This is a genomic window from Pseudarthrobacter cellobiosi, assembly GCF_023913755.1.
Classification (GTDB): domain Bacteria; phylum Actinomycetota; class Actinomycetes; order Actinomycetales; family Micrococcaceae; genus Arthrobacter; species Arthrobacter cellobiosi.
Map to the genome: position 1 here is coordinate 1 of NZ_JAMXBJ010000036.1, position 57,204 is coordinate 57,204.

Below are 57,204 nucleotides of genomic sequence, written 5' to 3' on the forward strand. Positions count from 1 at the left end.
GGCTCTCGGTTTCGAGGTGGAGGTCGCCGACCTGTCGATGGGGCTGCCCGACGGCGTCATCAACGGGATTGTCCTGCAGCAGCCGGGCGTGTCCGGCCGGGTCTTCAACCACGCCGACGTGATCGCGGCTGCCAAGGAGCGCGGCGCCCTCGTCACGGTCGCCGCCGACCTGCTGGCGCTGACGCTGATCACCCCTCCCGGGGAGCAGGGCGCGGACATCGCCGTCGGCTCCACCCAGCGATTTGGGGTGCCGCTGTTCTTCGGCGGCCCGCACGCGGCCTACATGGCGGTGGCGAAGGGCCTGGAGCGGTCCATGCCGGGCCGCCTCGTCGGCGTGTCCAAGGACGACGGCGGGACCCCCGCGTACCGTCTGGCGCTGCAGACCCGTGAGCAGCACATCCGCCGTGAGAAGGCCACGTCCAACATCTGCACCGCGCAGGCACTGCTGGCCATCGTCTCCTCGTTTTACGCCGTCTACCACGGCCCCGACGGACTCAAGGCCATCGCCGAGCAGGTCCACCACAACGCCCGCACCCTGGCAACTACGCTGAAGGTCGCCGGCCGCGAACTGGTCACCGAGACCTTCTTCGACACCGTCACGGTCCGCGTCCCGGGCAAGGCCGCCAAGGTCATCGCCGCCGCCGAAGCGCGCGGCATCAACCTGCGCCACATCGATGAGGACACCATCGGCGTCTCCGCTGATGAAACCACGACGACGGATGTCCTCTCCGCCATCGCCGTCGCCTTCGGTGCCGGCCCGGTAGTGGACGCGAAGGGCTTTGAACTTCCCGAATCGGTGCTCCGCACCTCCGAGTACCTGCAGCACCCGGTCTTCAACACGCACCGTTCCGAGACCCAGCTGCTGCGTTACATCCGCAGGCTGAGCGACCGGGACCTGGCGCTGGACCGGACCATGATCCCGCTGGGTTCGTGCACCATGAAGCTGAACGCCACGGCAGAGATGGAAGCCATTTCCTGGCCGGAGTTCGCCTCGATCCACCCGTTCGCCCCGGATTCCCAGACCGTGGGCTGGCGCGAACTGATCAGCGGGCTGGAGAATGACCTCGCGGAAATCACCGGTTACGACCAGGTGTCCCTCCAGCCGAACGCCGGTTCCCAGGGCGAGCTCGCCGGCCTGCTGGCGATCCGCGGCTACCACCTGTCCCGCGGCGATGACCAGCGCACCGTCTGCCTGATCCCGGCTTCGGCGCACGGCACCAACGCCGCCTCGGCTGTCCTGGCCGGCATGAAGGTCGTTGTGGTGGCCACCGCTGCGGACGGCAGCATCGACCACGCTGACCTGAATGCCAAGATCGAGGCGAACAAGGACGTCCTCTCGGCGATCATGATCACCTACCCCTCAACCCACGGTGTCTATGACGCCGACGTCACCGAAATCTGCGACGCCGTGCACGCTGCCGGCGGCCAGGTCTACGTCGACGGCGCCAACCTCAACGCCCTCGTCGGTCTCGCGCAGCCGGGCAAGTTCGGCGGCGACGTCTCGCACCTGAACCTGCACAAGACCTTCTGCATCCCGCACGGCGGCGGCGGCCCCGGCGTTGGCCCGGTCGCAGCCAAGGCCCACCTGGCCCCGTTTATGCCGGGTGATGCGAACAAGGCGGCGCACGAAGCCGGCCACGGCGTGGCCATCAGTGCATCCAACTTCGGGTCCGCCGGCGTCCTGCCGATCTCCTGGGCGTATGTGAAGCTCATGGGCGCAGAAGGCCTGACCGAGGCGACCAAGTCGGCGCTGCTCGCGGCGAACTACGTTGCGGCCCGCCTGAACGAGTTCTTCCCGGTCCTCTACACGGGCGAAGGCGGTCTCGTGGCGCACGAGTGCATCCTTGACCTGCGTGACCTGTCGGCCAGGACCGGCGTCACCGCGGAGGATGTGGCCAAGCGCCTGATCGACTACGGTTTCCACGCCCCCACCCTGGCTTTCCCGGTTGCGGGCACGCTGATGGTGGAGCCCACCGAGTCCGAGGACCTGGTGGAGATCGACCGGTTCATCGACGCGATGATCACCATCCGGAAGGAAATCGACCAGGTGGCCAACGGCGACTTCAGCGTGGAGAACAGCCCGCTGCGCCACGCACCCCACACCGCGTCCGCCGTCGTATCTTCCGACTGGACCCGTCAGTACCCGCGTGAGCAGGCCGCCTTCCCGGTTCACCACCTCAAGCAGGACAAGTACTTCCCGCCCGTCGGCCGCATCGACGGCGCCGGCGGAGACCGCAACCTGATCTGCTCCTGCCCGCCCATCGAAGAATTCGCGAACTAGTTTCGTGTGAAAGGCTTTCACAATGACTGAGAACTACACCGCTCTCTACGAAGAGCACAAGAAACTCGGCGCTTCCTTCACCGATTTCGGTGGCTGGCAGATGCCCCTGAAGTACAGCTCCGAGCTGGCCGAGCACCACGCGGTGCGCAATGCTGCCGGCCTGTTCGACCTCTCCCACATGGGCGAAGTCTGGGTCTCCGGCCTGGAAGCCGGCGCGTTCCTGGACTACGCACTCGTGGGCAAGCTCTCCGCCATCGCGGACGGCAAGGCCAAGTACTCGCTCATCTGCAACGCCGACGGCGGCATCATCGATGACCTCATCGTGTACCGCTTCGGCGACGAGAAGTACCTCGTGGTCCCCAACGCGGGCAACGCCCCCACCGTCGCCGTCGCCCTGGCCGAACGCGCCGCGGCTTTCAATGTAAAGGTGGAGGACGCCTCCGCAATCACCTCGCTGATCGCGGTCCAGGGTCCCAAGGCCGAGGCCATCCTGCTCAAGCTGACCGCTGAGGCCCAGCACGCACTGGTCACCGACCTGAAGTACTACGCGTTCAACGAGCTCACCGTGGCCGGCCACAACGTCATCCTGGCCCGCACCGGTTACACCGGCGAGGACGGCTTCGAGCTCTTTGTAGCGAACGACGGCGCCGCCTCCCTGTGGGCGTCCGTCGCCGAAGCGGGGGCCGAGTTCGGCATTGTCCCGTGCGGCCTCGCCTCACGCGATTCGCTCCGCCTCGAAGCGGGCATGCCGCTGTACGGCAACGAGCTTTCCCTCGAAGGGTCACCGTTCGACGCCGGCCTGGGTGGCGTTGTGGCGCTCAAGAGCAAGGAAGGCGACTTCGTGGGCCGCTCCGCCCTGGAAGCTGCCAAGGAAGCCGGATCAAAGCGTAAGCTGGTTGGCTTGAAGGGACTGGGCCGTCGCGCCGGCCGCGGGCACTATCCGGTGCTCAAGGATGGCGCCGTGGTTGGCGAAGTCACCTCCGGCCAGCCCAGCCCCACCCTCGGCTACCCGGTGGCGATGGCCTATGTCGACGTCGAGCACGCCGAGATTGGCACCGCCCTGGACATCGATCTGCGCGGCAAGGCAGAGCCTTTCGAGGTTGTCGCCCTGCCGTTCTACAAGCGCCAGAAATAGCCCAACGCTCTCTCACTTGATGCGGTGTTTGGGCCAACGCTCTCTCACTTGTTGCACTCCAAACTTAAGGAAACACACATGGCTAAGGTTGCCGCTGAACTGAAGTACTCCGCCGAGCACGAGTGGATCTCCACTGATGGCTCTGGGCCGTCCGTTGTTGGCGTGTCCGCTGTTGCCGCTGAGGCGCTGGGCGACATCGTCTACGTGGACCTGCCGGAGGTTGGCTCCACTGTGACCGCGGGGGAGACCTGTGGCGAGATCGAGTCCACCAAGTCCGTTTCTGACCTGTACTCACCGGTGACGGGCGAGGTCACAGAGATCAACGACGACGCCGTCGGCGATCCTGCACTGATCAACTCTGATCCGTACGGTGCCGGCTGGCTGTTCAAGGTCACCGTTGAGTCCGAGGGCCCGCTGCTGTCCGCCCAGGAATACGCGGAAGTAAACGGTGGCGAACTGTGAGCGCCGCTGCAGCAGGAACCGCCGTCTTTGAACAGGTAGTCTCCGCGAGCCTGGACACCGACCTGTCGGTGCTGGACCCGGAGATCGCCGTCAAGATCGACGACGAACTGGGCCGCCAGCGTAACGGCCTGGAAATGATCGCGTCCGAGAACCACACCGCCGTTGCCGTGATGCAGGCGCAGGGCTCGGTCCTGACCAACAAGTACGCCGAGGGCTACCCGGGCAAGCGCTACTACGGTGGCTGCGAGCACGTGGACGTCATCGAGCAGCTGGCCATCGACCGGGTCAAGGCCCTGTTCGGCGCCGAGTTCGCCAACGTGCAGCCGCACTCCGGTGCCCAGGCGAACGCCTCGGTCATGCACGCGCTGATCAAGCCGGGCGATACCATCATGGGCCTGAACCTGGCCCACGGCGGCCACCTGACCCACGGCATGAAGATCAACTTCTCCGGCAAGCTCTATAACGTGGTCCCTTACCAGGTCCGCGAAGACACCCATACCATTGACATGGCCGAGGTGGAGCGCCTGGCGCTGGAGCACAAGCCGCAGCTGATCGTCGCCGGCTGGTCGGCCTACGCCCGCCAGCTGGACTTCGCAGAATTCCGCCGGATCGCTGATCTGGTGGGTGCCTTCCTGATGGTGGACATGGCGCACTTCGCCGGTCTGGTGGCAGCCGGCCTGCACCCGAGCCCTGTGCCGCACGCCCACGTCACCACGTCCACCACGCACAAGACCCTCGCCGGTCCGCGCGGCGGCATCATCCTCTCCAACGACGCCGCGATCGCCAAGAAGATCAACTCGGCTGTCTTCCCCGGACAGCAGGGCGGCCCGCTGGAGCACGTCATCGCCGGCAAGGCCGTGGCCTTCAAGATCGCAGCCACGCCGGAGTTCAAGGAACGCCAGGAGCGCGTCCTCGCCGGCGCCAGCATCCTGGCCGACCGCCTGGTCCAGCCGGACGTCACCGCCAAGGGCATCAACGTGATCTCCGGCGGCACCGACGTCCACCTGGTCCTCGTTGACCTGCGCAACTGCGAGCTGGACGGCCAGCAGGCCGAGGACCGCCTCGCCGCGATTGACATCACCGTCAACCGCAACGCCGTGCCGTTCGACCCGCGCCCTCCGATGGTCACCTCCGGCCTCCGGATCGGCACCCCCGCGCTGGCCACCCGTGGTTTCGGCGAGGCAGCCTTCCATGAAGTTGCGGACATCATCGCCGAGGCATTGATTGCCGACGCCGACGCGGACCTTTCGGGCCTGCGTCACCGGGTCGAGGCTCTCGCCGCTGCCCACCCGCTGTACCCGTCTGTCGCCAACCTCGCGTAGTGGCGCCGGTCCGGCGAGCCGGAGTTTTCACGCGTGCTGCTCCTTCGTCGCTTTGACGCACGCTTTCGAAAACCCCGGCCCGCCGGCCCTGTGGGGGAGCCCGGGCGTGCGACAGAATGCACAGGATGCCCGGCTCGATCATTAGTAAATTACTTAGTTAGGAAACGCACATGGCCGTTGGAGTCTTTGATTTGTTCTCCGTCGGGATCGGGCCGTCGAGCTCTCACACTGTGGGGCCGATGCGCGCTGCCGCAGTGTTTGCCGAGGAGCTCGCGGGCTCCGGCAGCCTGGACAAGGTGGCGGGGCTGCGGGTGGACCTGTACGGGTCGCTGGCGGCAACGGGCCACGGCCACGGCACCATGACGGCCATCCTGCTGGGCCTGGAGGGTTTCCACCCCGAAAAGATCCTGCCGGCCGAGGTGGAGGAGCGGCTCGCCGCCATCGCCGAAACCGGCACCCTCCAGCTCGCCGGTTCCGTGCCCCTGCCCTACGGCGTCAAGGACATGGTCCTGCGCCCGCTGACCGTACTTCCGCGGCACACCAACGGCATGACCTTCACCGTCACTGACGAGGCAGGCGAAACTCTGCACAAGGCCACGTTCTTCTCCGTGGGCGGCGGTTTCATTGTCCGCGAAGGCGAAGAGGACGCGGCGCTGAAGGAACTCGACGAGTCCAAGAAGGAGCTGCCGCTGCCGTTCCGCACCGCCGCGGAGCTGCTGGGCCGGTGCCAGTCCAAGGGCCTGTCCATCGGCGAGGTGATGTTCGTCAATGAGCTGGCCTCCCGGTCGGAGGCGGAGATCCGCGAAGGCCTGCTGCACATCTACTCCGTCATGGAGGAGTGTGTGGCAACCAGCCTCAAGCGCGAGGGGCTGCTGCCCGGCGGACTGAAGGTCCGCCGTCGTGCTCCCGACTGGCATGAGCGGCTGGAGAAGGAGGACAAGGACCGGGACGCGAAGTACTGGCAGGAATGGGTGAACCTCATCGCCCTGGCAGTGAACGAGGAGAACGCGTCCGGCGGCCGGGTGGTCACAGCACCCACCAACGGCGCTGCGGGCATCATCCCGGCAGTCCTGTACTACGCACTGCATTTCGCACCCGGCATGGACAAAGCCACGCAGGAAGACCGCGACGACGTCGTCGTCAAGTTCCTGCTCACGGCCGGTGCCATCGGGGTGCTGTACAAGGAACAGGCGTCCATTTCGGGTGCCGAGGTGGGCTGCCAGGGCGAGGTGGGATCGGCGTCGTCCATGGCGGCCGGTGCCCTCGCCGAGGTCATGGGCGGGACACCCCAGCAGGTGGAAAACGCCGCGGAGATCGCGATGGAACACAACCTCGGCCTGACGTGCGATCCGATCGGCGGGCTGGTCCAGGTGCCGTGCATCGAGCGCAACGCGATCGCGGCGGCGAAGGCCATCAACGCCGCGAAGATGGCCCTGTGGGGGGACGGTACGCACCGGGTGTCCCTGGATGAGGTGATCGTGACCATGCGCGAGACCGGCAGGGACATGAGCTCCAAGTACAAGGAAACAGCCATGGGCGGACTCGCCGTCAACGTAGTGGAATGCTAAGGGAAGAGAACTGATGACACTGGCACCAGAAGGCCGGAAGCTGCTGCGCGTTGAGCAGCGCAACTCTGCAGTACCTGTGGAGCGGAAGCCGGAGTGGATCAAGGCGAAGGTCCAGATGGGTCCGGAGTATGTCCAGCTCAAGAACCTGGTCAAGAAGGAAGGCCTGCACACGGTGTGTGAGGAGGCCGGCTGCCCGAACATTTTTGAGTGCTGGGAAGACAAGGAAGCCACGTTCCTGATCGGCGGCTCCGAGTGCACCCGGCGCTGTGATTTCTGCCAGATCGACACGGGCAAGCCCTCCCCGGTGGACATGTTTGAGCCCACTAAGGTGGCCCGCTCGGTCCAGGCCATGCAGCTGCGCTACGCCACCGTGACCGGGGTGGCCCGGGATGACCTGGCCGATGAGGGTGTGTGGCTGTATGCCGAGACGGTCCGGAAGATCCACGAGCTGAACCCGGGCACCGGCGTGGAGCTGCTGATCCCTGACTTCTCCGGCAAACCCGAACACATCGCGGCGATCTGCGATTCCAAGCCGGAGGTCTTCGCACACAACGTCGAGACCGTGCCCCGGATTTTCAAGCGCATCCGGCCCGCGTTCCGGTATGACCGGTCCCTGGATGTCATCACCCAGGGCCGGAAGCTGGGCATGGTGACCAAGTCCAACCTGATCCTGGGCATGGGCGAGACCCGCGAGGAGATCTCCGAGGCGCTGCGGGACCTGCACGAGGCTGGCTGTGACCTGATCACCATTACCCAGTACCTGCGCCCGTCCGAGCGGCACCTGCCGGTGGACCGCTGGGTCAAGCCGCAGGAGTTCGTGGACCTCCAGGACGAGGCCAACGAAATCGGTTTCCTCGGGGTCATGTCCGGGCCGCTGGTCCGTTCCTCCTACCGGGCCGGCCGGCTCTGGGCCACCGCGATGCGCAAGAAGGGCTGGGAAATCCCCGCCGAACTCGCCCACATCGAGTCCTCCGGCAGCACCCGCCAGGAAGCCAGCTCACTGCTGGCAGCCCACGCCAGCTGACCGCCCGATATCAGGAAAGGACCGAAGATGTTCCCTACAAGGATCGAAATCATCCCCTCAACCGGGATCGTTGAGCAGGTCCAGGCCCTGGTTCCGCTGACCACCACGCTGACCATGACGTGCCTGCCGCACCACGGCATCGAGCGGACCATGCGTACCTCGGTGGAGCTGAGCACTCTCGGCTACACCGTCATCCCGCACTTGGCCGCGCGCAGCATCCATGACCGGGCCGAGCTGACCCGGATCATGCGGGACTGCGACGGCGCCGGCATCGGCGAAGTGTTTGTGATCGGCGGCGACCGGAAGCAGCCCGCCGGACCGTACGAGTCAGCGCTCCCGCTGCTGGAGGACATCGCCCAGTACACCGGCGGCCGGATGCGCGCCGGCGTGGCAGGCTACCCGGAAGGCCACCCCACGGTGGCCGCCCTGGACCTGCTCGATGCCCTGCAGGACAAGCAGCACCTGGCCACGCACGTGGTCACCCAGATGTGCTTCGACGCCCCCAAAATCCTCGACTACGCGGCGCTCCTGCGCCGTGAAGGCGTGGACCTGCCCGTCTGGGTGGGCGTGGCGGGGTCCGTTCCGCGGACCAAGCTGCTGGCACTCGCCACGCAGATCGGCGTCGGAAGTTCCCTGAAGTTCCTCAGCAGCAAGGGAACGCTGGCGCGCAAGCTGCTCAGCGGCGACCGCTACTCACCCCACACCCTGGTGGCCGGGCTCGAAAGCCAGCCCGGCATCGCAGGGATCCATCTTTACAGCTTCAACAACCTCGATGCGGTCCCCAACGAAGTGGGCCCCGCATCTTCCACAACGGCACTCCAGCCAGCATTGATTCGAGGAGCAGCACGTGAGTACTAAAACCGTCACCACCCCGGGCAACACACCCCATCTTGAGCGGCAGCTCAGCAACAGGCACATCCAGCTGATCGCCATTGGCGGCGCCATCGGCACAGGCCTGTTCATGGGCTCAGGCAAAACCATCTCGGCCGCCGGCCCGTCCGTCATTTTCGTCTACATGATCATCGGCTTCATGCTGTTCTTCGTCATGCGGGCCATGGGCGAACTGCTGCTGTCCAACCTGAACTACAAGTCCTTCAGCGACTTCGCCGCTGACCTGCTGGGCCCGTGGGCCGGCTTCTTCACCGGCTGGACCTACTGGTTCTGCTGGGTGATCACCGGCATCGCGGATGTCATCGCCATCGCCGCCTACTCGGAGGAACTCTGGCCGGGGGTGCCATTGTGGATTCCGGGCATCGCCACCGTGATCATCCTTCTGGTTCTGAACCTCGCAACGGTGCGGGCGTTCGGTGAGACCGAGTTCTGGTTCGCGCTGATCAAGATCATCGCTATCGCGGCGCTGATCATTGTTGGCCTGTTTATGATTTTCAGCGGTTTCCAATCCGATGCCGGCCCGGCCACCTTCACCAACCTGTGGAGCCACGGCGGCATGTTCCCGAACGAATTCATGGGCTTTGTAGCCGGCTTCCAGATCGCCGTCTTCGCCTTTGTGGGTATTGAACTGGTAGGCACCACCGCCGCTGAGGCCAAGGACCCGGAGAAGAACCTGCCCAAGGCCATCAACTCCATCCCCATCCGCGTGCTGCTCTTCTACGTAGGCGCCCTCATCATCCTGATGTCCGTCACGCCGTGGACCCAGTTCCAGGCCGGCCACAGCCCGTTCATCGCCATGTTCTCCCTGGCGGGCCTCGGCGCCGCGGCCACTGTGGTGAACCTGGTGGTGCTCAGTTCGGCCATGTCCTCGGCCAACTCCGGCATCTACTCCACCTCCCGCATGGTGTACGGCCTGGCCCAGGAGGGCGACGCCCCCGCCGTGTTCAGCAACCTGTCCCGCCGCAAGGTCCCGCAGAACGCACTGTTCCTCTCCTGCATCCTGCTGCTCTCCGGCATCATCCTGATGTACGCCGGCAAGGACATCGGCAAGGCGTTCGACATGGTCACCACGGTCTCCGCCGTCTGCTTCGTCTTCGTCTGGTCCATCATCCTGGCCAGCTACCTGAAGTTCCGTTCACGCCGGCCGCACCTGCACGACGCGTCCAAGTACAAGATGCCCGGCGGCATCCCCATGGTCTGGGTGGTCTTCGCGTTCTTCGCCTTCGTCCTGTGGGCACTGACCACGCAGCCGGACACGCTTGTGGCGCTCCTGGTCACCCCCATTTGGTTCATCATCCTCGGCGTCGCCTGGTTCATCCTGCGCAAGCGCCCGGCCCACCTGGCCCGCTACGCGGAGTTCCAGAAGGACCTCGCCGGCGAGAAGGTCGTGGCCGACGAGAAGGCCCTGGCCGACGCGAAGGCTTCGCGGGAGAACTAAGTGGCAACCGAACATGTTCTGACCGTCAACTGCGCGGAGTCCCCGGGGATCGTCCACGCGATCACCGGGTACCTGCTGGATCACGACTGCGACATCATCGACACCAAGCACTTCGGTGACCGCCAGGCTCAGCAGTTCTTTATGCGGGTGCATTTCGCAGCCGGCAACAAGTCCTTCAGCACCGAGGACCTGCGCGGGGATTTCGAGCCGCTGGCGGCTGAGTGGGCCATGAACTGGCAGCTGGAGCCGCACGGCCGCAAGCGCCGTGTGCTGGTGATGGTGTCCAAGTTCGGGCACTGCCTCAACGACCTGCTGTTCCGGGCCCGCACGGGCGATCTTCCGGTGGAAATCGTGGCAGTGGTCTCCAACCACACGGACCACGAGGACCTGGTCAAGTGGCACGGCATCCCGTTCTTCCACCTCCCGGTCACCAAGGAGACCAAGCCGGCGCAGGAAGAGCGCCTGCTGGAGCTCGTGGATGAGTTCGAGGTGGAACTGGTGGTCCTGGCCCGCTACATGCAGGTCCTCAGCGATGAGCTGTCGGCCCAGCTGACGGGCCGGACCATCAACATCCACCACTCGTTCCTGCCGAGTTTCAAGGGCGCCAAGCCGTACCACCAGGCCTATGACCGCGGGGTGAAAACCGTGGGCGCCACGGCGCACTACGTCAACGCGGAGTTGGATGAGGGACCGATCATCGCCCAGCAGGTCATCGACGTGGACCACACGTACACGGCCGATGACCTGGTGCGCGTGGGCCGCGACGCTGAGTGCAAGGCGCTGAGCAACGCGGTGCGGTGGCACTGTGAAGGCCGGGTGATGCTCGACGGCGGGCGCACGGTCGTTCTGCGCTGACTGTCCTCCTCGTCCCCAACTGGGTAGCGCTAACTGTCGATTTGAACCTTCAGAACGACAGTTAGCGCTACTTACATTCGGGGGAGTGGGGTGGGGGCGCGCCACCGTGTGTGGCGCCCATTAATGCTCGACGGCGGGGCGCTGCCTCAGGCGCGCTGCTGGAAGTGTGTGGGCGGAACCCCGCCCGGGAGCGTGCGCAGCATCCCTTCGGCGACGTCGCGGATGGTCAGGTTCCGTTGGCTCGATGCGAGCGTAAGGATCTGGAATGCCGCCTCGTAGGAGCACCGGTTCTGGCCCATGAGCACGCCGCAGGCGATGTTGACCGCGGTGCGGCTGGCCATGGCTGCGCGGAGATCCGCGGATTGGGCCAGGCCAGCCCGGACCTGCAGTGCCAGGACCAGGCTCCTGGCCGCCACCTCGGAGAACGCCAGCGCCTGGCTGGCGACAACCGGGGTGAACATGTTCGTTTCCGCCGAATACACCGTCAGTGCGGCCCGGTAGCCGCGTTCCAGCGGCAACGGCAAGGCGACAGCGGACCGGAAGCCGGCTGCCCTGAGAACGGCCTGGTACCCATCCCAGCGCTTGTCCAAGGAGTGATCGTTGAGAATGATGGTAAGGCGGCCGCCAAGTGCCCGTGAGGTGGGACCCCGTCCGGCGAGCTGGTCCCACCGGGAAAGGTCGCCGGCGGCGTCGGTGGTTGCCGCTGTGAAGGGCGTCCCGTCCGGCCGCACGATGGTCACAGTGCCCTCCACCTCGGAGCCGGCAATGTCGCTCACGGCGGGAGCCGCGATCTGGGCAAGGGCGCACGCCGATGCCGCTTCCGAGTGTCCGCGGATATCCAGCAGGACCCCCGAGACGCGCCAGTCCACCTGTTGATCGATCATCATGCCCCAGTCCCCCATGTGTCGGTACGCCCTTATCCTAAGAGCCCCTGCCGGGGTGGCACACGAGTAGTGAGTACTCGCTTTTTGCAGGCCCGCTGAAGATTTGGTTTTCTTACGTTTCGTACGTTCTTATACTTCTATACAAAACAGGTACTAGACTGTGACTATGGAAACTGAACCCAGCTCCGTCACTGTCGGAGCTCTGCGTGAGCATCTGCCCGACGTCGTCAATAGGGCGAACTACGGGCATGAGAGAGTCCAGATCACCCGCCACGGTAAGCCTGTGGCTTTTCTCATCGGCGTCGAGGACTTCGCACGCCTGGAGGAGCTCGAAGACGCAGTGGATCTCGCCGAATTCCGGGCCGCCAAAGCCGGAGACGATGGCCGTCGAGTGAGCCTGACTGAACTTCAGGCCGAACTCTAAACGTGGCCGGCTACGCGGTCGAATTCACCGCCGGAGCAGCCAAGGAAATCCGCAAACTGGAGACTGGTACGCGCAAGCGAATCCTGGCGTCTGTCGCGGGGCTGGCAAATGATCCCCGACCAGCTGGATGCAAGAAGCTCGCTGGCGAAGAGACGGCCTGGCGGGTCCGCATTGCTGACTACCGCGTTCTCTACGAAATCCATGACGACGTTCTGACCGTCCTCGTTGTGCGGGTCGCGCACCGACGCGAGGTCTACAAGAGGTGACGTCTGCCTGGCTGACGCGGACAACACTGACCAAGCCTTACATGTCGAAGTAGGTGGTTGATCCCTCGCCCGAGACTTTCCGGACGATCTCGTCGGCCACGTCCCGGAGCTTCTGGTTCCGGTGGCTGGAGACCTTCATCAGGATGGACATCGCCTCTGCCTGGCTGCAGCGGTTCTGGGCCATGATGATGCCGCCGGCAAGGTTGATGGCGGTGCGGCTCATCATCGCCGCGCTCAGATCATCTGCGGCGTTCTCGGCGGTTCCCACCCTGACGGCGAGGCGGACGGCACTGCCGGCGACGGCGGCGAAACTGGCTGCCTCACTGATGGTTTCCTCGGTGAATACGCCAGTGGCCGGCGCGAAGAAGTTCAGGACGGCGGCCGCGTTTTCACCGATTTCGAGGGGGACGCCGAGGACGCTGTGGATGCCCTCCTCAATCAGGCGTTCCTGATAGGTCGGCCAGCGCGGGTCAGTGCGGACGTCGGCCAGCAGGACGGGGGTCCCCGCCCGCAACGCTGCGATGCAGGGCCCTTCGCCCACAGCCTGTTCAATGCGGTCCAGGTGGATGGCGCGCTCAGTGCTCCCGCCCACCGTTGTGGTTTTCCTGGCGCGCTTGAGGGTGACCCCGCACTCCACCGTTGCGCCAGCCGAGCGGCTCAGTGCGGCGGCGGCGATGATGGAGAACCCGCCCAGGAAGTCAGCCACCGATCCTGTGCCGATAATCAGGTCCTGCAGCTCGAGGATCAGCTCTTGTTCGGGCGAATTGGTCATGCCCAAATCTAGGCCGAACGGCGGGCGCTCACAAGCTAGCCGGCCGCCTGCGGGGCCGCCACTTTGATGATCTCCAGGGCGTCAGGATCCAGCAGCTTCCGCGTGCCGGTCCTCGCGTCCCGGATCCAGATCAGTTCCAGGGAATGTACGACGTCGGTCACCCGGCCTTTGTGGAAAAGCTTGCCGTTGTGCCACGCCTCGATGTGGTCGCCGGGTTGGATTCTTACCGTCTGCACCTTGTCAGTGATCATGCTGTGCCCCCTGCTGGTTGTCCCCGTCTGCCCAGCATGCCCCGACCAGGTTGCCGCAGTGTTTCTGCCGGGTAAAAGCCCGGTGTTTCGTCCCCACCCGCCCCCTTACCTCGCAAGCTCGGCCAGGGAACCCGGCGGGCGTGGGCCCAGCTCAACCACCGGATAGTGCAGAATTCCTTCATGACCAATGACGAGATTCGGCCTGTCTACTTCCTTTCGGACAGCACGGGCATCACCGCGGAAACGCTCGGCAACACCCTGTTGACGCAGTTCCCCGCGAACAACTTTGACCGCATCACGGTCCCGTTCATTACCACCGTCGAACAGGCCAGAACCGTGGTGGGCACCATCGACAAACTGGTCGCCACCGGTCCGCAGCCCATCGTTTTTTCCACCGCCGTCGGCGGCGACATCAGGCAGGCCATTGCAAAGTGCCGGGGGATCATCGTGGATCTCATCGGGACGCATGTGGGTCAGCTGGAGCGGGCCCTCGGCGCGCAGGCCAGCGGTGAACCGGGCAGGGCCCACGGCCTGGGCAACGCGGAACGGTACCAATCCCGGATGGCCGCCGTCGAGTATGCCATGGAGCACGACGACGGCCAGAGCCTGCGGGCGCTGGAAAAGGCGCAGGTCATCCTGGTGGCGCCGTCCCGCTGCGGAAAAACTCCCACGACCATGTACTTGGCGCTCCAGCACGGCATCTTCGCCGCGAACTTTCCGCTGGTGGACGAGGACTTTCAGCGCGAAGGGCTGCCCAAGCCGCTGCGGCCTTTTGTGGAGAAGTGTTTCGGGCTGTCCTCCAACCCCCTGCGGCTGAGCCAGATCCGCACCGAACGGCGCCGCGGCTCGCCCTATGCGTCGCTGCGGCAGTGCGGCTTCGAGCTGCGCAGCGCCGAGCAGTTGTACGTCTCGCACCGGATTCCGTACCTTAATTCGGCCACGGTGTCAGTTGAGGAAATGGCCGCCACCATCCTGCAGCGCATGAACCTGAAACATTAGAGAAAATTTTCACAATCCCTGTGTGGCGCACATCATGTTGGAAAGGTGCTCCGGACCTGTCACTGTAGACAGGATTCGCGCCCACCAACCGGCCACAGCCGCGCGCGGGGCGGCGCCCCCGCATGCCATCATCTGCAAAGGAGCAGCAATTATGACAACAGACATCCTGTGGTTCTCAGAACTCGGACTCAAGGACCTTGACCGGGTAGGCGGCAAAAACGCCTCCCTCGGGGAGATGGTGCAGAACCTGACGTCCGCCGGCGTGCAGGTTCCGGACGGCTTCGCGACCACGGCGGACGCCTACCGCAGCTTCCTGGCTGACTCCGGCCTGGACCAGAAGATCGTGGACCGGCTGGTCGGCCTGGACACCGACGACGTGACGGCCCTCGCCGCGGCCGGCCAGGAAATCCGGACCCTCATGCGTGAGACGCCGTTCCTGCCGGACTTCGAGGCGCAGATCCGGGACTCCTACCAGCAGCTGGTGGACAAGCACGGGGGCTCCGAGGACCTGTCCTGGGCCGTCCGTTCCAGCGCGACGGCGGAAGACCTCCCGGACGCCTCCTTCGCCGGGCAGCAGGAAACCTTCCTGAACGTCCGCGGCATCGAGAACATCCTGCTCGCCATCAAGGATGTGTTCGCGTCCCTCTACAACGACCGCGCCATCGCCTACCGCGTGCACCACAAGTTCGAACACGCCGAGGTGGCACTCTCCGCCGGCATCCAGCGGATGGTGCGCTCCGACGTCGGGGCCTCCGGCGTGATGTTCACCATGGACACCGAGTCCGGGTTCCAGGACGCCGTGTTCGTCACGTCCTCCTACGGCCTGGGCGAGGCCGTGGTCCAGGGCGCCGTGAACCCCGATGAGTTCTACGTCTATAAACCCGCACTGCAGGCCGGCCGCCCCGCCATCCTCAAGCGCGGACTGGGCGAGAAGGCCCTCCAGATGACTTACACGAACAGCCAGGAGATCGGCCGGACCATCGACTTCGTGCCGGTGGAGGCCTCCTTGCGGAACCGCTTCAGCCTCAGCGACGCCGACGTCGAGCAGCTCGCCCGGCACGCCGTCGCCATCGAGAACCATTACGGCCGCCCCATGGACATCGAATGGGGCAAGGACGGGACCGACGGCGGCCTGTACATCCTGCAGGCACGCCCGGAGACGGTGCAGTCCCGCCGGGCCGCGGGCAGCCTCAGCCGTTTCCGCCTCAACGGGACCGGCCGGACGCTGGTGGAGGGCCGTGCCATCGGCCAGCGCATCGGTGCCGGCAGCGTCCGCATCCTCACCGCGATCGACCAGATGGCCGCCTTCAAGACCGGCGATGTCCTGGTCGCGGACATGACCGACCCGGACTGGGAACCGATCATGAAGCGTGCCTCCGCCATCGTCACCAACCGCGGCGGACGCACGTGCCACGCGGCCATCATCGCCCGCGAACTGGGGATCCCCGCCGTCGTCGGGACCGGAAGTGCCACGGACGCCCTCTCCGACGGCCTCGAGGTGACCGTCTCCTGCGCCGACGGCGAGACCGGCACCATTTACGAAGGGCTCCTGGACTTCAGCGTCGAGGAAACCGCCATCACCGAGCTGCCCGAGGCCCCGGTCAAGGTCATGATGAACGTGGGTACCCCGGAGCAGGCGTTCACCTTCGCGCAGCTGCCCAACCACGGCGTGGGCCTGGCCCGGCTGGAATTCATCATCAACCGTCAGATCGGCATCCACCCCAAGGCACTCCTGAATCTGGACAGCCAGCCGGCGGACGTGGCCGCGGAAATCCGGGAACGGATTGCCGCTTACGACAGCCCGCGCGAGTACTACATCAAGCGCCTGGCCGAAGGCGTGTCCACCATCGCGGCGGCGTTCGCGCCGGAGCCGGTGATTGTGCGCATGTCCGACTTCAAGTCCAACGAGTACGCCAACCTCATTGGCGGACCGGCCTACGAGCCGCACGAAGAGAACCCGATGCTCGGCTTCCGCGGTGCCTCACGGTACCTGGAGCCGTCCTTCCGGGACTGCTTCGACCTCGAGTGCGAGGCCCTGTCGTTTGTCCGTAACGAGATGGGCCTGACCAACGTCAAGCTCATGATCCCGTTCGTCCGGACCATGGACGAGGCCCGCGGCGTGATCGAGCTGCTGGCGGAGAACGGTCTGGTCCGTGGTGAGAACGGCCTCGAGGTGATCATGATGTGTGAGATCCCCTCCAACGCGCTGCTGGCGGACGACTTCCTGGACTACTTCGACGGCTTCTCCATCGGCTCCAATGACATGACCCAGCTGGCCCTGGGCCTTGACCGGGATTCGGCGATTGTCTCGGGTGGCTTCGATGAACGCGATCCTGCCGTCAAGAAGCTCCTGAGCATGGCCATCAAGGCCTGCAAGGCGCGCGGCAAGTATGTCGGCATCTGCGGCCAGGGTCCCAGCGACCACGCGGACTTCGCCGAGTGGCTGGTCCAGGAAGGCATCGATTCCGTCTCCCTGAACCCCGACACCGTGGTGGACACCTGGCTCCGGCTCGCCGGCGCCACCGGCGCCACCGCCGCCACAGCCGCGAACTAAACGCACGACGTCGGCACCCAGGTTGGGTGCCGACGTCGTCCGTTAACGTCCGGCCGGGCGCTGCGCATATTCCTTGGCGCTAGCTGAATATCGGTGGCGCCAGGGAATATGCGGGTCACGGTCGGGTTTTGCGCGTCGAAATCCGCGGAACGCGTGCGACGACGGGGCACGCCAGCCGCTGCCAGCTTGCGTTCCAGCTTCCCGGGCTCCATCAGATCGGCCCAATCCCACCTCACCACGTTGAACCCAGTGGCCTGCTTCCAATAGAAGTCGGTGTAGCCACCAGGCCGTCCCTGTCGTGGATGGCTTGCTGCAGGACCGGGGCTTCGAAGCCGGCCACGTGGATAAGGGCGCGGCTGTAGGACTCCCCTGCGGAACCGGACAAAGGGTCCGCGAAAGCCACGGCGGTCAGCACCCCTCGCCCCGCAGCAGTGGAGTACATAGATCCGATACCTGCCTCCAGTTCAGCCGTCGTCACGGCAGGCAGCCGCAGGGTCCGGTCTGGTCGAAGCACACGGTCCAGGGGAGCGGCAGCTTCGGTGAAAGGCCTGAACGCCGCCAGGTCCAGGACAGTGCGGATGCGGCCGGTGACGAGCAGGCCCTCCCGCCGGACCACCATCAGACCCGCCGGCGCAGCAAAGTGGCGGCGGACTCCGGCACGTGACCGGCCGCCGTCGTTCTTCATGGTGAGGGCCTGGACCGGGTGGTTCAGGCCGATGGTGGGTATTCCCCACACGCTGGCGGCGGAGTGCCTGGCGAAGACCGTGGGTTTCTCGAAGGTTTCCGCAGCTGCCTGGACGCGGAGGCGATACTGCTCCCACGGCTTCAGCCCCTTCCAGACCTGCCCGTCCGTGTAGACGCCGTGCCGTACGCGGACCAGGGAACCGGCCTTTACGCGCTTGGTAAGGTCGTTCGGGGTCAGCCCGTGAAGGGCGCGGTCGCGGGCCAGGAGAAGCGGTGGAAGATCCGTCATGTAGCGAAGATGCCAGCTGCGCGCCCTCGGCGCGAGGGGTAGGTGCCGCTATGTGGAGAAGTCCTGGCGACGCGCTTGTCCGTTTCCGACCCTCACCCACCTCGGCGCAACCGGAATACGGACTGCGTGGAGGAATTTCCGCCTCGAAAACGAATTTACACGTCGAAATCCCCGGGTCTCGACAAGCTGGACCACCGGCGGCTAGCCTTCAGGCCGGCAGTCGAGGATGAACTCCATGAGCGACGTTGCGTCCGCGTCCGCGTAGAGCGTCACCAGGCTCTGATTGAACTCAAGTCGGCGGCTAAACGGAATGGAGATCGCGTCGTGCCCGGAGCTCAGCAGGACACCATTCATCATCAGCCGTGAGGTGCGCTTGTTGCCGTCGAAATAGAACTGGTGCCGGGTCCCGAAGCAGAAGTAGGCGACAGCCCGTTCTATCGGATTCTTCACCCCGGAAAGGAACGCCAGTCCGCGGGTGTATTCGGCCCGCAGCTCCTCCCCGCCATCTTCGCAGCCGGTGGCTTTGAAAGTGCCGGCTTCACCCAGGTTGACCCTTCCGCCGCCCCGCACAGAACCTTCGCCACGGAAGTGCCCTGCCTCTATCGCCTCATGGGGTGCCACTATTCCGTGAAGTCGGTCTGATAAAGGCTTGGAAAGTGCGAAGGTCCCGTCCCGAACAAGGCCGTGGAGCAGGCGGGTGGACTCGACCAAGGCCAGGACCTGTTTCTCATCGTCGAGCCGGTGTCCGCCGACGGTGACCCCTTCCAGGAGTGTTTGGACTTCCGGGAGGGTGTAGGGGTTGCCTTCCAGGGCGGCAGCGTCCCACACATGGCCAGCCAGCTGCGCCTCGAAGCGGGCGAGGGCGCGTGGCACCTCCATACCGGGCATTTCGTCCCAGGGTATGCCAGATGAGTCCCAGGAAAAGCCAAGCTCGTCCGTCTGGTCCTTCGCTGCCGACTTGAGCAGGCCGGGGGACGGTTGCGGGCCGTGTGGCCGGGGCGGCCGCTTCTTGTACTGGTTGGAGCCGACGCCCCATCGTGCCTGCTCAGTCATGGTGCGCCCAGTCTTTCGTGAGTTCCTCGGCAAGGTCATACGTGGCCGGCATCCCGTAGCAGTCGAGGATGATTTGGATCGGGTCTGCCCAGACGATCCCTTCGTCGTTCCACGCGCCGCCTTCGCTGGCGCCGTCGAGGGGGAGCAGGAGAACCTCCACCGCGGCCGAACCGGGGCGGTTGATGATGGACGCGACCCTGGCAGGATTCTCGACGTAAAGGATGATGGGCCCGGGCGTCCCTTCTGCCCCTATCCGTGCCGCGGCCGGTGCGCCGCTGGCGGCCCAACCCTTTCTCGTGGCGGCCACGGCCGAGCAGATGCGCAGGAAATTCCAGTGACTGGTGATCTCTACGGCGCCGGGGCGGAGGGGCGGGGGAGCGGCCGCACCTGCCTCTCTGGCGAGTGACCTGGGGCGAGGGGTTCCGTCAGTGCTGGCCCAGCGCATGAGTGTCTCGATCATTACCGCGTCCGCAGCCGGATTGGAGGTGCCGTCTTCAAGGATCGTGCGGGCAGCACGAAGCGCGCGTACATCGCAGAGCGGCTCAGTCCGGGACGGAAGCTGCAGGCCGGCGGCCGCCAGGATTCGCGTCGCCATGCCAAGGGTCGGGTCGATGTCGCCTTTCTCAACCCGCGTGACAGTGGAGGCCGACACTCCGGCTCGTCTGGCAAGCTCGCGGCGGGAGAACCGGGAGTCGCGGATCGCAACCTGGACCACGTTTTGCATATAAGCAATTCTATGGTTCCTATTGCTTATATGCAATATCCACGCAGACGCTGCGTATGAGCAACAGCTGGTCCGTCGGTGATTGAGCTTGTCCGTCGGTGATTGAGCTTGTCCGTCGGTGGTCGAGCTTGTCGAGGCCCAGGGTCTCGACAAGCTCAATCACCAGGCTGAATGTCAGCCCTGGTTGATGCGGATCATGTTGCCGGACGGGTCGCGGAAGGCGCAGTCGCGCGGGCCCCACGGCTGGACGATGGGTTCCTGGAGAACCTCGGCGCCTGACACCCGGAGGGTTTCGAAGGTGGCGTCGAGATCGTCCGTGTTGAACACGAGCATGGGCATCACGCCCTTGGTGACCAGCTCCTGGATGGCGTCCCCGTCGGCCTGCGAGCGGCCGGCATGCGGCGGGGACAGGACAATCTCAAGGTCGGGCTGGGCGGCGCTGCCAAGGGTGACCCAGCGCTGTCCGTCCGAGCCGACGTCGTTCCGGACTTCCAGGCCAAGGGCGTCGCGGTAGAACGCGAGGGACTCATCGAGATCGTTGACGGTGACGTGTGCGTACTTCAATGAAATGTTCATGTCTCCCACGCTAGGGGAGTGGCAGCGGCGAGGCTTCTTCAATCCTGCTCGGTTTGCGCAAGGGCCGGGTGTGCTGCCGGGCCGCGGTGGCCGCCGTGGGCGTGGCTTTTACTTTCAGCAAAAAGGCGCGCGCCTGCAGGCGCGGGACTGGCCACCCAGACATGGTTACCGTAGCAAGTGTATTGATGGTTTATTAACTTTTAATAAAACACTACTATTCTTGCTATGGACCCACTTGAGAACCCTTACACCCCGAACGCCGGCGCGAATCCGCCAGTCCTGGTGGGCCGCACCGATGAGCTTGCCTCATTCAAGCTTCTGCTGGCACGGCTGGCTCGGGGGCGTAGCGAGCAGTCCATGATCATCACGGGACTTCGCGGGGTCGGCAAAACGGTATTGCTCGGTGCCTTCCGTAAAGAGGCGATTTCCGCTGATTGGGCTGTGATCGAAATCGAGGTCAGCAAGCACGATGACGGAGACTTCCGGCGCCAATTGGCGGTGGAGTTCCGGAAAGCTCTCCTCGAGATCTCGCCCCGGGCAAAGTGGACGGATCGCGCTCGACGGGCAGCCGGAGTCCTGCGATCCTTCACAGTCTCCGTAGACCCCGAAGGTAAGTTCACGGCCGGCTTCGACGTTGAACCAGTGGAAGGTCAGGCCGATAGCGGTCATTTGGGGGTGGACCTCACAGATCTCTTCCTTGCCCTGGGTGAGGCTGCGCAGGACCATGAAACCGGCTTAGTGCTTCTTTTTGACGAGGTCCAGTTCCTGTCGAAGGTCCAACTGGAAGCCTTGATCGCCGCACTGCACAAAACGGTCCAGCGCGAACTGCCGATTACCCTGGTCGGGGCCGGACTGCCCCAGATCGCAGAACTTGCCGGGGAGGCTAAATCCTACTCCGAGCGACTCTTCAAATTTCCAAGAATCGAGATGCTCGACGACGACGACGCCATCGAGGCCATCACCCGCCCGGCTCTCGATAGTGGAGTGATTTTCGAGAAAGACGCTATTACGGAAGCCGTGGCCGTCACGGGAGGCTACCCCTATTTCCTCCAGGAAATGGGATCAGCGGTCTGGAATCTAGCGGAAGATAACGTCATTACGGCCCGGGATGTGAAGGATGCTCACCGCTATGTTGAGGAGAAGCTGGACGGCAGTTTCTTCCGCGTCCGGCTTGACCGGACAACGGAGCTGGAACAGGCCTACTTGCGGGCAATGGCTCAGCTGGGGCCAGAACCCCAGCTGGCCAGCGACGTCGCGACCCTTCTAAATCGCACCTCCCAGCAAGTTAGTCCTACGCGGTCGCAGCTGATTGACAAGGGGCTGCTCTACACGCCGAACCACGGTTATGCGGCCTTCACCGTTCCGCATTTCGACCGGTTCATGCTCCGGGCCGTTCCGGAATTGAATGTGCCGGAGTTGCGTCAGCGACGAGGCAGGCATACCGCCGGCTGACCCCTGCGGTGGGGCCGGACGGCCCAATGATTGAGCTTGTCGAAATCCGTCACTCCTAGTTGATGCGATCATGTTGCCCGACGGGTCCCGGAAGGCATAGCCGCGCGGGCTCCGGTTGGACTAGCACTTGGTGAGCAGCACTTGGCGCTCGATGTGTCACCGGCTAGGAGGAAGTTTCTTCAATCCTGCTCGGTTTGCGCGAGGGCCGGGTGTGCTGCCGGGCGATGCACGTGGGCATTGCTTTCACGGCGTGGTGTTCGCGGGCGCGGTAGGCGCTGGGCGTTATGCCGACGATCTCGGTGAACCGCGAGCTGAAGGAACCCAGGGACGTGGAGCCCACTTCCATGCACGCGTCGGTCACGCTGGCACCGGCGCGCAGCAGCGCCATGGCACGTTCGATCCGCCGGGTCATGAGGTAGTTGTAGGGCGTCTCACCGTAGGCGGCCTTGAACTGGCGGGAGAAGTGCGCCGCTGACATGAGGGCCCCGGCGGCCATGGTGGGCACGTCCAGCGGCCGGGCGTACCCGCGGTCAATCAGGTCACGGGCCCGGCGCAAGTGGGCCAAGTTTGTCAGCTCCTGCGGTGTCATGAGGCAAGTCTAGTAGCGCTCCACGCCCGGTGGTTGATCCTGTCCGCCCAGTGATTGAGCCTGCGAAATCCCCCGACGCGGAAACGGCATGGCGCTACGGAAACGGCCTGGCGACACCCGAAATGCTCGGGCAGCCGTGCCGGATAGACAGCTGCGCATGGAGCATACTGAGGCATGACTGACCGCGACGACTTCCTAGCCTGGGTAAAGTCCGCGCTTTACGAAGCGGAACTAGCCCTTCACAACGGCGATTCGGCCCCGCGCCGGGCAATCTGGTCACGTAACGAACCCGTGAGCATCCTGGGTGCGTGGCGCAACGCCTATGGCCAGCATGGGCTGGACGGGCTCTTGTCGAGTGACGGTGCCAGGCGCGTCGCGTGAACCGGGTAGTGATCCGTTGCCGGGCGTCGAACCGACGTTAGGCACAGGCGGGACACGGCCCTTTACGCCAGAAGGTGGAGAAATAGGGTACGTTTTGTTTTCTTAATTCACCCACGCCCGGTGTACTCTTCCAAGGTTAGGCTTCCCTAAATCGCCGAAGACTCCTATGGACCACACGCTATGAGCACCCAACTTGACCTTCAACGCCTGTCGTTTGCCGCGAACCTCGCGAATTACGGGGACAGGACTGCCGTTGCCACCAGCAATGGTGTCTTGACGTATCGGGAACTGGCCGACCGGGTTGAGGAGGTGGGCCGGCGACTCGGTAGCGAACGTCGCCTGGTGGCCCTGACGGCCGGTAACGATGTTGAATCCCTGGTGGGTTACCTGGCGGCCATGGCGGCCGGTCATCCGCTGATCCTCCTGCCCGCGGACAAGCCTGCCGCCCTGGAGTCCCTGGTCGCGGCCTACGATCCGGACGTTATCCTTAGTTCCGCGAACGGCCGGACAGTATTGGAGGAGCGACGGCCTGGCACCGGACACACCCTGCACCCGGACCTGGCCCTTCTGTTGAGCACCTCAGGTTCCACCGGTTCGCCCAAGCTTGTGCGGTTGTCCTATGAAAACCTCCAGGCGAACGCAGAGTCCATCGCGGAATACCTCGGCATCACCGAGTATGACCGGGCTATGACCACGCTGCCCATGTCCTACTGCTATGGACTGTCAGTGATCAACAGCCACCTGCTGCGTGGTGCCAGCCTGGTCCTGACCGATCTGTCCGTGGTGGACCCCTGCTTCTGGGATCTGTTCCGCCGCGAGGGTGCCACATCGTTCGCAGCCGTTCCCTACACCTTCGAGTTGCTCGAGCGGGTGGGGTTCGCCGCAATGAACCTGCCCACGCTCAGGTATGTGACCCAGGCTGGCGGCAGGCTCGGCCCGGACCTGGTCCGGCGTTACGCAGAACTGGGCGCAAGGAGCGGCTGGGATCTCTTTGTGATGTACGGCCAGACGGAGGCCACGGCACGCATGGCCTACCTCCCTCCGCGGCTGGCAGGTACGGCGCCAGGCGCCATCGGAATTCCCATCCCCGGCGGCGCCTTCCGGATAGACCCGGTCCCTGGACTGGAGCATGGGGAGCTGGTCTATTCAGGGCCCAACGTGATGCTGGGTTACGCCCAGACGCCGGAGGACCTCGGCCTCGGGCGGACGGTGGATGAACTCCGCACCGGAGACCTGGCACGCCAGAACGCAGACGGACTGTACGAGGTAGTGGGACGGCGCAGCCGGTTCGTCAAGATCGTCGGCCTGCGCGTCGACCTTGGACAAGTGGAACGGATCCTTGCAGATCTTGGTATTCAGGCGGCGAGCGCCGGCACGGACCAGGGACTCGTGGTCGCCGTCGAGGGTGAACACGACACTGCGTTGCTGGGCAAGATCCTCCCCCAGGGCATAGGCCTGCCCCGCGCTGCCCTGCACGTCCAGGCGGTGCCGGAGCTCCCGCGTCTGGCGTCCGGCAAGCTGGACTACCCGGCCGTCCTGGCGCTCGCCAAACCCACAGTTCAAGACCAGCCTTCCAGCGCGAACTCCGGAGCTGGCCCGCGGGACAGTGTGGTGCGCATTTTTGAGGACACGCTGGAGCTGGACGACATTTCCGACGACGACACGTTCGTTTCGCTGGGCGGGGACTCGCTTTCGTATGTGGCAGCGTCGGTGCGGCTTGAGCAGGCGTTGGGGCATTTGCCCCCGGACTGGCACATCACCCCGGTGGGGGTGCTTGGGGCCCGCCATGAACAGCCGCGGCCGCGGAAGCGCCGCATGTTCGCCCGGCTTGAAACCAGCATCGTGCTGCGGGCGGTCTCCATTTTCCTGATCGTCAGCACCCACATCGGATTCCTGCACTGGCAGGGTGCCGCCCACGTACTCATGGCTGTGGCGGGGTTCAACTTCGCCCGGTTCCAGCTGTCCGGGGAACGTATGCCGCGGCTGCGGAAACAAGCCGCCAGCCTGGCCAGGGTCATCATCCCCAGCATGGCCTTCATCGGCTTCGCCTACCTGATCACCGACAGATACAGCCTGGAGAATATCGTCCTCCTCCACGCCATTATCGGGCCCGAAGAGGTGACCACCCGGTCGCATTTCTGGTTCATCGAGGTTCTCGTCTACCTGCTGGTCAGCATGACGGCGTTGCTCGCCCTGCCCTGGGTCAGTCGGGCCGAAAGGCGCTTCCCGTTCCTCTTTCCGCTGGTGCTGCTCGCCGCCGGACTCCTTACCCGGTATGAGCTTTTTGAGCCGGGAATTCCCCACACGACGCCGGCCCTCTGGCTCTTCGCGCTGGGATGGGCGGTTGCCAGGGCCCGTCACATCCTTCAGCGAGGCGCCGTCAGTGTCGTTGCCGCTTTGACTATCCCGGGGTTCTTCGACAACCCCGCCCGTGAACTGACTGTCCTGGCCGGGATACTCCTGCTCCTGTGGCTGCCCAGTCTTCCCGTCCCGGCCGGGCTCCGGCGCCTCACCGTTCTGCTGGCCGGCGCGTCCTTGCACATCTATCTGGTGCATTGGCTGGTCTACCCGCTGCTGGTTGAGCTCAGCCCCGCGCTCGCCGTCGTGGCCTCACTGGCCGCAGGCTCCGCGTACTGGGCACTCTGCAGCCTGGCGCCGACGGCCATCGCCCGCGCCAGAACCTGGAGATTGAGCCTGTCGAAATGGAACGGCCGACGGCGGCAGTCGCCCCGGCAGCCCGCCCCGCCGGCTGCCCCTCCCGGACATTGAGTCCGCACTGAACGGCGGAAGGTGGGGCTATCCCGCGTCCGCAGGCCGGAATGTCGTTCCTCCGTCCGTGGAGACAAGGATCCCGTCGGCGGTAGCGGCCCAGATCCAGGGTCTGCCGTCGGCGCCCTTGACTGCGGCGATTGCCATGACCTGGGCGTCGATGCGGCCCATTTTTGTCCAGGTCTCTCCGGCATCGGCAGAGTAGTGCACCGTACCGTCGGGTTCAACGCCCACAGCCTCGGCTGGGTGCGCGAACGCGGCGAACTGAATTACCGGGCCGTCTTTCACAGGCTCCCACGTGCTGCCGGCGTCGGTGGAACGCTGGACCCCGTCGGGCGTGGTCGCCAGGAGGGTTCTGCTGCCCGGATGACCGGCGAGGACGGCGGGGGCGAAGTCAGCGGGAATAGTGTTCCAGGTCTCGCCGTCGGCGCTGGTCCGCAGTGTCCCGTCGAAGGCCACGATCCCCGCTTGGGTGGTGGTCATGGCATGGAAGTCCGATTCACCCTGGCGCGAGAGCTGCTCCCACGTAGTGCCGCCGTCGGAGGATTTGAGCAGGCCCATGGGGTTGGGCAGGTCAGAGCCGGGCCCCGGGTGGCCCGAAGCGTAGAAGACCCCGTCGGCGGGGCCGGCGGTGAATCCCATCAGGTCGTTGGTGCCACCGATTTTTTTCGCCGGGCTGGTGGTGACGTCGAAGAGGCCGTCGTGGGTGGCGAGCAGTACCTGGCCGGTGTCACCGCTGACGGTGAGTCCGTGGACGTGTGTGCTGGGAAGGGGGCTCCCGGCTGCCGTCGTGTGCGGCGTGGTCTGGTTTGTCGCCGGTGCGCAGCCGGCAATGGCGAGAAGGGTGGCCGCGGCGCCGGCCAGGACTGCGCCGCGTCTGATCATGTGGGAGAGGAAAAACATGGCTAACTCCAGAGTGAAGGGAAATCAGGGACAATGTGGCGCCGGCCCGGTCAGGCCGGCGCCAACGTGATCGACTCGTCAGAGCGTGGTCAGGAGGCCCTGCATTTCCTTGATTTCCGCTTCCTGCGCAGACACGATTTGGTTGCCCAGGTCCACGGCCTTGGGGTCTTTGCCGCCGGTCTTTTCAGTGTTGGCCATCATGATGGCGCCTTCGTGGTGGGCGATCATCTGCTTCAGGAACAGTTTGGCGGCCCCGGTGCCCTGCGCGGCGTCGAGTTCCTTCAGCGAGGCGTCGTCCAGCATGCCGTCCATGGAGTGCCCGGCGTGGCCGGAGGCCATTTCCGTTGGTTCGTTCCAGTCATCAAGCCAGCCGGTCATGGTCCGGATCTCCGGGCCCTGCGCTTCCTTGATTTTGGTGGCCAGCGCGGTGACGGGGGCGGGGATGTCCTTTTTCGCGAGGATCATTTCTGCCATCTCCACCGCCTGGGCATGGTGGGGGATCATCATCTGGGCGAACGTCACGTCAGCGGAGTTGTGTTCCGCTGACGGTGCCGGCGCGCTGCTGGAGCTGCCGTGATTCATTCCGGGCGTGCTCCCGGATCCGGAACCGGATGAGCACCCGGCCAAGGCAATGGCAGCCGCAATGGCCGTTGTTGAAAGGGTCAATAGCTTCTTATTCATGGGAAGTCAGGTCCTTCAAATCTCGACCGCAGGGGGCCGGTGAGCGGGGGAGCATCCTTGCAGATGCCGGGAAGCGTCTGTTGGGCTCGCTTCATGACGGGGCTGTGCCGTGGGGACGGCGGTGTGCCCAGTTCTACGTCCGGCTGATGGACAGCTCACCCGGTGAAGGACCGCCGGGCAGATAGGCGTAGGAAGAACCGACCGTGTCGGGCAGCCCGCCATGGCCATCCAGGGTTCGGGTGCCCTGCGCGGGTTCAGGGGCGGCCAGTGTCCCTGTCTGGGCTGAGGGGGTGCATGCTGCGCTCATCGCCTGGATGCTGGCGCAGTCAGCAGAGCACGTGCACGACGCCGGGCCTGCGGCAACAGCCTCAGAGCCCCGATGTCCCGCGGCCGCCGCTGTTGTTGAGGCAACCGGTTCCGCGTGGGGCGCCGTGGTTTTGTGGTTGGCGTGCCTGTCCCCGACACTCACGGCCGGGGCCGGTGTGTGCCCGGCGGCGGGGGAGTGCATGGAGTGATTGCCGGTCATGACGTGCATGCCGAAAATCCCGGCGAGGATGGCCAGGATGGCGGTGATGATGCCGGCGCGGAGCAGGAACGCCGTGACGGGGCCGCGGAGCACTGCGGTCATGGCGTTCCTCCTTCCGTGTTGGTCTGATCCGTCTTCAAGGCTACCGGCCGGGTCCTTTCCGGCCGGTCAGCGCTTCTGGTTCAACGTACGCGGGACGGATTGAGTTTCACCCTCCGCAGCAACTGCGCATTCAGGGCCAATGGCGACGTCGGTGCCGGCGCCGATCGCGATTCCCACCTCGGCGCGGGCCAGGGCGGGGGAGTCGTTCACGCCGTCGCCGATCGCAGGCCACGGTCGGTCAGTGCCTCCACTACCTGGTCGATGGTCGGAGCGCCTGCCAGACCGCCGGGGGTGGGGTATATCCGGCACGCGAGTTCACTCGTTGGCGTTCCGTCAGGGAAGATGTCGGCCCCGTCTGCAGTGATGGTCGGCGAACCGGCAAATCGGGTCCCGGCCGTATCTGCCGGAGTCCTGATGCTCCGCAAATGGACCGGGATGTCCTGGCGCCCCATGGCGACGAGGGCAGCTTCCACCTGCTTGAGTGCTTTTGCTGTGTTTGGGCAGTCATCGATGTGGAGTATTTCTATTCTCATGTGGTCCCTGTCGGGCTCGCCGGTGCACGGTTCAGGGGCGGCGCAGCAATCATCAGCTTTCCCATCGCGTCCTGCCCCGGCTCGGGCCCCGGCCCGTGGGAAGGCACAACAGACGTCCCCTTTCCAGGCGTTAATGCCCTCACGGACGGCGATCCCTGCGATGACCAGCGCCGCGCCGGCATCCGCCCACCACCATCCCAAGGCGCTGTTGAGGACCAGGCCCACCAGTAGGACGGCGGAGAGGTAGGTGCACAGCAGAGTCTGTTTCGAATCTGCGACGGCGGTGCGGGAGCCAAGTTCGCGGCCCGCGCGGCGTTGAAGCCAGGACAGGACGGGCATGATGGCCAGGCTCAGGGCGGCGATCACGATGCCCGGAGTGGAAGGCTGTGCCTCGCCGCCTCTGGACAGTGACCTGACCGAGTCCATGGAGACGAACAGTGCCAGGGCGAAGAACGAGATCGCGATGATCCGCAGGGTCAGGTGTTCGCGCCGTTCCGGGTCCTTCGCGGAAAACTGCCAGGACAGGGCCGCCGCGGAAGCGACTTCAATCACCGAATCAAGGCCGAAGCCGATGAGGGCCGAGGAGTGGGCCAGGTTGCCCGCCCAGAGCGCGACGGCGGCCTCGACGACGTTGTACGTGATGGTCGCGGCCGCGAACAGGCGGATGCGGCGGCCCAACACGGCGCGGCGGGCGGGCGTAGATGCAAGCTGAACCGTGGTGGTCATGTCAGGCATGTCCCGTCCGGGGCGCAGCAGGCAGGATCCACAGCCAGCACCACACCGAGCAGATCCCTGATCGCGTGGCCCAGCCTGGCGTCAGCGAGCTCATACCGGGTCCGCCGGCCATCCGGGACAGCCGCCACGAGGCCGCAGCCCCGCAAGCACGTCAAGTGATTGGACATGCTCTGCCGCGAAACCCCCAGCAATTCGGCCAGGTCCGACGGGTACGTGGGCGCATCTGCCAAGGCCAGCAGAATCCGCGCCCGGGTAGGGTCGGAGACCGCGTAGCCGAACCGGGCCAGCACTGGGGCATGCGTAAGGGTTTCCATAAGAGCCAAAGTACATCAGTGCGTGTATTCAGGCAATTATGTATTGCGGCCGTATCGGCTCCAACCTGATTGAGCCCGTCGAAATCTTGACGCCCTCCGCACTCCGCGCATATCCTGAACGAACGGTCGGTAAATAAATGCGACCAATCCAGGCAGGTGCATAGGAGCAACCATGGAAGCCAACGCCCAGCGCGACGCGGACAGCCAGGCCAAGGACCGCCAAGACGCGGACGGTCAGGCCAACTTTGACCGCGTGATCGCCGAGGACTCCCGCATTGAACCAAAAGACTGGATGCCGGACGCCTACCGCAAGACCCTCCTGCGCCAGATCTCCCAGCACGCCCACTCCGAGATCATCGGCATGCAGCCGGAAGCCAACTGGATTTCCCGCGCCCCGAGCCTGAAGCGCAAGGCCATCCTCATGGCGAAGGTCCAGGACGAGGCCGGCCACGGGCTCTACCTGTACTCCGCCGCCGAGACGCTCGGTCAAACAAGAGACAAGATGATGGCCGACCTCATCGCCGGCAAGGCCCGCTACTCCAGCATCTTCAACTACCCGGCCCTGACCTGGGCGGACATGGGTGCCATCGGCTGGCTGGTGGACGGCGCCGCCATCTGCAACCAGGTGCCGCTGTGCCGCGCCTCCTACGGCCCCTACGGCCGCGCCATGGTGCGCGTCTGCAAGGAAGAGTCGTTCCACCAGCGCCAGGGCTTCGAGATCCTGCTGGAGCTCGCCCACGGCACCCCGGAGCAGAAGGAGATGGCGCAGGACGCCGTGAACCGCTGGTACGCCCCGGCGCTGATGATGTTCGGCCCGCCGGACGACGATTCGCCCAACTCCCGCCAGTCCATGGCCTGGAACATCAAGCGCTTCAGCAACGACGAACTCCGCAGCCGCTTCGTGGGAATGATGGTGGAGCAGGTCCGCGTGCTGGGCCTCACCCTCCCGGACAGCGAGATCCGCTTCAACGAGGACACCAAAAAGTGGGAGCACGGCCCGCTGGACTGGAACGAGTTCCACGAAGTCCTCGCCGGCCGCGGCCCCTGCAACGCCCAGCGCCTTGAGCGCCGGAGGGAAGCGCACGACGACGGCGCCTGGGTCCGCGAAGCAGCCGCGGCGTATGCAGCAAAACAGTCACTGAAGACAAAGGAATACGCAGCATGATCCCCACCGACTCCCCAACCTCGCAAGCTCGGCCAGGGACCCCTGTCGGCGTGGCCCCAGAGGTGCTCGAGCCTGCCACCGACCGCAACGCCTGGGGCCTGTGGGAGGTCTTCGTCCGCTCCAGCCGCGGCCTCTCCCACGTCCACGCCGGGTCCCTGCACGCGCCGGATGCCGCCATGGCCCTGCGCAACGCCCGCGACCTCTACACCCGCCGCAACGAGGGTGTGTCCATCTGGGTGGTCCCGGCCGACGCCATCGCCGCCAGCGACCCCGACTCCAAGGGTTCGTTCTTCGAGTCCCCGCAGGGCAAGGACTACCGGCACGCCACGTATTACACCAAGAGCGAAGGCGTGAAGCACCTGTGAGCAACGAATCCGCCACCCGCATCACCCCCGGCAACGCCCTGCGCCCGGAGGACATCGCCTTGGAGGTCCGCACCGGACTGGCCAAGCCCACAGAGGACGTGGCCGAGTACGCGCTGCGCCTGGGGGACGACGGCCTGGTCCTCGCGCAGCGCCTGGGCCACTGGATCTCCCGCGGCCCCGAGCTGGAGGAGGACGTGGCTCTGGGCAACATCGCACTGGACCAGCTGGGCCATGCCCGGAGCTTCCTCACGTACGCGGGCGGCGCCTGGGACAAAACCGAGGACGAGCTGGCGTATTTCCGACGGGAGCCAGAGTTCCGCTCCGCCCACATCTTTGAGCAGCCCAACGGCGACTTCGCGGCCACCATCGCCCGGCAGTTCGTGGTGAGCTACTACCAGTTCGAGCTCTACCGCCGCCTCACGGAATCCACAGACGCCACGCTGGCCGCCATCGCCGCCAAAGCAGTGAAGGAAGTGGACTACCACCGGGACCACAGCGCCCAGTGGGTCCTTCGCCTGGCCGGCGGCACCGAGGAATCCCGTACCAGGATGATCCAAGGCCTGAAGCAGATGTGGCCCTACGTCGCCGAGCTCTTCCAGGACGACGAGCTGACCACGCGCCTGGCTGAAACCGGCGCCGCCGTCGAGCCTTCCAGCCTGCGCGCAGACTTTGACCGACTGACCGGGGAGATCCTGGCCGAAGCGGGGCTGGGAGTGCCGGACGGGCCGGCTGCCCCCGGCGGCGGCCGGCACGGCCGGCACTCCGAGCACCTGGGCTACCTCCTCGCGGAGATGCAGGTGCTCGCCCGGGAGTACCCCGGAGCAAGCTGGTGACCGCCGTGGCCACCGCTGCGCCTGAGCGCACAAAGACACATCAGCAGGCCTGGGACATCGCCGCCACGGTCTGCGATCCGGAAATCCCCGTGCTCACCATTGCGGACCTCGGGATCCTCCGCGACGTGCAGGCCGAGGGGAAATGCGTAAGGGTCACCATCACCCCCACGTACTCGGGCTGCCCGGCCATGGACGCCATCCGCGATGACCTGAAAAAAGCGTTCGCCACAGAGGGCTACACAGCAGAAGTGGACCTGGTGCTCGCACCGGCCTGGACCACGGACTGGATGACGGAGGCCGGCAAGGCCAAGCTGCAGGAGTACGGCATCGCCCCGCCGTCGGGCATGGCAGCCGCCGCCCGCCACGCCGGGCCCATCCGGCTCAAAATGGCCGTGAAATGCCCGCAGTGTTCCAGCCTGAACACCAAGGAGCTCACCCGGTTCGGCTCCACGTCCTGCAAGGCGCTGTACGTCTGCAACGACTGCCTGGAACCGTTCGACTACTTCAAAGTCCTGTAAGGAAGCCCCATGCCTGTTGTGCGCCAGACCGCCGCCGAATCGGCGCTAGCCAGCGGCCGCCGTCGTCCGTCCTTCCACACCCTGACCGTCAATGAGGTGCGCCGGCTGACCGAGGACGCCATCGAGGTGACGTTCGGCGTCCCCCAAGAGCTCGCCGGCCGGTTCGACTATCTGCCCGGCCAGTACGTGGCCCTGCGCACCACGCTGCAGGATGAGAACGGCGAGCCGCATGAGGTGCGCCGCAGCTACTCCATCTGTGCCGAGCCGCGCAGCTTCCCGGACGGCAGCAGCGAGATCCGGGTGGCCGTGAAGCAGGACCTGGGCGGGCTGTTTTCCACGTGGGCCAACGCGGAGCTGAAGGCGGGGGACACGCTGGACGTTATGAGCCCCATGGGCGCGTTTGTGTCCAAGCACGGCCGGGACGGCCAGGCCGTGGAGCAGAACGTCATGAACTCCATGAACCACCCGGAGGAGCTGGCGGGGGAGGCCGCCTCGCAGGGGGCGGGCACTTTTGTGGCCATCGCGGCGGGGAGCGGCATCACCCCGGTGATCGCGATCGCCCGCACGCTGTTGGCGGCCAACCCGGGGACGCGCTTTGACCTGATCTACGCCAACAAGGCCGCCATGGACGTGATGTTCCTGGAGGAGCTGGCGGACCTGAAGGACAAGTACCCGCAGCGGCTGGCCATCCACCACGTGCTGTCCCGCGAGCAGCGGATCGCGCCGCTGCTCAGCGGACGGATCGATGCCGGGAAGCTGCAGCAGCTGCTGGGCACCGCCATCCACGCGGACGATGTGGACGAGTGGTTCCTGTGCGGGCCGTTCGAGCTGGTGCAGCTGTGCCGGGACACCCTGGCCGAGCGCGGGGTGAAGCCGGAGCATGTGCGGTTCGAACTGTTCACGTCGGGCAAGCCGGACCGCCCGGAGGGCCACGCCGGCCGTCCCGTGGTGGTGGACGAATCGCAGGAGACGTACAAGATCACGTTCAAGCTGGACGGCCTGCAGGGCGAGGTGGCCAGCCCCACGCACGCCCGCGAGTCGATCCTGAACGCCGCGCTGCGGGTCCGGGCGGATGTGCCGTTCGCGTGCGCCGGGGGAGTGTGCGGCACGTGCCGCGCCAAACTGGTCACCGGTACCGTGACCATGGACGAAAACTACGCGCTGGAGCAGGATGAACTGGACAAGGGGTACGTCCTGACCTGCCAGAGCCACCCCACGAGCAAAGACGTAACAGTCGACTTCGACGTCTAAGGAACCCATGATCTCCCTCTCCATCGCCAACGGCGTCGCCGAAATCGTCCTGGACGCGCCGCACAAGCTGAACTCCCTGGACGAGCAGGCGCTCACTGATTTAACACAGGCGTACGACGACGCCGCTGCCGCCGCCTCGCGCGGTGAGGTGCGGGCGCTGCTGCTCAGGGGAGAGGGCCGCGCCTTCTGCGCGGGCCGGGACATCTCGGGCGTGACGCCGGAGACGGACGACGCCGAAGCGTACCTGGGCGGGCTGGTGCAGCCTTTGCTGCAGAAGATGAGCGCGTTCCCGGCGCCTACGTTTGCCGCGGCACATGGCGCCTGCCTCGGGGTGGGGCTGGGGCTGCTGCTGGCCACGGACGTGGTGTACGTGGCGGAGAACGCGAAGTTCGGCTCGCCGTTCGCGAAGCTGGGGGCCACGCTGGACTCGGGCGGGCACTGGTACTTCACCGAGCGGCTGGGCATGCACCGGACGCTGGACCTGATCTACACGGCCGAGCTCATGTCCGGGACGGAGGCCGTGGCCCAGGGGATGTTCAGCCGGGCGATGCCGGCGGATGAATTGTTGGCCAATACGAGGGAAATTGTGTCGAAGGTTGCCGCCGGCGCCACAGGCGCGTTCACGGCGAGCAAGGAGCTGGTGGCACACATCCGCGACCAGCGGCTGGGCCTGTGGGACGCCATGGCCGAGGAAAACGCCGAGCAGGCGCGGCTTTGCAAGACCGCGGACTACGCCGAGGGCTTCCGTGCCTTCCAGGAGAAGCGGTCACCGGCGTTCAAAGGCCGGTGAAATGTTCCGGACAAAGTGGGCAGGGTGAAGCCGTCCGAGCCCTTCGATGCTTGAACGCAGTGCGTCCGGGACCGTCGCCGAATATTGCTCCCCCGCCGGCGTCCACCCGCACCGTCTGCCGCGCAGCGACACGACGTTCAACCATGCGCATGACGTGATGAGCATGCGCATTAGGCCGGATGAGCATGCTCATCACTTAGTGGGCATTGGTCTACAAGCTTTGGGGCGCGACCGAGAACGTTCCGCCCTCTCCTTGATGCCCTGGTGTGTTCTCACGCCGCTGGTAACGAAAGATATGGTCTTATAACAAAAAGTGTTATATCTCGTTAGAAGTAGGTATCATTGGGGCATGGATCCAGCACTGAACCCCTTTAACCCCGGCTCCGGCGTCCGGCCTCCGGAGCTTGTCGGCCGTGATGGAGAGATCGATGCCTTCGATCTATTGGTCGCACGCGCCAAGTCCAACACCGGGGGGGACCGGGGCATGGTTCTGTCCGGCCTTCGCGGAGTGGGCAAAACCGTTTTGCTGAACGTCTTCGCAGAGCACGCGCGACGGAACGACTGGCTGGTAATCCAGCTTGAAGCCCAACCAGGGGACGCCGGCAAAAAAGCCACCCGGGCGAAGCTTGCCCGTGAGCTTGAAGTAGGTGCGCGCAGACTCCGCGGAAAGCCAGCCTGGAGCTTTCTGCAGAATGCCTTGAACAGCATCGGCAACATCTCAGCGAGTTTGGGGGTTGCCGGCGTCTCCGCGTCGGTGACGACCAAACAAGGGCGCGCCGATTCAGGCAACCTGGACATCGACCTCGAGGAACTTGTCGAGGATGTATCACTCGCGATGCGAAAAGCCAGGGGCGGGTTCGGCTTGTTCATTGACGAAATGCAAGACCTGGACGAAGAGCTTCTGACCATACTGTTGTCCGTTCAGCACCTTGCGGGCCAGCGCGGATGGCCTTTTTACATCATCGGCGCGGGCCTACCCAACCTGCCCGGCAAGATCTCCGAGGCCAGGACCTATGGTGAGCGGCTGTTTCTCTACAGGACCATAGGCCAGGTCAACGAAGAGGCCGCCTCGGAAGCCCTCGCCTTGCCCATCAACAGGCTCGGCGCCTCCTTGGCGCCTGATGCGCTGTCACTCCTGCTCTCTGCCGCGAACGGCTACCCCTTCTTCCTTCAGGTCTACGGACGTGCCGCCTGGGAAGCATCATCGGAGAAGATCATCAGCGCTGACGACGCGCACGTGGCAGTCCGCCACGGCACCAACGACCTGGACCATGGCTTCTTCGAGGCCAGATGGCAGCGTGCCACCAATGCAGAACGCCTCTACCTCAGGGCCATGGCCCAGGACAGCGATACCCCTTCCTCGACTGGAGAAATCGCCGAACGCCTTGGGAAGTCGACCAGCAAACTTGCCGTCATCCGCTCACGACTCATCGACAAGGGTGTTGTGTATGCACCCGAATATGGCTCTATTCAGTTCACGGTGCCCGGAATGGCTGCCTTCATCGGGCGCCAGACCGAGGACTGACATGCGCTAGTTTCAGCGCTCGGCTGATTCAGGCGGGTCAGCGTCCGACGCCAGGCGGCCAAGGAGCTACGTAGGCAATCACGTGTGCACCCACCACAACCAGACCACAGCCGCCTAACCACCACACACGACCCCAGAAACATGCCACAGCACAGCTACCTACAAATCTGACGCACACCCGAACCCGGGTTGCAGCATTCCTGTGTTGAATCCTTGGTCCGTGACAAGTCTCAGCGGGGACTAAGCGCAGTGAGGGGGCCTGACGCATGGATTGGCTTGCTTGGGGTGCGGCAGACCATCGTGTAGGAGGCCCGCTCATTTTGGGTAGTGATGTCCTTCGCCGGTCATGGTGGTGGGGGCGCCAGTGATTTCGTACCAGGCAACGATTGCCCCGGCCTGCACGTCCCGGAGGCCTCTTCTCGGGGAGGGACCGGGCTGGTCGGAAACGCGGTCGTCTGCTCCTGAGCGATCAGGTTGGACGCATCGTTCCCGGACGGCAGCAGTGAGATCCGGGTGGCCGTGAAGCAGGACCTGGGCGGGTTGTTCTCCACGTGGGCCAACGCCGAGATGAGGGCGGGGGACACCCTGGAGGTGATGAGCCCCATGGGCGCGTTCGTGTCCAAGCACGGCCGCGACGGCAAAGCCGTGGACCAGAACGTCATGAACTCCATGAACCACCCGGAGGAGCTGGCGGGTGAGCCGGGCAGCTTCGTGGCCATCGCTGCGGGGAGTGGCATTACCCCGGTGATCGCCATCGCGCGCACTTTGCTGGCGGCCAACCAGGAGACCCGGTTCGACCTGATCTATGCCAACAAGGCGGCCATGGACGTGATGTTCCTGGAGGAGCTCGCGGACCTGAAGGACAAGTACCCGCAGCGCCTCGCCATCCACCACGTGCTGTCCCGTGAGCAGCGGATCGCGCCGCTACTGAGCGGCCGGATCGACGCCGGGAAGCTGCAGCAGCTGCTGGGCACCGCCATCCACGCGGACGATGTGGACGAGTGGTTCCTGTGCGGTCCGTTCGAGCTGGTGCAGCTGTGCCGGGACACCCTGGCCGAGCGCGGCGTGAAGCCCGAGCACGTCCGGTTCGAACTGTTCACGAGTGGCAAGCCGGACCGCCCGGAGGGGCACGCCGGCCGCCCCGTGGTGGTGGACGAATCCCAGGAGACGTACAAGATCACGTTCAAGCTGGACGGCCTGCAGGGCGAGGTGGCCACCCCCACCCACGCCCGGGAGTCCATCCTCAACGCCGCGCTGCGGGTGCGCCCGGACGTGCCGTTCGCGTGCGCCGGGGGAGTGTGCGGCACCTGCCGGGCCAAGCTGGTCACCGGCACCGTGACCATGGACGAAAACTACGCGCTGGAGCAGGATGAGCTGGACAAGGGCTACGTGCTAACCTGCCAGAGCCACCCCACCAGCAAAGACGTAACAGTCGACTTCGACGTCTAAGGAGCCCCATGATCACTCTCTCCATCGCCAACAACGTCGCTGAAGTGGTCCTTGACGCGCCGCAGAAGCTGAACTCCTTCGACGAGCAGGCCCTGGCGGATTTAACACAGGCGTACGACGACGCCGCTGCCGCCGTTGAGAGCGGGAAGGTGCGGGCCCTGCTGCTCAGGGGAGAGGGCCGCGCCTTCTGCGCGGGCCGGGACATTTCGGGCGTGATACCGGAGGAGGACGACGCCGCCGCGTACCTGGGCGGGCTGGTGGAGCCGCTGTTGAAGAAGATGAGCGCGTTCCCGGCTCCCACGTTCGCGGCCGCCCACGGCGCCTGCCTCGGGGTGGGGCTGGGGCTGCTGCTGGCTACGGACGTGGTGTACGTGGCGGAGAACGCCAAGTTCGGCTCGCCCTTTGCCAAGCTGGGGGCCACGCTGGATTCGGGCGGGCACTGGTACTTCACCGAGCGGCTGGGGATGCACCGGACGCTGGACCTGATCTATACCGCGGAGTTGATCTCCGGTGCGGAGGCCGTGGCGCAAGGGATGTTCAGCCGGGCCATGCCGGCGGACACTCTTCTAGATCAGACCCGGGAGATCGTGGGACGGGTGGCCGTGGGTGCAACGGGCGCGTTTGTGGCAAGCAAGCAGCTGGTGGCGCACATCCGGGACCAGCGCCTGGGACTCTGGGCAGCCATGCGGGAGGAGAACGCTGAGCAGGCGCGTCTCTGCCGGACCGAGGACTACTCCGAGGGTTTCCGGGCTTTCCAGGAGAAGCGGAACCCGGAGTTTACCGGCGGGTGAATTGCCCTTGCCAGAGGCCGTTGAGTAAACCTCACCCATGACATTGGGGAAAGCTGTAACCAAAGCCGTCATTCCTGCTGCCGGATTGGGAACTCGCTTCCTGCCTGCAACAAAGGCGATGCCGAAGGAAATGTTGCCGGTGGTTGACCGCCCGGCCATCCAGTACGTCGTGGAGGAAGCCGTCAAGGCCGGCCTCGACGACATTTTGATGATCACGGGGCGCAGCAAGCGTGCCCTTGAGGACCACTTCGACCGTGAACCCGGCCTGGAGCGCGCACTGGAGCTGAAGGGCGATCAGGGTCGCCTGGACCTGGTGCATGAGGCGTCCGACTTGGGCCCCATCCACTACGTCCGCCAGGGCGAAGCCAAGGGCTTGGGCCATGCCGTGCTCTGCGCGCGTCAGCACGTGGGCAACGAGCCCTTCGCTGTCCTGTTGGGTGATGACCTCATCGACGAGGCCGAGACCCTGCTGAGCACCATGATGGAGGTGCAGCAGAAGACCGGCGGTTCGGTCATCGCACTCATCGAGGTGGACCACACAGAAATCAGCGCTTACGGCTGCGCTGACATCTCAGCCATCGAGGGCGAGGACTACGTCCGCGTGAACAGCCTGGTGGAGAAGCCGGCTGCTGGCGAGGCGCCGTCCAACCTGGCCGTCATCGGCCGCTACGTGCTGCACCCATCGGTCTTCGGCGTCCTGGAGAACACCGAGCCGGGCCGCGGCGGGGAAATCCAGCTTACAGATGCCCTGCAGACCCTTGCCGCCGCGGAAGGTGAAGGCGCCGGCGTGTACGGCGTGGTTTTTAAGGGCCGCCGCTACGACACCGGCGACAAGCTCAGCTACCTGAAGGCCGTGATTACTCTGGCTTCAGAGCGCGTGGAGTTCGGCGAGGATTTGAAGACGTGGTTGAAGGCCTTCGTGGGCTGACGGCTCGCAGTGACGCACTATAGGCCCGTCGCTGAAAAGCGGCGGGCCCTTCGTTAAGGCTCTGGGCGATCAGATCCAAGGAACGGCCGGCTTCTGGCTAATTTCCGTTCTGCAGGTTCTTCGCCGCGATGTAATCGGAGAGTTTGTCCTCGGTGAGGGCTTTTGAGACCTCCTGGACAGCGGTTTTATCGCTAAATACGATCGACTGCCCGTCGACCGATGTTCCGATGCCTCCGGTGGGCAGAGTAAACATAGTCATGTTTTGGGGCCGGACGTCCTTGAGTTCGACGGCCAAGCTCCCAAGGGCGGCTGCGTCAAGGCTCTTGTCCACCGCCACGAACGGCGAGAACACGTTGACAAGATTGCTGACGGTCACCGGATTTGAAAGAGTGTCCGCATTGATGGTCTTCGCAAGAACACCCTTGATGAATGCCTGCTGGTTTCGGACCCGTTGGTAGTCGCCGTCTGGGAAAGCGTAGCGTTCGCGGACAAACGCGAGTGCCTTGTCACCGCTGAGGGTATTTGTTCCGGCGACGTAGCTGAATGGGCCAGTGCTGAATGCAACATTCGAGTTAACCTCCACGCCCCCTAGCGCCTCAGTCAGACCCTTGAACCCCTCAAAGTCCAGCGAGGCGACATGATCAATACGCTGGCTAAGTATTGACTCCACGGTCTGAACCACCAACGGAACTCCTCCCAGGGCCAGGGCCGCGTTGATTTTCGCTTCACCGTGCCCTGGTATTGAGACCCATAGATCGCGCATCAGGGATATGGAGTACACATTCTTGCGGTCCGACGGAATGTGGACCAGCATCAACACGTCGGACCGTTGATCGGAGGGCGCTGCCGTTTGGGAATCGGGCGCTGCTCCGCGGCTGTCACTTCCCATGAGCAGAATATTCTTTGCCGGTGGCCCGCTCGTAACTTCCGACTTCTGCGGTCGGGTGGACTCCTCGGGAAATGCACTCTCGATCTTTTCAGTTTTAGAGTTGAAAGAACCTGCAAGATTTGCGATGTAGCTGCCCGAAAGTACGGCGGCGATGAGGACGATGATAGCCATGACAATGATCACGGTCCGGCCAGTGTGCTTCTTGCGTTTCACACCGGTTTCGTCATCCCGCTGTTCGGTTTCGACTGGCAACGTCATAAATTTCCTTGCTGTTGGCGGCGTACGACTGTTGGCGGGGGTGATGCCTCCAATGCAGCCGGCTCGGACGCGGTGGCCCGCTTTTCAGTAAACACGGTGGGCACGCCTCCCTCCAATTCACATGCCGTGGTGCAGGTCAGTCAATTCGTTGTAGCACTGTAGGGGCTGGGGTGCCGATACCTCAGTGCGGCAACGGCCAGAGTCGAGAGGGCGCCAAGGAGTGCACGCGCAGCATTTTGCGTCACATCCAAAACGCTTGCGAATCTGCCGGAAAAAGTTGGCCCAGTTCGATGCCGGAGGAGGTCATTAACAACGATGCGCCAATAGGCCATGCTGATGCCCTCGCTTAGGGCGTGCGGGCCGCACACCTGAGTGAAAAGGGGAGCTGCTGGGAACCGAGGACGCGTCTAAGTGATGAATTCGGTGCTTCGGAGTAATTTAGCGCGTGTCAACATCCTCTAACACCAGAAAAGTCCGCGTGTCCAGGACCCCCGGCATTGACTGGAGCTGGTCGAATATCACCCTCCGCAGATCGGCGTTGTCGACGGCCCGCACCAGAAGTATCACATCAAAATCGCCTCCCACCAGCGCGATGTGGTGTACCTTCGGGATGGCGCGAAGTTCTTCGCGCAGTTCACGCCAGGAGTGCTGGCTCACATTGAGCGTCACGTAGGCAGAGGACTTGAGGCCGGCTTTGATGGGGTCCACCAGTGCCGTGAACTTGGTCAGCACACCTTCGCCCGTCAGCCGGGCGATGCGGGTGTAGGCGTGGGCCCGGGAGATATGGACGTTTTCCGACACCTGGGTCACGGACATCCTTCCGTCCCTGGTGAGCTCGGCGATGATTCTGCGGTCGACGTCGTCCAGCGCCACGTCGGTGTTGTCGCCTGCAAGTCGTGCCAATTCGTCCACCGCTCCCACTCGTGGCCCACATCACACTTGCAGTCCGCCTTTCAGAAGAGGCCTATCTGGCAGAATCTGTCACGATTCCGTGGAGTACTGGATACGAAACTTCCCCAAGGACCGTACTGGGAACGACTAGTGGCTACAGAAGGACGGACCAATGTCGATTTCCGCGGACCACCCTGCGCCGGACCAGGCCCAACGTCCGCCGGCCGAAAATGCCGCATCGTAAGCTGTGCGGAAGTTCGGAATCACCGTAGAGGACTACATGCTTCCCGCCTACCTCCAGATTGAGATGGTGGGCCCGGACGGAAAGCTCAAAGCAGAAACCGAGCAGGGCACCGAACCCGGCTACGAGTACCCGCTCCCCGCCGATGACGAGCTCCTGGCCGCCTTCGAGCACTCGTCGTCGGGCGCCGGGTCAATGACCAGAATTCGGCGCTCGTCCGCCAGGGGCGGATGGCCGTCTACCCGTCCAGCCACTGGATCTTCCCCGCTTACCGCGACTCCGTGGCGGTGATGGCACGCGGACTTAACTCGTGGAGACCATGACACTCTTCCGGGGTGACTGGCACAGCGGCTACGATCCCGCGGAGCACAAAGTGGGCATCCAGTGCACCCCGCTCACCACCCAGCTCCTGCACGCCGTGGGCGTTGCCCACGCGGCCAAGCTCCGCGGCGAGGACACCATGGTTCTGGCAATGTGCGGTGACGACGCCACCAGCGTAGGTGACTTCCACGAAGCCCTTAAATTTGCCGCTGTCTTCCACCTGCCCGTGGTCTTCTTCGTCCAGAACAACAAGTACGCCTTCTCGGTGCCGCTGTCGCAGCAGCCCGTGGCGCCGTCGCTCGCCCACAAGGCTGTGGCTACGGCATGGCCGGCGAACGCGTGGACGGCAACGACGTGGTGGCTCTCCTCGCGGTCCTGGACCGCGCAGTCAAGCTGGCCAGGGATGGCTCGGGTCCTCTCCTGGTGGAAGCGAACACCTACCGGATGCAGGCGCACACCAAAGCCGATGACGGCACGCGATACCGGCCGGGCAGCGAGGTGGCCGAGTGGCTGGCCAAGGATCCGGTCATCCGGATGAAGACCTACCTTGCGGACCGGGGACTGCTGGACGACGACGGCGCCGCACGGATCGCCGCGAAGGCGGAAGCGGTTGCCACCCAGCTACGGGAGGGCCTCAGCGAGGACGTTCCCGTGGACCCGCAGGACCTCTTCCGGCACGTGTTCACCGTACCCACACCCCAGCTGAAGGAGCAGTCCGCCATGCTCGCGGATGAACTGTCCCGCGAAGCGTCACCCAAGGAGCCCGCACAATGAGTCCCACCGTGACAACGTCCTCCGAAGCGAACGGCAACGTCAGTGCAGCAACCGCCCGGGCGGCTGCTTCCGCCGCGGCCACTGCTGAGGCATCCGGCCCGCAGTCCGTCATCATGGCCAAAGCCCTGAACACGGCCTTGGCTGATGCGATGCAGGCCGACTCGTCCGTCCTGGTCTTCGGTGAGGATGTGGGCCTCCTGGGCGACGTCTTCCGGATCACTGACGGACTGACCAAGGCCTTCGGCGAGCAAAGATGCTTTGACACCCCGCTGGCAGAGTCGGGCATCGTGGGCATGGCGGTGGGCATGGCCATGAACGGCATGCGGCCCGTGATCGAGATGCAGTTCGACGCCTTTGCGTACCCGGCGTTCGAGCAGATCGTCAGCCACGTGGCCAAAATGCACAACCGCACCAAGGGTGCCGTGAAGCTCCCCATGGTCATCCGCGTTCCCTACGCCGGCGGCATCGGGGGAGTGGAACACCACTGCGACTCCTCCAAGTCCTACTACGCGCACACTGCCGGGCTGAAGGTGTTCACCCCCGCCACTGTTGCCGACGCTTACCGCAGGCTGCGGGAGGCGATCGATTCTGAGGATCCGATCATGACCGAAACGCAAGTATTCCGGCTGCCCGATCTGGGCGAGGGCCTCACGGAAGCCGAACTGGTCAACTGGCTGGTGTCCGTGGGCGATGAGATCCGCGTTGACCAGCCCATCGCGGAGGTGGAGACGGCCAAGTCCATGGTGGAAGTGCCGTCACCCTATGCCGGGACTGTCACGGTGCTCCATGGCGAACCCGGGCAGACGCTGGAGGTGGGCAAGCCGCTCATCTAGGTGGCGCCGGTGGGGGCTCCGCCGGTTACTCCCGCTGAAGAGGCCGCCGATACTTACCGGGAAGAAGAGAAAGCCGGCTCGGGGAATGTGCTGATCGGGTACGGGACGCCCGGCGGCAGTGGGGGAATGAAACGGACCAGGGCTCCCCGGAGGGTGGCTTCGTTGAGCTACGACAAGGACAGTGCACCGCGCCGGAGCCTGACGCGCAGAAGGCGGCCGACGATCTGCTGCTGCTCCGCACGCGCGTCCCGGGGAAGTTGGCGCAGTCATATTACCGCTTGTCCGGCGGATGGCCCGGGAGCATGGCGTTGACCTCGGAGCGGTCCAAGACCCACGGCTTGTCAATAATCCGGCCGACGCCGAGAATGGCCACCTCGGGATGATTGATGATGGCCGCGGAGCCGTCCACCCCAAACACACCATAGTTGTTCAGCGTGAAGGTGCCGCTGCCCAGTTCCTGCGGCGTCGCCTTACCTTCGCGGACGACGGCGGTGAGCCGGCGGATCTCCGCATCCAGTTCCCGGGCGCTGAGTCTGTCCGCGTTGCCGATGGAGGGAACCATCAGGCCGCGGTCCGTCTGTGCCGCGAAGCCAAGGTTGACTCCTGCGAACGCAACAATTTCCTGGGCGCCTTACGTGATAGTTTCGAGGCGGGTGTTCAGCTCGGGAAATCGTTTTAGCCCAGCTGTGACGAACGGGCGATGAAAGCCAGCAGGCCCGGAGTTTCCCGCGGATCAGACATCTTGAGCCCTGCCCGCAGTTCAACCAGCCCGGTGGCATCCACATCCACCCAGACAGTCGCTTCCGGGATCTCGGAGCGGCTGCGGGCCATGTTGACCGCAACGGCTTTGCGGACTCCCTTGATGGGCGTCCGCGAGGAAATGCCCAAGCCGCTGCGGGCGTCAATTTCGGTGGAGCCAGCCGAAACCTCATCGGTTGAGACACTCCAAACCACATTGGCAGATCCCGTTGACGCAGCCGGGCTGCCGGTAGCCGCTTCGACATCACGCCGCCGGATCAGCCCGCTCTCACCTGACCCTGTCCACGAGCTGCCCCGGGTGTCCGTTATGGGTCAAGAGTGCTGGAACTGGTAACGCTGGATAGATTGCTGCCGCCGCTTAGTGCGTTGGGCTCTCTCGTGTGGTGAAAGTGCGGATGATGGTTGCGGGAGTCCCGGCGATCAGGACATTGTCAGGAAACTCTCCGCGTACCAGTGAGCCGGCAGCGACCATGCAGCCGGCGCCGACGATGGCGCCAGCCAGGAACGTCGCACGTGCGCCAACCCATGTGCCGTCACCGATGGTAATATCCTCCGAACGTCCCGCCCCGGCGCGGCGTTCGGAGGTCCCCAACGCATGGGTTCCAGTCACGAACATGACCTCGGTGCCAATGTCACAACGCGCACCGACCCGCGCAGCTGACTCAGCAGTGGAAATTACCTGAGCCCCGGCACCAAGCCAAGTGCCCTCGCCTATTGACACGTTCGGGAAGTGGATGCGTGCGGTGCCGTTGATCTTTGCCGTGGGTGCCACATCCACTCCGGCAGCACGGTACGCCGCCCGCCGTACACCGAAGCATCTGGTTTGCGGGGATATCAGGGACACTAGGTTAGTCAGCCAGAGACTCATGTCCGTGCCGCCCGGCCTTCGTTCTTAGGATCGGCCTTCCATGCATAGGACGACCAGGCACTAATCGTTGCTATATAAACAAAACCGCCCAGCAGGAACGAAGGCTGGCCTTGCGCCACGCCCTGCCGGATAAACGGGACGGCAGTGGCGACTCCCAAAGCCAATAGCAAGTACATAGGGCGGTTCAAGCAGTCCCCCAAGCTAAGTAATTACCCCGATTCTACGGGCGGATAGGATCGGCCAAGTTCCCTGAACCAAATTATTACAGCTCCGCCACTACCGACCCCGGGTTCTCCATGCCATCCGCCACAAACCGGAGGAAGCCCGCAGCCGTGCCGCCGTCGCACACGCGGTGGTCGAAGGTGAGCGTCAGCTCGGTGACCTTGCGGTCAGTCAGCTGCCGGTCCACCGGCTTCGCAGCGACAGCACCCTCGGGTGCTGTCACTGCCCGCGAGTAGCTGCGGCACGAGCCCTTCTCTGACCGGTCGCAGTACGAGGCAGCGCAATGTCGCTGCCTGACGCCGGCCGGTATGATTTGCCTAATGATGAGTAACGGTGAGGGCCTCAGTGCGAACAAGCGGCAGTGGATAAAATACGGTGCCCTCTTGATGCTGGCCGTCGTGGCGTTCGGGTTGGCCGGGCTTGCACTGGCGAAACAACGCGGCCCAACAGAAGCCGCAAATACTGCGACGGCAGCGCAGCCCGCGGTGACTCAGACTGCAACAGCAGCGCCAACACCCACTCAGACTGCTGCCGCTGTTCAACAGCCAAGGATTCAGCTTCCCGCCGAGCCCGTTGTTCTGATTCTGGGCGATTCATATACTGCCGGCGTAGGCGCAGATGAGCCAGAGCAGGGGTGGGCGTATGTCGTTGCAGGCTCTCTCGGGTTCCCCACCAACATAGAAGGCGTGCCCGGAACTGGCTTTGCGTGGGGCGGCGGTGCGCAGGATGATCTCGCCCTTGAATACGGTGTCCGGTTGCAGAAAATCGCGGACGACCCGACCTTTATCCCCAACGTCCTTATTTTGCAGGGAGGTCAGAACGACTCTTTGATCGGTAACCCCGATGAAATCCAATCCGCGACAGCCGCCACCATCGAGTCGGCCCGCAAGTTCTGGCCAGGCGTCCAGGTGGTTGTTCTCGGGCCCTCAGCCCCACAGCCATTCGCGGAGGAACTTCGAGACACGAACACCGCCGTCCGCGCCGGTGCCGCGGCAGCCAAAGCACCCTTCATTGACGCCAGCGAGTCTGGCTGGTTCACAGCGGCCAACAGCCAGCGATTCAACTTCGACGGCTCGCACGTGAATACCGCAGGGCACCGCTACATCGCTGAAAAGTTCCTGGAGTCGTGGACGGGCCTGACTCAATGAGCCGCATTCTCCGCGGGCTCGTCCAAGGCAGAATGCTCGACGCCGGGGGGTCAGTTTCCCTTTGAAAGTTGTTGCAATGTACTCGCCGAGTTTTTCAGCCGTGAAAGCGGCGGAAATGCCCCTTCTTGCGTCCGGATCGGTCAGGACTATTGACTGGCCGTCGCTTGACATTCCGACACTGATGGTCAGCCAAAGACCACCCATCATGGAAATGGGATAGACGTTTCCCGGTCCGCCGGTCCGCAGGCAGCATTATCGTGTCCGCCCGGTTGCCAGACGAAGCCTCGACCCGGCATCGACCGCTTCATGCCAGGGGTTATCACTGCCCGTCAGCAAACGTTCACTACGGCGGGCCCGCTCCCGGCGTCGGTCTTCTGAGCCCGTGGGGACTCTTCCGGGAACGCGTCCTGGATCTTCTCCGTCCGGGAGTTAAAGTGTGTGCCAAGTTTACGATGTAACTGCCATAAACTACGGCGGCCACGAGAGCAAATACACCCATGACGAGCAGTTCTGTGCGTCCCCTATGGCTCGTCCGCTCCTTGACTATCTTCAGACTGGCCGGGGGCTTGGCTATTCGGCTGTAATGGGGAGAGTCATGGTATTCCCAAAGTGTCGGGGCAGGCCTCTCGGCGGAGAAGAACGTGCGCGTATCAGCGCAACAGCGATAGCGTGGACATGCCAGTTGCCACAATTGCCAGCCCGGCGAGAAAGATGTATGGCACTGCCTCTCTCGGTGGCACGATGCTGAAACCCTGCCACCAGCGAAGCCTTCGCCAGTGTCTACCCATACCTAATTTTTACCACGGGCGTCCAGAATCCTGGCCAAATCGCTTGGCGGAGCCTCGACGGCGCAGCCCAGCACTCAAGGCCTCGCGTTCGCACTGTCTGGGTGAATGTGTCCTACACTACCGCCGCGATCCGTCCTCGAATGAAAGTTTGCATAGGCGGCGTGTTTTAATCAGAAGCGGCGTGCCTAGCGCCTCAAGGATTCGTATTGCCATGGAGCTGCTTCGGTGGCGGAAAAATGCCGGGGGAACTTATGGAGTTGAAAGACTACTTGCGTGTCGTCCGGCAACGATGGATCTCCATCGTTGCCGCCGCATTGATTGGGCTGGCCTTGGCGGCCGGGTACACCTACATTCAGACTCCACAGTATGAGGCGAAGAGCCAGCTGTTCGTGTCGGTCAAAGGCGGTGCGACGTCCACGGACGTTATCCAAGGAAACTCCTTCGCCGAGAAGCGAGTCACATCGTACGTGAGCCTCGCAACGAGCCCTCGGGTTCTTCAGGCCGTGGCCGGAGACCTCAACTTGGAGGGTGGTGCCCTCGCTGGAAAGGTCGTGGCGACTACCCCTCCCCAGACGGTACTGATAGACATCACGGCTACTGCTACGAATCCGCAGCTCGCTGCGGATATCGCAAATTCTTCCGCCAGGCAGCTCATCGGCGCGGTCAGTCAGGTTGAAGACGTCACCATTGTAAGGTTGAGCGTTTTCCAGGAAGCGACCCCCTCAATGGCCCCTTCATCGCCGAAAGTCCCATTGAACCTGGCCCTTGGATTGCTGCTTGGCCTCATGATAGGGGCCGCCTCTGCGCTCCTTAGAGAGGTCCTTGATACCCGGATCCGAAGCCAAGCCGACGTCGAACGCACGGTCAAAGCGGGCATTCTTGGTACGTTTTCCACTGACTCAAGCGTTGAAAAAGAACCCTTGGTTACTCAAGGCGATCAATTCAGCCACAGGGCTGAAAGCTTCCGTCAACTGCGAACACATCTACACTTTACGAATATCTCCGGAGGAGCGCAGACTGTTGTTGTCTCGTCGTCAATCCCTGGCGAGGGAAAGACCTCGACGGCGGTCAACCTGGCCATAATGCTTGCCGAAAGCGGGACTCGGGTCCTGCTTGTCGACGCGGACCTTAGGCGTCCGCGCGTTGCCAAATACCTTGGCGTTGAAGGGTCGGTGGGCCTGTCTGGAGTCCTTTCACATTCGGTGGAGCTGGAAGACGCAATCCAGACGTGGGGCCGTGGCGGAGCACTTCACGTCCTGGCCTCCGGACGCTCGGCGCCTAACCCCAGCGAACTCCTCGGATCACCAACCATGGAAAAGCTCATTGCCCGCTTCGAAGCCGAATACGAGGTGGTGATCATCGACGCGCCCCCGCTCCTGCCGGTCACCGACCCGGCGGTTCTCGGTTCCATGGCGAGTGGTGTTGTCCTTGTGGCCAGCGCCGATGGCCGGACCAACCGTGCCGATCTCACGCAGGCCGTTGCGAATCTCGAGGCCGTCAATGCCCGGTTGCTTGGGGTAGTCGTCAACCGGCTGGAAAGGTCAGCCAGCGCGCACTCCTATTATGACTACCGGCCCGAATTTGCGGAGACCGGCAAGCGCGGCAAGTCATTGCCAAAGAAGGCTACGTTCAGTTCCCAAGGCTGATGAGGAAGCTCTCATGACCTTGGGTGCTAAACGATGTATCAAAGACCAAATTTCTATTGGGGGACAGCCCGCATGAGCGGCACTACTACGCGGCTGAAGTCGCCGATGATTTTCCGGTGGCGGGAATACCTAATGGACGCGGCCGTCTGGGCAGTTGCACTTCCAGTCGCCTCGTTGATGCGGCTCGACTTCGATCCAACACAGATCGCTCCCGTTGTTGTCGCCTTCGCGATCCTCGTGGCTGCGGTTCTTCAGGCCACTTTCGGGTGGATAATTGGCGTGTACCGGTACCGGCACCCTTACGGCTCCCGGCAGGACGCATACAGTCTCATGCTGGTGGTCGCCAGCGTTGGGGTGACCCTGACAATTGGTCGGCTCCTGGTGCCGGCATCAGAGGACTTCCCTCGCAGCGTGCCGTTCATTGGACTCCTGGTCGCTTTTGTGTTGATGGCAGGCGTCCGGTTGTTCCACAGGGCCCATCGGGAACGGGTTTACCGTCCCGATGAAACGGCAGCACCGGCGCTTATCTATGGTGCGGGGCACGTTGGACAGCACGTCATTCAGCAGATGAACAGGGATCGGTTCTCGCCTTTTCGCCCCGTGGGCGTCATCGACGACGACCCACGGCTCCAACAGTTCCGGGTGGAGGGAGTACCTGTTCTCGGCAGCGGAGCGCAGTTGACCGCGGCGGCCCGGCAAACAGGAGCCGAAGTATTGATTTTCGCAATTGCGCGAGCCGATGCTTCGCTCTTGCGCAGAGTTTCGGACGACGCTGACTCGGCTGGCCTTCGTCTACTGGTCCTTCCGCTGCTCGCCGATGTTCTCGAAGGGCATGCCCAACTTGGGGACTTGCGGGACGTCTCCATTGCCGACATCATCGGCCGCCATCCGGTTGATACTGAATTGGACTCCATAGCTCACTACGTAACTGGCAAGCGAATCCTCGTGACCGGCGCCGGAGGATCCATCGGCTCGGAATTGTGCCGCCAGTTGTGGAGGTTCTCCCCGGCTGAGGTTCTTATGCTGGACAGGGACGAATCCGGTCTGCATGGTACCCAGATGTCCGTGTTCGGTCACGGTCTCCTGGATACAAATGACGTGATCCTCGCGGATATCCGCGACCAGGAAGCGCTGTCGGCCATCTTGGCTGAACGGCAGCCGGACGTGGTATTTCACGCTGCCGCGCTCAAGCATCTGCCGATGCTTGAGCAGTACCCGGAGGAAGCCTGGAAGACCAACGTACTGGGAACACTGAACGTTCTTGAAGCCAGTAGGGCCGCTGGAGTACGGACGCTTGTGAACATCTCGACAGACAAAGCGGCCGACCCCACCAGCTTCCTGGGACGGTCAAAAAGGATTGCTGAGCAACTCACCGCGTGGATGGCGCATGACACGGGACTGGATTACCTTTCGGTGCGTTTTGGCAACGTCATCGGCAGCAGAGGGTCTATGTTCCCCACATTTTTGGCCCAGATCGAGGCTGGCGGCCCGGTCACCGTCACGGACCCCGACGTTACCCGCTTCTTCATGACCATCCCGGAGGCCTGTCAGTTGGTTGTCCAGGCGGCCGCGATAGGCAGGCCAGGCGAAGTGCTCATCCTGGATATGGGGCAGCCCATTCGTATCCTGGATGTCGCTGAGCGCATGATCGCCATGTCAGGTAAGCAAATCGACATCAGTTTCACCGGCTTGAGGCACGGCGAGAAACTGCACGAGGCGCTGATAGACGTTGGAGAGACGGACGAACGGCCGTTCCACCCGAGTATTTCGCATTCTTCCATTCCAGGACTCCACCCGCGAGACTTGGCGGAGTCCCATGCCGTTTTCACGGATCCTGCTGTTAAGGGTTCTCCGGCGTGATTTCCACCCTCATCATTACTGCGGGCATACTCTTGGCGCTCATTCTTCCACGGTGGATCTATCCAGTCTTGAACCGCCTCGGCGTCGTTGACGTGCCTAACGAGCGTTCTTCACATGAAGTTCCCACCATCCGGGGCATGGGGGCGGCCCTCGCCATTGCGGCATGCGTTACTACCGCCGTGCTCGCTGCCGTCATCGGCGACGGCTACGTGAATATCCTTGCCATGACGTTGCTGGGAGTCGCAGCTGCCGCCTTAGGCTTCGTGGAGGACTTGCGGGGAATACGCGTAACCAAACGCGCCGGGCTCCAGGTCATCATTGGCGCAGCCTTCGGTTGTCTTGTTGTCTGGACGTCCGGAGCCGGCTGGATTTGGATTCCGCTTAGTGCGGTGGCAGTCGCCGCCTACATCAACGTGGCAAATTTCATGGATGGCATCAACGGCATATCCGGCTTGCACGGTGGCGTCGCTGGAATCTCCTATGCCATCCTTGGGGCGGTTACCGACCGACCTTGGATGATCCAACTCGGGCTACTTGCGGCGGGCGTTTTTCTTGCCTTTCTCCCCTGGAATCTTTCACGTCGGAGGGTCTTCCTCGGTGACGTGGGCAGCTACTTTCTCGGGGCCTGGATAGCCGGGATAGCTGTCTTGGCAGTGGCATCGGGACTCAACCCGCTCTTGGCGGTTGGGCCGACAGTCGTCTACCTCGCTGATACCGGCTTTACTCTCATTCGTAGGATCAGCCGCCGTGAGCGCTGGTTCGAAGCCCACCGCAGCCATGTGTACCAGCAACTCACATCACGCGGCGGTAATCACGTAGCAGTTGCCCTTTTGGTGGCAGGATTCTCCGCGCTCACGGCGCTGGTCTCGTTTTTGGCACTGCTGCAAACCTGGATTGCGTCGGCCGGAGCGGTTGTGTTGATGGTCCTGATCACGTCCGTCTATTTGTGCCTGCCCAGAATCCTTAGTAGAAGTGGACGAGAATTGGTAGGGGACCCAGCATGAAGATATTGGTCACTGGAGCGAACGGGTTTGTTGGCACTCACCTCTGTGAGCACCTGCTAAGGGACGGGCACCATGTTGTGGCGGCGGTGCGCAGCCCGCACACCGCTCCTGATCAAACTGAAGAACTTGCCTACGGCGATCTCTTGGGCCCGGTGGACTGGACGAGTGCTTTGGAAGGCGTCCACACGGTAGTGCACTTGGCTGCACGCGTTCATGTGATGAAGGACGATTCCAGCGATCCAGCGGCGGAATTCCGGAAAACCAATGTTGACGGAACCATGAAGCTTGCCATGGCCGCTGCGGCGGCTGGAGTGCGGCGTTTTGTGTACATGAGCAGCATCAAAGTCAACGGCGAACGAACCCAGGCCAACCACCCCTTCGATGCCTCGTCGGCGCCCAATCCACTGGACCCGTACGGTGCCTCCAAGTGGCAGGCGGAGCTGGCACTGACCGAATTGGCGGGATCAACCGGCATGACGGTCATCTGTGTTCGGACACCGTTGGTTTACGGGCCCGGCGTTCGGGGAAACATGGCGCGGCTCGTGCGCATGGCGTCGGCTGGTTACCCCTTGCCCCTCGGGGGCATTCGAAACAACCGAACGATGATTTCTGTTTGGAATCTTGCGGATCTCTTAGCCTCGTGCTCCACCGCAGACGGACTAAGTTCGGGTTTGGTCCTGGCCGGCGACGTGCATAGTCCGTCCACTCCCGAGCTGTATCGCGAATTGGCCGCAGCGGTCGGCAGAAAGCCGCGCACCTTGAACGTTCCCGTTGCGCTCCTGTCCGCGCTGGGCCGGATCAGCGGGAAGTCCGACGTGGTTTCCAGGCTTTCCGATTCCCTGGAAGTTACTACCAGCTCAACCATCGATGGCTTCGACTGGACGGCCCCGCACTCTTTTCAAGACGGAGTGCGCAGATTCGGATCGCGGTGGATGAAGAACGGTGCACGATGAAGATTCTTATAATCAGCCAATACTACGATCCGGAGCCGATCTATATTCCGGCGACTGTGGCGCGCGGTCTGGCCGAGCGGGATCACGAGGTCACTGTGATTACAGGTTTCCCGAACTACCCTCACGGTCGGATCTACGACGGATTTACTCAGGGGCTGGGCCGTACGGAACGGGACGGGCGCGTAAAGGTCCTCCGGACACCCCTGGTGATCAGCCACTCCGAGAACCCAATCGGGCGGCTGGTGAACTACCTGACCTTCGCGTTGTCGGCAATGGTTTCGAGCTGGCGGGTGCGCGGTGTGGATGTGGTTTACGTATACGCCACGCAGATGACACCGGCACTCGGTCCCTCCATCATGAGGGCGTTCGGGGGAGCGCCCTACGTCATGCACGTCCAGGATCTGTGGCCTGAATCAGTCACAGGGTCGTCGATGGTTGGCGGAGGCAGTGCCTCTCGGGTGATCGCGGGTGTCCTCAAGCCTTGGCTGCGTTTTCTCTATAAGCAAGCGACGGCGACCATTGCGATAGCACCCACCATGGCGCGAATGCTCGTTGACCGGGGAGTACCGTCGTCGCGCGTCAAGATGGTATTTAACTGGGCAAACGAAAACGTAAAAGATGCGGTCTCCGGCAGGGCAAAACAACGAGTGGACGGGCAGTTAAAGTCTGACCGCGTACTGATTGTCTACGCTGGCAACCTGGGCGACCACCAAGACCTCGAAACCGTCATTCGCGCCGCCAAGGCTGTCGAGGATGAGAAAAACGTGCGTTTTGAATTCTACGGTTCGGGTATGGCGAAGGACCGCTTGGAAGCCCTGGCAACTGAGCTCGACGTCAAGAACCTTACTTTTTGTGGTTCCGTGAGCGCCGCCGATATGGAAGGCGTCTACGACAGGGCGGACTTCCAGCTTGTCACCCTGAAGGATCGCGAAATCTTCAGGGGAACGATTCCCTCCAAGCTTCAGGCCTCCCTGTTCAACGGTTCAGCGGTGATGTCGAACGTTGCCGGTGACGTTGCTGAGATATGCTCCAGTGAGCAGGTCGGGCTGACCTGTAAGCCGGGATCCGTTGATTCCATGGCCGAAATGTTCCGCACCGGCGCGCAGACGACCACCGAGACCCGACGCCAAATGGCAGCAAATGGACGTGATTTCTACTTGAACAAAATGTCACTCGATCAAGGAATGGACGCATTGGAAAAGATTCTGCTCGAGGCCGCAGCCGCCGGGAAAAGCAAATGACGACATACCAGTCCTATGAGGGCAAAAAGGTTTTGATTACCGGGGGTACCGGTTCCTTTGGCCACACCGTGGCCAAGAAGTTACTGGAGACCGGTGTGGAGCAGATTCGGATCCTGAGCAGGGACGAGGCGAAGCAGGACGCCATGCGGCATGAAGTTCCCGACTCGCGCCTGAAGTTCTACGTGGGCGACATCCGGGATTTCGACAGCGTTGATCGAGCAACGAAGAATGTGGACTACGTCTTCCATGCTGCAGCCCTTAAGCAAGTCCCGTCCTGCGAGTTCTTTCCGATGGAGGCAGTCAAAACCAACATCACAGGCAGTGAAAACGTGGTGCGCGCTTCGGAGAAAAACGGCATTTCATCTTTGGTGTGCCTGAGCACTGACAAAGCCGTATACCCAGTCAATGCGATGGGCATGAGCAAGGCCATGATGGAAAAGGTGGCCCAGTCACATGGTCTGAACAATCCAAATGCCGAGACAATCGTCTCCTGCGTCCGCTATGGCAATGTCATGTATTCGCGCGGATCGGTCATTCCACTGTTCATCAATCAAATCAAAGCCGGCAAACCCCTGACCGTCACCAACCCCGGAATGACCCGCTTCCTGATGTCGCTCGCGGACTCCGTGAGCCTCGTGCAGTTCGCGTTTGAGCATGCGCGCCAGGGTGATCTCTTTGTCAAGAAAGCGGCATCGTCCACCATCGCTGACTTGGCTCAGGCAGTGGCCAATCTCTTTGAGTCCAAAGGTAAGATCCGGGTCATCGGCACTCGGCACGCCGAAAAGCTGTCCGAAGCCTTGGCCACCAGGGAGGAGCTGACACGGGCGCAGGACATGGGCGATTACTTCAAGGTGCCGGCTGACAATCGTGATCTAAACTACAGCGTCTTCTTCGAGTCCGGTGACGTCAACCAGGCCAATTACTCGGACTACGATTCCCACACCGTGGAGCGGATGAACGTCGGCCAGATCGAAGACCTTCTCCTGACTCTTCCGGAAGTCCGCCGGGAGCTCGCCTTGGCGGGCAAGACCGAACGGATCGGTGCGGCCCTGTGAAGCTTGCCCTGACCGGGGCCGGGGGTTTCCTCGGTCTGCACACCAGAGCCTTGGTGCACAGTCTGGGCGGTTCCAGCGAAGCCATCGGCCTCGGGGACAAATTTGACCTTGACCAGGCCAGAACAAGCGTTGACGGAAGCGACCGCTTGCTTCACCTGGCCGGGGTGAACCGAGGGGCCGACGCCGAAGTCAGGGACGGGAACTTGAAGTTCGCGAAACAACTGGCAGAGGTACTGGGCTCAGTAGCGTCGCCTCCGAAGGAGGTGGTCTACGCCAACTCCGTCCAAGCCGGTAACGGTTCGGTTTACGGTGAGGCCAAGTCGGAAGCATCGGACGTTCTGCGCGTCGCAGCTGAATCGGCCGGTGCCAAATTCACTGATGTGCTCCTGCCTAACCTGTTTGGTGAGCACGGGCGGCCTTTCTATAACTCTGTGGTGGCCACATTCTGCCACGTCCTCCAGGCAGGACAGTTGCCGGAGGTAAAGGATGACAAGGAATTGGTTCTGCTGCACGCGCAGAACGCAGCTGAAGTGCTCGTCGGCATTGTGGATGTTGACGACATGGAATCTCTCACGACCAGTCGGATGGTCTCGGAAATCCTGGGCCAGCTGCAGGGCATCGCGGAGACCTACCGGAACGGTGACGTCCCGAATATCGGCAGTTACTTCGACCGGGATTTGTTCAATACCTATCGTTCGTTCCGCCTGCAGGAACACCCCGATCTGCCCTTCGCGCTGGACCGTCGAGCTGATGCCCGGGGGAGCTTTTTTGAGGTTTGCCGCTCCCACGGTGGAGACGGACAAACGTCCTTCTCGACGACGGTTCCCGGAATTACTCGTGGCCAGCACTTCCATCGACGCAAAGTGGAACGGTTCGTGGTTCTCGCCGGCACGGCACAGATAGCCATGCGGCGACTATTCACCGACGAAGTGCTCAGATTCAATGTTGACGGTTCCACGCCGGTGGCCATCGACATGCCGACGCTCTGGACACACAACATCACCAACACGGGCGACTCCGAGCTTTACACCATGTTTTGGACGAACGACATTTTCGATCCGGAAAATCCCGATACGTTCGCAGAGGAAGTTTAAGTGGCCATGACGTTCAAACTTAAAGTTGCCACCGTGGTTGGCACCAGGCCCGAGATTATTCGCCTTGCAGCCACGATCAAACGTCTGGACAAGTACACAGACCACGTTCTGATTCATACCGGACAGAATTACGACTATGAACTGAACGAGATCTTCTTTGAGGATCTCGGCCTGCGCAAGCCCGATCATTTCCTGCAAGCTGACGTATCGTCCCTCGGTGCTGTGCTTGGCTCCATCTTGACCAACGTCGAGGCGGTCCTGTTGGAAGAAAAGCCTGACGCAATGGTTGTGTTGGGGGATACCAACAGCTGCATATCAGCCGTGATGGCCCGCCGCATGAAAATCCCTGTGTTCCACATGGAAGCGGGAAACCGCTGCTTTGATGAAAACGTTCCCGAGGAGGTGAACCGGCGCCTGGTGGATCACGTTTCAGACTACAACTTGGTCTACACGGAACATGCGCGGCGGAATTTGCTGGCCGAGGGAATCCATCCGGCACGGATCTTGCTCACCGGTTCCCCCATGAAAGAAGTCCTCAAAGCCAATGCCACGGCCATCGATGCCAGTGACATTCTGGAACGACAAGGCCTCCAGACGGGCCAGTACGTGTTGGTCAGCCTCCACCGCGAGGAAAATGTGGACAGCCCCGAGCGTCTGCGGACCGTTCTTGAAGCGCTGAATGCTGTTGGCGCCCATTATGGTGTGCCAGTGTTGTTGTCAACGCATCCTCGGACCCGCAAGCGCCTTGAAGGTCAGCCAGAGGAACTCAAGGCCGGCGTCGTCCTCCACCCGCCATTCGGATTTAACGACTACGTTAAGCTGCAAAAGGAAGCTCTGATAGTGCTTTCTGACAGCGGAACGATCAGCGAGGAGTCTTCCCTGCTCGGTTTTGCCGCGGTAACGCTGCGTGACTTCATCGAGCGGCCTGAGTCGCTGGACACGGCCAGCATCGTGACTTCGGGGCTGCACAAGGAGAGCATCCTGGACGCCATCGAGCTGACCCTTGGGCAGATAAGTGACGATGGCTACGTTGCTCCTCCAACGGATTACCAGATAGATGACGCTTCCCGTCGCGTTGTGACCTTCATTCGGTCGGCTGCACATGCTCACCACCTGAGGGCCGGCCTCCGCCGCCGCATCGGTGACAATGGGAGCTAGTTTCGCTCGAATCGGGAGTGCTGCTTCAGCTGTAGGCTTCGCAAGGGTTTTCTCGTTGGTTGCCGCGGCTGTGCAACTTCCGGTTCTCACGAGAATGCTTACTACGGCCGACTTCGCCCTAGTATCACTGTCGATAGCCGCGGGTCTCT

52 protein-coding genes and 5 pseudogenes are annotated in these 57,204 nt (G+C 63.5%); 38 read left to right on the forward strand and 19 right to left on the reverse strand.

Annotated features, from left to right (window positions below; all coding sequences use genetic code 11):
- The 9 genes from gcvP to purU form a co-directional block, all read left to right on the forward strand.
- Positions 1–2,281 (forward strand): aminomethyl-transferring glycine dehydrogenase (gcvP, locus tag NG696_RS05540; protein WP_252574588.1); only part of this gene is annotated, 2,281 nt, incomplete at its 5' end.
- 22 nt (positions 2,282–2,303) lie between these two features.
- Complete coding sequence (gene gcvT, locus NG696_RS05545) at positions 2,304–3,416, forward strand: glycine cleavage system aminomethyltransferase GcvT (RefSeq protein WP_252570124.1); 1,113 nt, start codon at positions 2,304–2,306, stop codon at positions 3,414–3,416.
- A 78-nt stretch (positions 3,417–3,494) separates the two neighbouring features.
- Positions 3,495–3,878 (forward strand): glycine cleavage system protein GcvH, encoded by a 384-nt coding sequence (gene gcvH, locus NG696_RS05550; protein ID WP_252570121.1) that lies wholly within the window; start codon positions 3,495–3,497, stop codon positions 3,876–3,878.
- A complete protein-coding gene (gene glyA, locus NG696_RS05555) occupies positions 3,875–5,200 on the forward strand; it encodes a serine hydroxymethyltransferase (RefSeq protein WP_308291946.1) in 1,326 nt (441 codons plus the stop codon). Before gcvH ends, glyA begins: the two co-directional genes overlap by 4 nt.
- A 170-nt stretch (positions 5,201–5,370) precedes the next feature.
- The gene (locus tag NG696_RS05560) at positions 5,371–6,768 is read left to right on the forward strand and encodes an L-serine ammonia-lyase (RefSeq protein WP_252574590.1); all 1,398 of its coding nucleotides are present in this window, start codon (positions 5,371–5,373) and stop codon (positions 6,766–6,768) included.
- 13 nt (positions 6,769–6,781) lie between these two features.
- Entirely contained in the window at positions 6,782–7,792 is a 1,011-nt protein-coding gene (gene lipA / locus NG696_RS05565; protein WP_252574592.1) for a lipoyl synthase, read from the forward strand.
- Positions 7,793–7,819: 27 nt separating this feature from the next.
- Positions 7,820–8,650, forward strand: a complete 831-nt coding sequence (locus NG696_RS05570; RefSeq protein ID WP_252574594.1) for a methylenetetrahydrofolate reductase — start codon at positions 7,820–7,822, stop codon at positions 8,648–8,650.
- Positions 8,640–10,121 carry a D-serine/D-alanine/glycine transporter gene (gene cycA, locus NG696_RS05575; RefSeq protein WP_252570113.1) on the forward strand — a complete coding sequence of 494 codons (1,482 nt, stop codon included), beginning with the start codon at positions 8,640–8,642 and terminating at the stop codon, positions 10,119–10,121. Before NG696_RS05570 ends, cycA begins: the two co-directional genes overlap by 11 nt.
- Entirely contained in the window at positions 10,122–10,976 is an 855-nt protein-coding gene (gene purU, locus NG696_RS05580) for a formyltetrahydrofolate deformylase (RefSeq protein WP_252570111.1), read from the forward strand.
- A gap of 146 nt (positions 10,977–11,122) precedes the next feature.
- Here the strand turns inward: purU and NG696_RS05585 are convergent, their stop codons facing one another.
- Positions 11,123–11,863, reverse strand: coding sequence for a GAF and ANTAR domain-containing protein (locus NG696_RS05585; RefSeq protein WP_252574596.1), 741 nt, complete (start codon positions 11,861–11,863; stop codon positions 11,123–11,125).
- Positions 11,864–12,026: 163 nt separating this feature from the next.
- Between NG696_RS05585 and NG696_RS05590 the strand changes: the two genes are divergently transcribed.
- Both NG696_RS05590 and NG696_RS05595 read left to right on the forward strand, forming a co-directional pair.
- Positions 12,027–12,284, forward strand: coding sequence for a type II toxin-antitoxin system Phd/YefM family antitoxin (locus NG696_RS05590; protein WP_252570106.1), 258 nt, complete (start codon positions 12,027–12,029; stop codon positions 12,282–12,284).
- 2 nt (positions 12,285–12,286) lie between these two features.
- Positions 12,287–12,550, forward strand: coding sequence for a type II toxin-antitoxin system RelE family toxin (locus tag NG696_RS05595; RefSeq protein WP_252574598.1), 264 nt, complete (start codon positions 12,287–12,289; stop codon positions 12,548–12,550).
- 37 nt (positions 12,551–12,587) lie between these two features.
- Here the strand turns inward: NG696_RS05595 and NG696_RS05600 are convergent, their stop codons facing one another.
- Positions 12,588–13,322 (reverse strand): GAF and ANTAR domain-containing protein, encoded by a 735-nt coding sequence (locus NG696_RS05600; protein WP_252570100.1) that lies wholly within the window; start codon positions 13,320–13,322, stop codon positions 12,588–12,590.
- A gap of 35 nt (positions 13,323–13,357) precedes the next feature.
- Positions 13,358–13,573 (reverse strand): hypothetical protein, encoded by a 216-nt coding sequence (locus NG696_RS05605; protein ID WP_252574600.1) that lies wholly within the window; start codon positions 13,571–13,573, stop codon positions 13,358–13,360.
- Positions 13,574–13,753: 180 nt separating this feature from the next.
- Between NG696_RS05605 and NG696_RS05610 the strand changes: the two genes are divergently transcribed.
- Positions 13,754–14,572 carry a pyruvate, water dikinase regulatory protein gene (locus NG696_RS05610; RefSeq protein WP_252570095.1) on the forward strand — a complete coding sequence of 273 codons (819 nt, stop codon included), beginning with the start codon at positions 13,754–13,756 and terminating at the stop codon, positions 14,570–14,572.
- A 151-nt stretch (positions 14,573–14,723) separates the two neighbouring features.
- Positions 14,724–17,126: a phosphoenolpyruvate synthase gene (ppsA, locus tag NG696_RS05615; protein ID WP_252574603.1), complete on the forward strand. Its 2,403-nt coding sequence runs from the start codon at positions 14,724–14,726 to the stop codon at positions 17,124–17,126.
- A 232-nt stretch (positions 17,127–17,358) separates the two neighbouring features.
- Here ppsA and NG696_RS05620 read toward each other — a convergent pair whose 3' ends face one another.
- The 4 genes from NG696_RS05620 to NG696_RS05635 all read right to left on the reverse strand — a co-directional run bounded on the left by NG696_RS05620 (position 17,359) and on the right by NG696_RS05635 (position 20,452).
- On the reverse strand, positions 17,359–18,099 hold the full coding sequence (locus tag NG696_RS05620; protein ID WP_252574606.1) for a type IV toxin-antitoxin system AbiEi family antitoxin domain-containing protein: 741 nt from the start codon (positions 18,097–18,099) through the stop codon (positions 17,359–17,361).
- A gap of 201 nt (positions 18,100–18,300) precedes the next feature.
- The gene (locus tag NG696_RS05625) at positions 18,301–19,152 is read right to left on the reverse strand and encodes a Fic family protein (protein ID WP_252574609.1); all 852 of its coding nucleotides are present in this window, start codon (positions 19,150–19,152) and stop codon (positions 18,301–18,303) included.
- Positions 19,145–19,876: a helix-turn-helix domain-containing protein gene (locus tag NG696_RS05630; RefSeq protein WP_374211177.1), complete on the reverse strand. Its 732-nt coding sequence runs from the start codon at positions 19,874–19,876 to the stop codon at positions 19,145–19,147. Before NG696_RS05630 ends, NG696_RS05625 begins: the two co-directional genes overlap by 8 nt.
- Positions 19,877–20,050: 174 nt before the next feature.
- Entirely contained in the window at positions 20,051–20,452 is a 402-nt protein-coding gene (locus NG696_RS05635) for a VOC family protein (RefSeq protein ID WP_252574613.1), read from the reverse strand.
- 225 nt (positions 20,453–20,677) lie between these two features.
- Here NG696_RS05635 and NG696_RS05640 point away from each other — a divergent pair, with 225 nt between their 5' ends.
- Entirely contained in the window at positions 20,678–21,904 is a 1,227-nt protein-coding gene (locus tag NG696_RS05640; protein WP_252574615.1) for an ATP-binding protein, read from the forward strand.
- Between the two features lie 163 nt (positions 21,905–22,067).
- Here NG696_RS05640 and NG696_RS05645 read toward each other — a convergent pair whose 3' ends face one another.
- A complete protein-coding gene (locus NG696_RS05645) occupies positions 22,068–22,493 on the reverse strand; it encodes a helix-turn-helix transcriptional regulator (RefSeq protein ID WP_252570077.1) in 426 nt (141 codons plus the stop codon).
- 174 nt (positions 22,494–22,667) lie between these two features.
- Here NG696_RS05645 and NG696_RS05650 point away from each other — a divergent pair, with 174 nt between their 5' ends.
- Together NG696_RS05650 and NG696_RS05655 are read left to right on the forward strand one after the other, a co-directional pair.
- Positions 22,668–22,874 (forward strand): hypothetical protein, encoded by a 207-nt coding sequence (locus NG696_RS05650; protein ID WP_252574617.1) that lies wholly within the window; start codon positions 22,668–22,670, stop codon positions 22,872–22,874.
- Positions 22,875–23,054: 180 nt separating this feature from the next.
- Complete coding sequence (locus NG696_RS05655; protein WP_252574619.1) at positions 23,055–25,643, forward strand: AMP-binding protein; 2,589 nt, start codon at positions 23,055–23,057, stop codon at positions 25,641–25,643.
- A 27-nt stretch (positions 25,644–25,670) separates the two neighbouring features.
- Here NG696_RS05655 and NG696_RS05660 read toward each other — a convergent pair whose 3' ends face one another.
- From NG696_RS05660 to NG696_RS05690, 6 genes and pseudogenes are all read right to left on the reverse strand, one after another.
- Positions 25,671–26,546 (reverse strand): F510_1955 family glycosylhydrolase, encoded by an 876-nt coding sequence (locus NG696_RS05660; protein ID WP_252574621.1) that lies wholly within the window; start codon positions 26,544–26,546, stop codon positions 25,671–25,673.
- 78 nt (positions 26,547–26,624) lie between these two features.
- Entirely contained in the window at positions 26,625–27,227 is a 603-nt protein-coding gene (locus NG696_RS05665) for a DUF305 domain-containing protein (RefSeq protein ID WP_252574622.1), read from the reverse strand.
- A 133-nt stretch (positions 27,228–27,360) separates the two neighbouring features.
- Positions 27,361–27,855 (reverse strand): hypothetical protein, encoded by a 495-nt coding sequence (locus NG696_RS05670; protein ID WP_252570068.1) that lies wholly within the window; start codon positions 27,853–27,855, stop codon positions 27,361–27,363.
- A 66-nt stretch (positions 27,856–27,921) separates the two neighbouring features.
- Positions 27,922–28,065 (reverse strand): hypothetical protein, encoded by a 144-nt coding sequence (locus NG696_RS05675; protein ID WP_252574753.1) that lies wholly within the window; start codon positions 28,063–28,065, stop codon positions 27,922–27,924.
- 350 nt (positions 28,066–28,415) lie between these two features.
- Positions 28,416–29,114 (reverse strand): annotated as a pseudogene (locus NG696_RS05685) (cation diffusion facilitator family transporter); the annotation flags it as partial.
- A complete protein-coding gene (locus tag NG696_RS05690; protein ID WP_252570066.1) occupies positions 29,111–29,437 on the reverse strand; it encodes an ArsR/SmtB family transcription factor in 327 nt (108 codons plus the stop codon). The gene NG696_RS05690 and the pseudogene NG696_RS05685, both read right to left, overlap by 4 nt.
- Positions 29,438–29,609: 172 nt before the next feature.
- Between NG696_RS05690 and paaA the strand changes: the two genes are divergently transcribed.
- The 10 genes and pseudogenes from paaA to galU all read left to right on the forward strand — a co-directional run bounded on the left by paaA (position 29,610) and on the right by galU (position 39,052).
- Complete coding sequence (gene paaA, locus NG696_RS05695) at positions 29,610–30,602, forward strand: 1,2-phenylacetyl-CoA epoxidase subunit PaaA (RefSeq protein ID WP_252574624.1); 993 nt, start codon at positions 29,610–29,612, stop codon at positions 30,600–30,602.
- Positions 30,599–30,967, forward strand: a complete 369-nt coding sequence (gene paaB / locus NG696_RS05700) for a 1,2-phenylacetyl-CoA epoxidase subunit PaaB (protein WP_252570061.1) — start codon at positions 30,599–30,601, stop codon at positions 30,965–30,967. The genes paaA and paaB overlap by 4 nt, the downstream gene beginning before the upstream one ends.
- Positions 30,964–31,800 (forward strand): 1,2-phenylacetyl-CoA epoxidase subunit PaaC, encoded by an 837-nt coding sequence (paaC, locus tag NG696_RS05705; protein ID WP_252574627.1) that lies wholly within the window; start codon positions 30,964–30,966, stop codon positions 31,798–31,800. The genes paaB and paaC overlap by 4 nt, the downstream gene beginning before the upstream one ends.
- Positions 31,797–32,318 carry a 1,2-phenylacetyl-CoA epoxidase subunit PaaD gene (paaD, locus tag NG696_RS05710; protein ID WP_252574630.1) on the forward strand — a complete coding sequence of 174 codons (522 nt, stop codon included), beginning with the start codon at positions 31,797–31,799 and terminating at the stop codon, positions 32,316–32,318. Before paaC ends, paaD begins: the two co-directional genes overlap by 4 nt.
- Before the next feature lie 9 nt (positions 32,319–32,327).
- Positions 32,328–33,569, forward strand: a complete 1,242-nt coding sequence (gene paaE, locus NG696_RS05715) for a 1,2-phenylacetyl-CoA epoxidase subunit PaaE (protein ID WP_252574633.1) — start codon at positions 32,328–32,330, stop codon at positions 33,567–33,569.
- Positions 33,570–33,576: 7 nt separating this feature from the next.
- Positions 33,577–34,359, forward strand: coding sequence for an enoyl-CoA hydratase/isomerase family protein (locus NG696_RS05720; protein ID WP_252574635.1), 783 nt, complete (start codon positions 33,577–33,579; stop codon positions 34,357–34,359).
- A 349-nt stretch (positions 34,360–34,708) separates the two neighbouring features.
- Positions 34,709–35,884, forward strand: coding sequence for an ATP-binding protein (locus tag NG696_RS05725; RefSeq protein ID WP_252574638.1), 1,176 nt, complete (start codon positions 34,709–34,711; stop codon positions 35,882–35,884).
- Between the two features lie 483 nt (positions 35,885–36,367).
- A pseudogene (locus NG696_RS05730) lies at positions 36,368–37,333 on the forward strand (2Fe-2S iron-sulfur cluster-binding protein); the annotation flags it as partial.
- An 8-nt stretch (positions 37,334–37,341) separates the two neighbouring features.
- Positions 37,342–38,124 (forward strand): enoyl-CoA hydratase/isomerase family protein, encoded by a 783-nt coding sequence (locus NG696_RS05735; protein ID WP_252574643.1) that lies wholly within the window; start codon positions 37,342–37,344, stop codon positions 38,122–38,124.
- A 37-nt stretch (positions 38,125–38,161) separates the two neighbouring features.
- Positions 38,162–39,052: a UTP--glucose-1-phosphate uridylyltransferase GalU gene (gene galU / locus NG696_RS05740; RefSeq protein WP_252574646.1), complete on the forward strand. Its 891-nt coding sequence runs from the start codon at positions 38,162–38,164 to the stop codon at positions 39,050–39,052.
- Positions 39,053–39,149: 97 nt separating this feature from the next.
- Here galU and NG696_RS05745 read toward each other — a convergent pair whose 3' ends face one another.
- Both NG696_RS05745 and NG696_RS05750 read right to left on the reverse strand, forming a co-directional pair.
- Positions 39,150–40,199, reverse strand: a complete 1,050-nt coding sequence (locus tag NG696_RS05745) for an LCP family protein (RefSeq protein WP_252574648.1) — start codon at positions 40,197–40,199, stop codon at positions 39,150–39,152.
- A 438-nt stretch (positions 40,200–40,637) separates the two neighbouring features.
- On the reverse strand, positions 40,638–41,102 hold the full coding sequence (locus NG696_RS05750) for an Lrp/AsnC family transcriptional regulator (protein ID WP_252574651.1): 465 nt from the start codon (positions 41,100–41,102) through the stop codon (positions 40,638–40,640).
- A gap of 235 nt (positions 41,103–41,337) precedes the next feature.
- Here NG696_RS05750 and NG696_RS05755 point away from each other — a divergent pair.
- The 3 genes and pseudogenes from NG696_RS05755 to NG696_RS05765 all read left to right on the forward strand — a co-directional run bounded on the left by NG696_RS05755 (position 41,338) and on the right by NG696_RS05765 (position 43,259).
- Positions 41,338–42,426, forward strand: a pseudogene (locus NG696_RS05755) (thiamine pyrophosphate-dependent enzyme).
- Positions 42,423–43,031: pseudogene (locus tag NG696_RS05760) on the forward strand (alpha-ketoacid dehydrogenase subunit beta); the annotation flags it as partial. The pseudogenes NG696_RS05755 and NG696_RS05760, both read left to right, overlap by 4 nt.
- Positions 43,029–43,259: a biotin/lipoyl-containing protein gene (locus NG696_RS05765; RefSeq protein WP_252574750.1), complete on the forward strand. Its 231-nt coding sequence runs from the start codon at positions 43,029–43,031 to the stop codon at positions 43,257–43,259. The pseudogene NG696_RS05760 and the gene NG696_RS05765, both read left to right, overlap by 3 nt.
- 322 nt (positions 43,260–43,581) lie before the next feature.
- Here NG696_RS05765 and NG696_RS05770 read toward each other — a convergent pair.
- The 3 genes and pseudogenes from NG696_RS05770 to NG696_RS05780 all read right to left on the reverse strand — a co-directional run.
- A pseudogene (locus NG696_RS05770) lies at positions 43,582–44,165 on the reverse strand (2-oxo acid dehydrogenase subunit E2); the annotation flags it as partial.
- A gap of 211 nt (positions 44,166–44,376) precedes the next feature.
- Positions 44,377–44,628, reverse strand: a complete 252-nt coding sequence (locus tag NG696_RS05775) for a DapH/DapD/GlmU-related protein (RefSeq protein ID WP_252574653.1) — start codon at positions 44,626–44,628, stop codon at positions 44,377–44,379.
- A 520-nt stretch (positions 44,629–45,148) separates the two neighbouring features.
- Positions 45,149–45,331: a 2-oxo acid dehydrogenase subunit E2 gene (locus NG696_RS05780; protein ID WP_374211180.1), complete on the reverse strand. Its 183-nt coding sequence runs from the start codon at positions 45,329–45,331 to the stop codon at positions 45,149–45,151.
- Between the two features lie 163 nt (positions 45,332–45,494).
- On the opposite strand from NG696_RS05780, the gene NG696_RS05785 reads away from it, so the two are divergent.
- The 9 genes from NG696_RS05785 to wecB all read left to right on the forward strand — a co-directional run bounded on the left by NG696_RS05785 (position 45,495) and on the right by wecB (position 57,055).
- Positions 45,495–46,256 (forward strand): SGNH/GDSL hydrolase family protein, encoded by a 762-nt coding sequence (locus NG696_RS05785; RefSeq protein ID WP_252574751.1) that lies wholly within the window; start codon positions 45,495–45,497, stop codon positions 46,254–46,256.
- 1,039 nt (positions 46,257–47,295) lie between these two features.
- Positions 47,296–48,690, forward strand: a complete 1,395-nt coding sequence (locus tag NG696_RS05790; protein WP_252574656.1) for a tyrosine-protein kinase domain-containing protein — start codon at positions 47,296–47,298, stop codon at positions 48,688–48,690.
- 72 nt (positions 48,691–48,762) lie between these two features.
- On the forward strand, positions 48,763–50,550 hold the full coding sequence (locus tag NG696_RS05795) for a polysaccharide biosynthesis protein (RefSeq protein ID WP_252574659.1): 1,788 nt from the start codon (positions 48,763–48,765) through the stop codon (positions 50,548–50,550).
- Positions 50,547–51,554: an MraY family glycosyltransferase gene (locus NG696_RS05800; RefSeq protein WP_252574662.1), complete on the forward strand. Its 1,008-nt coding sequence runs from the start codon at positions 50,547–50,549 to the stop codon at positions 51,552–51,554. Before NG696_RS05795 ends, NG696_RS05800 begins: the two co-directional genes overlap by 4 nt.
- A complete protein-coding gene (locus NG696_RS05805) occupies positions 51,551–52,507 on the forward strand; it encodes an NAD-dependent epimerase/dehydratase family protein (RefSeq protein ID WP_252574664.1) in 957 nt (318 codons plus the stop codon). The genes NG696_RS05800 and NG696_RS05805 overlap by 4 nt, the downstream gene beginning before the upstream one ends.
- Complete coding sequence (locus NG696_RS05810) at positions 52,504–53,748, forward strand: glycosyltransferase family 4 protein (RefSeq protein WP_252574678.1); 1,245 nt, start codon at positions 52,504–52,506, stop codon at positions 53,746–53,748. Before NG696_RS05805 ends, NG696_RS05810 begins: the two co-directional genes overlap by 4 nt.
- The gene (locus tag NG696_RS05815) at positions 53,745–54,803 is read left to right on the forward strand and encodes an SDR family NAD(P)-dependent oxidoreductase (protein ID WP_252574681.1); all 1,059 of its coding nucleotides are present in this window, start codon (positions 53,745–53,747) and stop codon (positions 54,801–54,803) included. Before NG696_RS05810 ends, NG696_RS05815 begins: the two co-directional genes overlap by 4 nt.
- Positions 54,800–55,897 carry a polysaccharide biosynthesis C-terminal domain-containing protein gene (locus NG696_RS05820; RefSeq protein ID WP_252574684.1) on the forward strand — a complete coding sequence of 366 codons (1,098 nt, stop codon included), beginning with the start codon at positions 54,800–54,802 and terminating at the stop codon, positions 55,895–55,897. Before NG696_RS05815 ends, NG696_RS05820 begins: the two co-directional genes overlap by 4 nt.
- 6 nt (positions 55,898–55,903) lie before the next feature.
- A complete protein-coding gene (wecB, locus tag NG696_RS05825) occupies positions 55,904–57,055 on the forward strand; it encodes a non-hydrolyzing UDP-N-acetylglucosamine 2-epimerase (RefSeq protein WP_252574687.1) in 1,152 nt (383 codons plus the stop codon).
- Positions 57,056–57,204 lie beyond the last annotated feature (149 nt).

Bases quoted from the DNA above. Each gene is read 5' to 3' on its own strand.
- gcvT (WP_252570124.1), top strand. From the start codon at position 2,304: ATGACTGAGAACTACACCGCTCTCTACGAAGAGCACAAGAAACTCGGC.
- gcvH (WP_252570121.1), top strand. From the start codon at position 3,495: ATGGCTAAGGTTGCCGCTGAACTGAAGTACTCCGCCGAGCACGAGTGG.
- NG696_RS05560 (WP_252574590.1), top strand. From the start codon at position 5,371: ATGGCCGTTGGAGTCTTTGATTTGTTCTCCGTCGGGATCGGGCCGTCG.
- lipA (WP_252574592.1), top strand. From the start codon at position 6,782: ATGACACTGGCACCAGAAGGCCGGAAGCTGCTGCGCGTTGAGCAGCGC.
- NG696_RS05570 (WP_252574594.1), top strand. From the start codon at position 7,820: ATGTTCCCTACAAGGATCGAAATCATCCCCTCAACCGGGATCGTTGAG.
- NG696_RS05585 (WP_252574596.1), bottom strand. From the start codon at position 11,863: ATGATGATCGATCAACAGGTGGACTGGCGCGTCTCGGGGGTCCTGCTG.
- NG696_RS05590 (WP_252570106.1), top strand. From the start codon at position 12,027: ATGGAAACTGAACCCAGCTCCGTCACTGTCGGAGCTCTGCGTGAGCAT.
- NG696_RS05600 (WP_252570100.1), bottom strand. From the start codon at position 13,322: ATGACCAATTCGCCCGAACAAGAGCTGATCCTCGAGCTGCAGGACCTG.
- NG696_RS05605 (WP_252574600.1), bottom strand. From the start codon at position 13,573: ATGATCACTGACAAGGTGCAGACGGTAAGAATCCAACCCGGCGACCAC.
- NG696_RS05610 (WP_252570095.1), top strand. From the start codon at position 13,754: ATGACCAATGACGAGATTCGGCCTGTCTACTTCCTTTCGGACAGCACG.
- ppsA (WP_252574603.1), top strand. From the start codon at position 14,724: ATGACAACAGACATCCTGTGGTTCTCAGAACTCGGACTCAAGGACCTT.
- NG696_RS05620 (WP_252574606.1), bottom strand. From the start codon at position 18,099: ATGACGGATCTTCCACCGCTTCTCCTGGCCCGCGACCGCGCCCTTCAC.
- NG696_RS05625 (WP_252574609.1), bottom strand. From the start codon at position 19,152: ATGACTGAGCAGGCACGATGGGGCGTCGGCTCCAACCAGTACAAGAAG.
- NG696_RS05630 (WP_374211177.1), bottom strand. From the start codon at position 19,876: ATGCAAAACGTGGTCCAGGTTGCGATCCGCGACTCCCGGTTCTCCCGC.
- NG696_RS05635 (WP_252574613.1), bottom strand. From the start codon at position 20,452: ATGAACATTTCATTGAAGTACGCACACGTCACCGTCAACGATCTCGAT.
- NG696_RS05640 (WP_252574615.1), top strand. From the start codon at position 20,678: ATGGACCCACTTGAGAACCCTTACACCCCGAACGCCGGCGCGAATCCG.
- NG696_RS05645 (WP_252570077.1), bottom strand. From the start codon at position 22,493: ATGACACCGCAGGAGCTGACAAACTTGGCCCACTTGCGCCGGGCCCGT.
- NG696_RS05650 (WP_252574617.1), top strand. From the start codon at position 22,668: ATGACTGACCGCGACGACTTCCTAGCCTGGGTAAAGTCCGCGCTTTAC.
- NG696_RS05655 (WP_252574619.1), top strand. From the start codon at position 23,055: ATGAGCACCCAACTTGACCTTCAACGCCTGTCGTTTGCCGCGAACCTC.
- NG696_RS05660 (WP_252574621.1), bottom strand. From the start codon at position 26,546: ATGTTTTTCCTCTCCCACATGATCAGACGCGGCGCAGTCCTGGCCGGC.
- NG696_RS05665 (WP_252574622.1), bottom strand. From the start codon at position 27,227: ATGAATAAGAAGCTATTGACCCTTTCAACAACGGCCATTGCGGCTGCC.
- NG696_RS05670 (WP_252570068.1), bottom strand. From the start codon at position 27,855: ATGACCGCAGTGCTCCGCGGCCCCGTCACGGCGTTCCTGCTCCGCGCC.
- NG696_RS05690 (WP_252570066.1), bottom strand. From the start codon at position 29,437: ATGGAAACCCTTACGCATGCCCCAGTGCTGGCCCGGTTCGGCTACGCG.
- paaA (WP_252574624.1), top strand. From the start codon at position 29,610: ATGGAAGCCAACGCCCAGCGCGACGCGGACAGCCAGGCCAAGGACCGC.
- paaB (WP_252570061.1), top strand. From the start codon at position 30,599: ATGATCCCCACCGACTCCCCAACCTCGCAAGCTCGGCCAGGGACCCCT.
- paaE (WP_252574633.1), top strand. From the start codon at position 32,328: ATGCCTGTTGTGCGCCAGACCGCCGCCGAATCGGCGCTAGCCAGCGGC.
- NG696_RS05720 (WP_252574635.1), top strand. From the start codon at position 33,577: ATGATCTCCCTCTCCATCGCCAACGGCGTCGCCGAAATCGTCCTGGAC.
- NG696_RS05725 (WP_252574638.1), top strand. From the start codon at position 34,709: ATGGATCCAGCACTGAACCCCTTTAACCCCGGCTCCGGCGTCCGGCCT.
- NG696_RS05735 (WP_252574643.1), top strand. From the start codon at position 37,342: ATGATCACTCTCTCCATCGCCAACAACGTCGCTGAAGTGGTCCTTGAC.
- galU (WP_252574646.1), top strand. From the start codon at position 38,162: ATGACATTGGGGAAAGCTGTAACCAAAGCCGTCATTCCTGCTGCCGGA.
- NG696_RS05745 (WP_252574648.1), bottom strand. From the start codon at position 40,199: ATGACGTTGCCAGTCGAAACCGAACAGCGGGATGACGAAACCGGTGTG.
- NG696_RS05765 (WP_252574750.1), top strand. From the start codon at position 43,029: ATGACCGAAACGCAAGTATTCCGGCTGCCCGATCTGGGCGAGGGCCTC.
- NG696_RS05785 (WP_252574751.1), top strand. From the start codon at position 45,495: ATGCTGGCCGTCGTGGCGTTCGGGTTGGCCGGGCTTGCACTGGCGAAA.
- NG696_RS05790 (WP_252574656.1), top strand. From the start codon at position 47,296: ATGGAGTTGAAAGACTACTTGCGTGTCGTCCGGCAACGATGGATCTCC.
- NG696_RS05795 (WP_252574659.1), top strand. From the start codon at position 48,763: ATGAGCGGCACTACTACGCGGCTGAAGTCGCCGATGATTTTCCGGTGG.
- NG696_RS05805 (WP_252574664.1), top strand. From the start codon at position 51,551: ATGAAGATATTGGTCACTGGAGCGAACGGGTTTGTTGGCACTCACCTC.
- NG696_RS05810 (WP_252574678.1), top strand. From the start codon at position 52,504: ATGAAGATTCTTATAATCAGCCAATACTACGATCCGGAGCCGATCTAT.
- NG696_RS05815 (WP_252574681.1), top strand. From the start codon at position 53,745: ATGACGACATACCAGTCCTATGAGGGCAAAAAGGTTTTGATTACCGGG.
- wecB (WP_252574687.1), top strand. From the start codon at position 55,904: ATGACGTTCAAACTTAAAGTTGCCACCGTGGTTGGCACCAGGCCCGAG.